This is a genomic window from Pseudomonas vanderleydeniana, from assembly GCF_014268755.2.
GTDB lineage: Bacteria > Pseudomonadota > Gammaproteobacteria > Pseudomonadales > Pseudomonadaceae > Aquipseudomonas > Aquipseudomonas vanderleydeniana.
The window spans coordinates 1,093,562-1,151,232 of sequence record NZ_CP077093.1 but is presented as its reverse complement, the minus strand read 5'-3'; the positions used below and the strand labels follow the sequence as shown (position 1 = coordinate 1,151,232).

The 57,671-nt window shown below is 63.5% G+C and carries 50 protein-coding genes (2 of these 50 running past the window's edge); 19 read left to right on the top strand and 31 right to left on the bottom strand.

Going from position 1 to position 57,671, the window contains the following annotated elements:
* On the bottom strand, window positions 1–284 hold the 5' portion of the coding sequence (locus HU752_RS05115; RefSeq protein ID WP_186682677.1) for a Lon protease family protein. 2,155 nt of this gene lie to the left of the window's left edge; 284 of the gene's 2,439 nt are visible here — the first part of the coding sequence; it begins with the start codon at window positions 282–284; the stop codon falls past the left edge of the window.
* A gap of 272 nt (window positions 285–556) precedes the next feature.
* On the opposite strand from HU752_RS05115, the gene HU752_RS05110 reads away from it, so the two are divergent.
* Both HU752_RS05110 and HU752_RS05105 read left to right on the top strand, forming a co-directional pair.
* Window positions 557–1,045 (top strand): DUF3015 domain-containing protein, encoded by a 489-nt coding sequence (locus tag HU752_RS05110; protein WP_054059049.1) that lies wholly within the window; start codon window positions 557–559, stop codon window positions 1,043–1,045.
* A gap of 63 nt (window positions 1,046–1,108) precedes the next feature.
* Complete coding sequence (locus HU752_RS05105) at window positions 1,109–2,962, top strand: Lnb N-terminal periplasmic domain-containing protein (protein WP_186682676.1); 1,854 nt, start codon at window positions 1,109–1,111, stop codon at window positions 2,960–2,962.
* Window positions 2,963–3,004: 42 nt separating this feature from the next.
* On the opposite strand, the gene HU752_RS05100 is transcribed toward HU752_RS05105, so the two are convergent.
* Window positions 3,005–3,364 carry a hypothetical protein gene (locus HU752_RS05100; protein ID WP_186682674.1) on the bottom strand — a complete coding sequence of 120 codons (360 nt, stop codon included), beginning with the start codon at window positions 3,362–3,364 and terminating at the stop codon, window positions 3,005–3,007.
* Between the two features lie 244 nt (window positions 3,365–3,608).
* Here HU752_RS05100 and HU752_RS05095 point away from each other — a divergent pair, with 244 nt between their 5' ends.
* Window positions 3,609–3,962, top strand: coding sequence for a hypothetical protein (locus tag HU752_RS05095; protein ID WP_186682672.1), 354 nt, complete (start codon window positions 3,609–3,611; stop codon window positions 3,960–3,962).
* 71 nt (window positions 3,963–4,033) lie between these two features.
* Window positions 4,034–4,528, top strand: a complete 495-nt coding sequence (locus HU752_RS05090) for a GreA/GreB family elongation factor (protein WP_186682670.1) — start codon at window positions 4,034–4,036, stop codon at window positions 4,526–4,528.
* Between the two features lie 7 nt (window positions 4,529–4,535).
* Here HU752_RS05090 and gdhA read toward each other — a convergent pair whose 3' ends face one another.
* Entirely contained in the window at window positions 4,536–5,873 is a 1,338-nt protein-coding gene (gdhA, locus tag HU752_RS05085; RefSeq protein ID WP_186682668.1) for an NADP-specific glutamate dehydrogenase, read from the bottom strand.
* A 259-nt stretch (window positions 5,874–6,132) separates the two neighbouring features.
* On the bottom strand, window positions 6,133–7,797 hold the full coding sequence (ettA, locus tag HU752_RS05080) for an energy-dependent translational throttle protein EttA (RefSeq protein WP_186682666.1): 1,665 nt from the start codon (window positions 7,795–7,797) through the stop codon (window positions 6,133–6,135).
* 288 nt (window positions 7,798–8,085) lie between these two features.
* Here ettA and HU752_RS05075 point away from each other — a divergent pair, with 288 nt between their 5' ends.
* The 5 genes from HU752_RS05075 (at window position 8,086) to HU752_RS05055 (ending at window position 16,580) form a co-directional block, all read left to right on the top strand.
* Complete coding sequence (locus HU752_RS05075; RefSeq protein WP_186682664.1) at window positions 8,086–11,937, top strand: bifunctional diguanylate cyclase/phosphodiesterase; 3,852 nt, start codon at window positions 8,086–8,088, stop codon at window positions 11,935–11,937.
* Between the two features lie 214 nt (window positions 11,938–12,151).
* Window positions 12,152–13,405, top strand: coding sequence for a serine hydroxymethyltransferase (gene glyA, locus HU752_RS05070; RefSeq protein ID WP_186682662.1), 1,254 nt, complete (start codon window positions 12,152–12,154; stop codon window positions 13,403–13,405).
* Window positions 13,406–13,753: 348 nt separating this feature from the next.
* Window positions 13,754–15,067, top strand: coding sequence for a C4-dicarboxylate transporter DctA (locus tag HU752_RS05065; RefSeq protein WP_186682660.1), 1,314 nt, complete (start codon window positions 13,754–13,756; stop codon window positions 15,065–15,067).
* 99 nt (window positions 15,068–15,166) lie between these two features.
* A complete protein-coding gene (locus tag HU752_RS05060; protein ID WP_186682658.1) occupies window positions 15,167–15,877 on the top strand; it encodes a FadR/GntR family transcriptional regulator in 711 nt (236 codons plus the stop codon).
* Between the two features lie 25 nt (window positions 15,878–15,902).
* The gene (locus HU752_RS05055; protein ID WP_186682656.1) at window positions 15,903–16,580 is read left to right on the top strand and encodes a GntR family transcriptional regulator; all 678 of its coding nucleotides are present in this window, start codon (window positions 15,903–15,905) and stop codon (window positions 16,578–16,580) included.
* A 30-nt stretch (window positions 16,581–16,610) separates the two neighbouring features.
* Here HU752_RS05055 and yjiA read toward each other — a convergent pair whose 3' ends face one another.
* The 3 genes from yjiA to HU752_RS05040 form a co-directional block, all read right to left on the bottom strand.
* Complete coding sequence (gene yjiA, locus HU752_RS05050) at window positions 16,611–17,582, bottom strand: GTPase (protein WP_496198577.1); 972 nt, start codon at window positions 17,580–17,582, stop codon at window positions 16,611–16,613.
* A 76-nt stretch (window positions 17,583–17,658) separates the two neighbouring features.
* On the bottom strand, window positions 17,659–17,856 hold the full coding sequence (locus HU752_RS05045) for a YbdD/YjiX family protein (protein WP_007937254.1): 198 nt from the start codon (window positions 17,854–17,856) through the stop codon (window positions 17,659–17,661).
* A 15-nt stretch (window positions 17,857–17,871) separates the two neighbouring features.
* The gene (locus HU752_RS05040) at window positions 17,872–19,938 is read right to left on the bottom strand and encodes a carbon starvation CstA family protein (RefSeq protein WP_186682654.1); all 2,067 of its coding nucleotides are present in this window, start codon (window positions 19,936–19,938) and stop codon (window positions 17,872–17,874) included.
* 221 nt (window positions 19,939–20,159) lie between these two features.
* Between HU752_RS05040 and HU752_RS05035 the strand changes: the two genes are divergently transcribed.
* Entirely contained in the window at window positions 20,160–20,528 is a 369-nt protein-coding gene (locus HU752_RS05035; protein WP_186682653.1) for a PilZ domain-containing protein, read from the top strand.
* Between the two features lie 40 nt (window positions 20,529–20,568).
* Here the strand turns inward: HU752_RS05035 and HU752_RS05030 are convergent, their stop codons facing one another.
* The 4 genes from HU752_RS05030 to katB all read right to left on the bottom strand — a co-directional run bounded on the left by HU752_RS05030 (window position 20,569) and on the right by katB (window position 24,909).
* On the bottom strand, window positions 20,569–21,291 hold the full coding sequence (locus HU752_RS05030; RefSeq protein WP_186682652.1) for a hypothetical protein: 723 nt from the start codon (window positions 21,289–21,291) through the stop codon (window positions 20,569–20,571).
* Window positions 21,292–21,311: 20 nt separating this feature from the next.
* Entirely contained in the window at window positions 21,312–22,679 is a 1,368-nt protein-coding gene (gene radA, locus HU752_RS05025) for a DNA repair protein RadA (protein WP_186682651.1), read from the bottom strand.
* A 47-nt stretch (window positions 22,680–22,726) separates the two neighbouring features.
* A complete protein-coding gene (locus HU752_RS05020) occupies window positions 22,727–23,278 on the bottom strand; it encodes an ankyrin repeat domain-containing protein (RefSeq protein WP_186682650.1) in 552 nt (183 codons plus the stop codon).
* 89 nt (window positions 23,279–23,367) lie between these two features.
* On the bottom strand, window positions 23,368–24,909 hold the full coding sequence (gene katB / locus HU752_RS05015; protein WP_186682649.1) for a catalase KatB: 1,542 nt from the start codon (window positions 24,907–24,909) through the stop codon (window positions 23,368–23,370).
* A 282-nt stretch (window positions 24,910–25,191) separates the two neighbouring features.
* Here katB and mscL point away from each other — a divergent pair, with 282 nt between their 5' ends.
* On the top strand, window positions 25,192–25,605 hold the full coding sequence (gene mscL / locus HU752_RS05010; protein ID WP_186682648.1) for a large-conductance mechanosensitive channel protein MscL: 414 nt from the start codon (window positions 25,192–25,194) through the stop codon (window positions 25,603–25,605).
* 41 nt (window positions 25,606–25,646) lie between these two features.
* Here the strand turns inward: mscL and HU752_RS05005 are convergent, their stop codons facing one another.
* Window positions 25,647–26,423 (bottom strand): ferredoxin--NADP reductase, encoded by a 777-nt coding sequence (locus HU752_RS05005; protein ID WP_186682647.1) that lies wholly within the window; start codon window positions 26,421–26,423, stop codon window positions 25,647–25,649.
* A gap of 387 nt (window positions 26,424–26,810) precedes the next feature.
* Here HU752_RS05005 and HU752_RS05000 point away from each other — a divergent pair, with 387 nt between their 5' ends.
* Both HU752_RS05000 and HU752_RS04995 read left to right on the top strand, forming a co-directional pair.
* Window positions 26,811–27,524: an autoinducer binding domain-containing protein gene (locus HU752_RS05000; protein ID WP_225920100.1), complete on the top strand. Its 714-nt coding sequence runs from the start codon at window positions 26,811–26,813 to the stop codon at window positions 27,522–27,524.
* A gap of 158 nt (window positions 27,525–27,682) precedes the next feature.
* Entirely contained in the window at window positions 27,683–28,807 is a 1,125-nt protein-coding gene (locus tag HU752_RS04995) for a methyltransferase (RefSeq protein ID WP_186682646.1), read from the top strand.
* Between the two features lie 124 nt (window positions 28,808–28,931).
* Here HU752_RS04995 and HU752_RS04990 read toward each other — a convergent pair whose 3' ends face one another.
* From HU752_RS04990 to HU752_RS04980, 3 genes are read right to left on the bottom strand one after another with little or no spacing between them, the layout of a single operon-like run.
* Window positions 28,932–29,099 carry a DUF2474 domain-containing protein gene (locus tag HU752_RS04990; RefSeq protein WP_186682645.1) on the bottom strand — a complete coding sequence of 56 codons (168 nt, stop codon included), beginning with the start codon at window positions 29,097–29,099 and terminating at the stop codon, window positions 28,932–28,934.
* A gap of 55 nt (window positions 29,100–29,154) precedes the next feature.
* Window positions 29,155–30,162, bottom strand: a complete 1,008-nt coding sequence (gene cydB / locus HU752_RS04985) for a cytochrome d ubiquinol oxidase subunit II (RefSeq protein ID WP_186682644.1) — start codon at window positions 30,160–30,162, stop codon at window positions 29,155–29,157.
* A 3-nt stretch (window positions 30,163–30,165) separates the two neighbouring features.
* Complete coding sequence (locus HU752_RS04980) at window positions 30,166–31,605, bottom strand: cytochrome ubiquinol oxidase subunit I (RefSeq protein WP_186682643.1); 1,440 nt, start codon at window positions 31,603–31,605, stop codon at window positions 30,166–30,168.
* 368 nt (window positions 31,606–31,973) lie between these two features.
* On the opposite strand from HU752_RS04980, the gene HU752_RS04975 reads away from it, so the two are divergent.
* Window positions 31,974–33,209, top strand: a complete 1,236-nt coding sequence (locus HU752_RS04975) for an MFS transporter (RefSeq protein ID WP_186682642.1) — start codon at window positions 31,974–31,976, stop codon at window positions 33,207–33,209.
* A gap of 24 nt (window positions 33,210–33,233) precedes the next feature.
* Here the strand turns inward: HU752_RS04975 and HU752_RS04970 are convergent, their stop codons facing one another.
* Entirely contained in the window at window positions 33,234–33,689 is a 456-nt protein-coding gene (locus HU752_RS04970) for a DUF4879 domain-containing protein (protein WP_186682641.1), read from the bottom strand.
* 224 nt (window positions 33,690–33,913) lie between these two features.
* Between HU752_RS04970 and HU752_RS04965 the strand changes: the two genes are divergently transcribed.
* On the top strand, window positions 33,914–35,209 hold the full coding sequence (locus HU752_RS04965; RefSeq protein WP_186682640.1) for an NCS2 family permease: 1,296 nt from the start codon (window positions 33,914–33,916) through the stop codon (window positions 35,207–35,209).
* Complete coding sequence (gene trmA, locus HU752_RS04960; protein ID WP_186682639.1) at window positions 35,206–36,285, top strand: tRNA (uridine(54)-C5)-methyltransferase TrmA; 1,080 nt, start codon at window positions 35,206–35,208, stop codon at window positions 36,283–36,285. The genes HU752_RS04965 and trmA overlap by 4 nt, the downstream gene beginning before the upstream one ends.
* A gap of 27 nt (window positions 36,286–36,312) precedes the next feature.
* Here trmA and HU752_RS04955 read toward each other — a convergent pair whose 3' ends face one another.
* From HU752_RS04955 to HU752_RS04910, 10 genes are all read right to left on the bottom strand, one after another.
* A complete protein-coding gene (locus HU752_RS04955; protein WP_225920099.1) occupies window positions 36,313–37,155 on the bottom strand; it encodes an amidohydrolase family protein in 843 nt (280 codons plus the stop codon).
* 157 nt (window positions 37,156–37,312) lie between these two features.
* Entirely contained in the window at window positions 37,313–38,593 is a 1,281-nt protein-coding gene (locus HU752_RS04950; protein WP_186682637.1) for an MFS transporter, read from the bottom strand.
* Window positions 38,594–38,635: 42 nt separating this feature from the next.
* Window positions 38,636–39,367 carry a GntR family transcriptional regulator gene (locus HU752_RS04945; protein WP_186682635.1) on the bottom strand — a complete coding sequence of 244 codons (732 nt, stop codon included), beginning with the start codon at window positions 39,365–39,367 and terminating at the stop codon, window positions 38,636–38,638.
* Between the two features lie 293 nt (window positions 39,368–39,660).
* Window positions 39,661–40,995 (bottom strand): TolC family outer membrane protein, encoded by a 1,335-nt coding sequence (locus HU752_RS04940; RefSeq protein WP_186682633.1) that lies wholly within the window; start codon window positions 40,993–40,995, stop codon window positions 39,661–39,663.
* Window positions 40,992–42,335 carry an HlyD family type I secretion periplasmic adaptor subunit gene (locus HU752_RS04935; protein ID WP_186682631.1) on the bottom strand — a complete coding sequence of 448 codons (1,344 nt, stop codon included), beginning with the start codon at window positions 42,333–42,335 and terminating at the stop codon, window positions 40,992–40,994. Before HU752_RS04935 ends, HU752_RS04940 begins: the two co-directional genes overlap by 4 nt.
* Window positions 42,332–44,089 (bottom strand): type I secretion system permease/ATPase, encoded by a 1,758-nt coding sequence (locus HU752_RS04930; protein WP_186682629.1) that lies wholly within the window; start codon window positions 44,087–44,089, stop codon window positions 42,332–42,334. Before HU752_RS04930 ends, HU752_RS04935 begins: the two co-directional genes overlap by 4 nt.
* A gap of 207 nt (window positions 44,090–44,296) precedes the next feature.
* Window positions 44,297–44,917, bottom strand: a complete 621-nt coding sequence (locus HU752_RS04925) for a heme acquisition protein HasA (protein ID WP_186682627.1) — start codon at window positions 44,915–44,917, stop codon at window positions 44,297–44,299.
* Window positions 44,918–44,997: 80 nt separating this feature from the next.
* Window positions 44,998–47,688: a TonB-dependent receptor gene (locus HU752_RS04920; RefSeq protein WP_186682625.1), complete on the bottom strand. Its 2,691-nt coding sequence runs from the start codon at window positions 47,686–47,688 to the stop codon at window positions 44,998–45,000.
* 174 nt (window positions 47,689–47,862) lie between these two features.
* Window positions 47,863–48,873 (bottom strand): FecR family protein, encoded by a 1,011-nt coding sequence (locus tag HU752_RS04915; protein ID WP_186682623.1) that lies wholly within the window; start codon window positions 48,871–48,873, stop codon window positions 47,863–47,865.
* A 64-nt stretch (window positions 48,874–48,937) separates the two neighbouring features.
* A complete protein-coding gene (locus tag HU752_RS04910; RefSeq protein WP_186682621.1) occupies window positions 48,938–49,459 on the bottom strand; it encodes an RNA polymerase sigma factor in 522 nt (173 codons plus the stop codon).
* Window positions 49,460–49,720: 261 nt separating this feature from the next.
* On the opposite strand from HU752_RS04910, the gene aroQ reads away from it, so the two are divergent.
* Complete coding sequence (gene aroQ, locus HU752_RS04905) at window positions 49,721–50,170, top strand: type II 3-dehydroquinate dehydratase (RefSeq protein WP_017905348.1); 450 nt, start codon at window positions 49,721–49,723, stop codon at window positions 50,168–50,170.
* Window positions 50,167–51,021: a shikimate dehydrogenase gene (locus HU752_RS04900; RefSeq protein WP_186682619.1), complete on the top strand. Its 855-nt coding sequence runs from the start codon at window positions 50,167–50,169 to the stop codon at window positions 51,019–51,021. The genes aroQ and HU752_RS04900 overlap by 4 nt, the downstream gene beginning before the upstream one ends.
* Window positions 51,022–51,032: 11 nt before the next feature.
* On the opposite strand, the gene HU752_RS04895 is transcribed toward HU752_RS04900, so the two are convergent.
* The 5 genes from HU752_RS04895 to quiC all read right to left on the bottom strand — a co-directional run bounded on the left by HU752_RS04895 (window position 51,033) and on the right by quiC (window position 56,133).
* Window positions 51,033–51,332 (bottom strand): hypothetical protein, encoded by a 300-nt coding sequence (locus tag HU752_RS04895; protein WP_186682739.1) that lies wholly within the window; start codon window positions 51,330–51,332, stop codon window positions 51,033–51,035.
* 214 nt (window positions 51,333–51,546) lie between these two features.
* Window positions 51,547–52,818 (bottom strand): type II toxin-antitoxin system HipA family toxin, encoded by a 1,272-nt coding sequence (locus tag HU752_RS04890; RefSeq protein ID WP_186682617.1) that lies wholly within the window; start codon window positions 52,816–52,818, stop codon window positions 51,547–51,549.
* The gene (locus HU752_RS04885) at window positions 52,815–53,336 is read right to left on the bottom strand and encodes a helix-turn-helix domain-containing protein (RefSeq protein ID WP_186682615.1); all 522 of its coding nucleotides are present in this window, start codon (window positions 53,334–53,336) and stop codon (window positions 52,815–52,817) included. Before HU752_RS04885 ends, HU752_RS04890 begins: the two co-directional genes overlap by 4 nt.
* Before the next feature lie 108 nt (window positions 53,337–53,444).
* A complete protein-coding gene (locus tag HU752_RS04880; protein WP_186682613.1) occupies window positions 53,445–54,116 on the bottom strand; it encodes a TetR/AcrR family transcriptional regulator in 672 nt (223 codons plus the stop codon).
* 106 nt (window positions 54,117–54,222) lie between these two features.
* Window positions 54,223–56,133 (bottom strand): 3-dehydroshikimate dehydratase QuiC, encoded by a 1,911-nt coding sequence (gene quiC, locus HU752_RS04875; protein WP_186682611.1) that lies wholly within the window; start codon window positions 56,131–56,133, stop codon window positions 54,223–54,225.
* 426 nt (window positions 56,134–56,559) lie between these two features.
* Between quiC and HU752_RS04870 the strand changes: the two genes are divergently transcribed.
* On the top strand, window positions 56,560–57,671 hold the 5' portion of the coding sequence (locus HU752_RS04870) for an MFS transporter (protein ID WP_225920166.1). 145 nt of this gene lie beyond the right edge of the window; the window shows 1,112 of its 1,257 coding nt (coding positions 1–1,112); the start codon lies at window positions 56,560–56,562; its stop codon lies off the right edge, out of view.

Here is a 57,671-nt window from a genome sequence, read left to right as displayed (position 1 = left end):
TAGACCCAGTCCGAGGGCGTCTGCAGGCGCTTGCCTTCGGCCTTCAGGTAACGTTTGACGAACGAGAAGCGACCGGTTCCCGGCTCGCCCATGACAAACACGTTGTAACCGGGGCGTGGCATCGCCACACCGAACTGCAACGCTTCGACCGCGCGTTCCTGGCCGAGCACACCGCGAAAAGGCTCCAGATCGTTGGTGGTGGAGAAGCTGAACTGTTCAGCGGAGAAAGGGCGAGTCAGCGCTTCGGGCGCAAGACGCAGGCTGGCAGCAACAGAATCAGACATCGGGCTTCCTTACATCAGGCGGGGCAGATGAAAGCATTCTGGCGCTGGCCGCCCCCGGCTGGCAAGGCGGCAGGCAGGCGAATCGTCTCACGCAGACGAAAGCCTTCGGAACGCGACTACCTGCCATATACATCATTATTCGGGCAAAAAATCACGGAACCCTTGGATCGTGCCTAAACTCCAACGTGCGCGGCCGGAGACATAACCGGCCCACCGGCGCTCGAACAGGCCGGCTCCTTGTTTTGGCATGCACACAAATAGAGAACAAAGCTATGAAACGGATTCTTCTCGGTACTCTCTTCACCGTTGTCTCCCTCCAGGCCATGGCCCAGGCACCCGGTGGCCCGGACTGCGGTTGGGGCAACATGCTGTTCAAGGGCCAACGCGGTACCCCGGCCCACTTCCTGGCCTCCACCACCAACGGCACCTCCGGTAACGCCACCTTCGGCATGACGTCCGGAACCAACGGCTGCTCGACCAAGGACGCCCTGACCTATGGCGGCAAATCCTGGATTGCCATGAATGGCATGATGAACGAGCTGTCGGAAGACATGGCCAAGGGCCAGGGTGAAGCCCTGACCACCTACGCCGTCGTCCTCGGTGTCGCACCGGAAGATCGTGCGCATTTTGCCGCCGTGACCCACGAGCACTTCCAGCAGATCTTCAACAAGGCCGACGTCACCGCCGACGACGTGCACACCAACACCCTGGCCGTCCTCAAGAGCGACCCACGCCTGGCCAAGTACGCCACCCAGGCCTGAGCTTGACCCGCCCGCCTCACGGGGCGGGCATTCCCTGCCCGATCCGGACAACAGTTGCCCAACATGCTCAAACGCCTTGCCTACCTGGCGCTCTGTGCCTGCACCCCACTCCAGGCCGCTTCACACCTTGATGACCAACGTTTGCAGCAACTGGCCAACGATCCCTTCTGGATCTCCCTGGGCCATTACGAACACGCCAAGCTCGGCGGCTGGCGCAGCTACGTCAGCGACAGCAAATTCTTTCTCGCCGCCGATGGAGCCCATCATCCCGATGCGGAACTGAAGGCCACCGTCGCCGCGCTCTACGCCCCGGCCAGCGCCGGCAACCAGCATGCACAATGCGTCTATCCGGCACGCACCCGCTGGCTCAGGGCGCAACTGCAACTCAAGGACCTGCCGACACCGGACTGCTCGGAATTCAACCAGTGGTTCAAGGATGTCTCGCCCCACAGCACGGTGATGATCTTTCCCGCGGCCTACCTGAACAGCCCCTCGTCGATGTTCGGCCACACCCTGCTGCGCATCGACCAGGCCGACGTGCAGCGTGACCAGACCTCGCTGCTCAGCTACGCGATCAACTTCGGCGCCTACATCGAAGGCTCGGACAACAGCATTCTTTATGCCTGGAAGGGCCTGATGGGCGGCTATCCGGGGCTGTTCGCCCTGGTGCCCTACCAGGAAAAGCTTTCCGAATACCGCAGCCTGGAAAACCGCGACCTGTGGGAGTACCGGCTGAACCTGACCCCGGAAGAAACCGCGCGCATGGTCGAGCACGTCTGGGAGCTGAAGCAGGTCCGGTTCGACTACTTCTTCTTCGATGAAAACTGCTCCTACCGCCTGCTGGAACTGTTGCAGGTCGCCCGCCCCAGCCTGCGCCTCACCGGGCAGTTCCCGCTGACGGCGATCCCCACCGACACCGTGAAGGCGGTCAAGGCGGCGGGGCTGGTGGAGAAGGTCGACTACCGCCCATCCCGCGAACGCGAGTTGCTGGAGCGGGCCAAGCCGCTGGACCCGGAGGAACAGCAGTGGGTGCTCAAGGTCAGCGCCGACCAGAACGCCCTGCAGGACCCGGCCTTCAAGGCCCAGCCACGTGAGCGCCAGGCACTGATCATCGACGCCGCCTACCGGCTCGAGCGCTACCGGGCCAACGGCCAGGAACGCGACCCGGTGCGTGCGCAACGCAGCTTCGAGCTGCTGCGGGCGATCAACCGCAACCCGGCCCCGGAGTTGCGGATCACCCCGCCCGGGTTGCCGGAAAACGGCCACGAATCGCGCACTTGGCAGGCCGGGCTCGGCACCCGTGGCAGCCAGGCATTCGGCGAATACGGCCTGCGCATGGCCTACCACGACCTGAACGACAACGTCGAGGGTTTCCCCCTGGGCGCGCAGATCGAAATCCTGCAGATGAAGTTGCGCCAATACGAAGGCAACCACTGGCAGCTCCAACAACTGGACCTGGCGACCATCCGTTCGCTGACACCACGCAACGCACTGCTGCAGCCGTGGTCCTGGCAAGTCACCGGCGGCCTGGAACGGGTGCCCGGCAAACATGATGACCAGACCCTGGTCAGCCACGTCAACGGGGGGGCTGGTGGCACCTGGCAATTGAGCGACGACCTGCTCGGCTTCGCCCTCGGTACCGTACGCCTGGAACACAACGCCGACTTCGCCGCCGTGGTGTCACCGGCCACCGGCTTCAACACTGGCCTGCTGTGGAAAAACCCACTGGGCAACCTGAGCCTGGAAGCCAGGGGCGACTATTTCACCAACGGTGAAGTGCGCCGCAGCCTGAGCCTCAACCAGCAATGGGAACTGTCGCGCAACCTCGGCCTGCGGCTGAGCGCGCAGCGCGAGTTCAGCAAACTGGCTTCAGCGGAAAACGAAGTCATGCTGGAACTGAAGTGGTATCACTATTGAGCCGGACCCGCGATCACGCGAGCCACGGCTCGCCCATCCGGGTCAGTCACATTTCAGTTTCGTGCGCCCGGGATCACGCTCCAGCGACTGCCCCAGCAGACGCAGGCAATGCTCCTGATCGCGCCTGAGCATGTTGTCGATGGTGATGTTACCCACGCTCTCCGGCTCTTTCTGCTCGCCGAGACGGATATCCACCAGGGGTGGTTCAGCCTGAAGCTGAAAAAGGCTGGCGGGCTCCTCGACCGCAACCTTGGGGGCCTGCGTCACGGCGGCGGCGGGCAAATCGTCCACCGTCATGCCATAACGATCCAGCAACGAGCTCTCGGGAAGGGGCTCACCCAGGGCAACGCACGCGGACAAGGTCAGGCCGACACCCATGCCATGGGTTTTAAAACAACTCATACACAACTCTCTTTCTTTGACGACACACGCCCCCACGCTTTCGCGCAAGGCTGAAACAGCCGGCGCAGAGCGCTCGGCGCGCTATTACCCTACATCGAAAGATGACGACTTGTGTCGGAAAAATTTACCCACCGATGTCACAAACCGCTCAATCACAACCGCTTCGCGACAGCGTCTTCACACCCCGCTGACAAAGAACCGCCTACACTCAACGACAGGCAGATCAAGGAATCAGGGTGTCAGGATGTGGCGTTGGCTGTTGTTGGGCGTAGTGGTCGCACTCGCCGGTTGCGAGTCGACCCACGACCATTTGCTCATGCAAGGTTATCCACCGGCCTTCGCCGACGGTTTCGATGACGGCTGCTCCAGCGGCCGGCAAGCCGCCGGGGCCATCACCGGCCAGTTTCGCAAGAACGTGCCGCGCTACCTGCAGCAGCATGAATACGCCACCGGCTGGGACGATGGTTTCCGCCAGTGCCAGGCCATGCGTGAAAACGAAGATCGCGAAGCCTACAAGGACCGCCACTGGGACGAACGCGAGCGCGCCTGGCAGCAGGAAAAGGACCGTGATGCGGCCAAGGCCTACCGTTCGCAGTAGGTCGTTTTCGGACAACACCCCTTCGCCGAACCCTGCGAGCATGGTCCCCAGGCCATATACAGGAGAACGCCATGAGTCGCGCCTTCGTCAATGAAGACAATGCCGCCGCCCAGGCCAGCCAGCCGGTGGAGCGCCAGGTCAGCACGCAACCCAACTATGTCACCCCGGCGGGCCTGGCCCAGTTGCAGGCCCGTGTGGTCGCACTACAGGCCGAGCATGCCCAACAGAATGCCCTGGGTGAGCAGGCGGACAAACAGCGCCTGGCTGACATCGAACGCGACCTGCGCTACTTCAATCAACGTCTGAGCAGCGCCCAACTTGCCGCACCGGCGACCTCGACCGAAATCGTCCAGATTGGCAGCCAGGTGACCTTCGTCGACGAACAGGACCGGCAACAGCAGGTGCAACTGGTGGGGGAAGACCAGGCCGACTATGCCCGCGGCCTGATCAACTGGGGCTCGCCGCTGGGGCGGGCACTGTTGGGCGCCCGCCTGGGCGATGAGGTGTTGTGGAAACGGCCGGCCGGCGACCAGATGATCGAGATCACCCGGATCGACCCGGCCTAGTGGCCGATCAGACGACGCCCTGGGCCAGCATGGCTTCGGCAACCTTGACGAAACCGGCGATGTTCGCGCCCTTGACGTAGTTGACCCGGCCATTTTCCTCGCCGTAGTGCACGCAGGCGTGGTGGATCGCCTGCATGATGCCGTGCAGCTTGCTGTCGACCTCACCGGCCGTCCACAGCAGGCGCATGGCGTTCTGCGACATTTCCAGGCCGCTGACCGCCACGCCGCCGGCATTCGAAGCCTTGCCCGGAGCGAACAGGGTGCCGGCCTCAATGAAGATATCCACAGCCTCCAGGGTCGTTGGCATGTTCGCCCCCTCGGCCACGCAGATGCAGCCGTTGCGCAACAGGGTCCGGGCGGCCTCGGCATCCAGCTCGTTCTGGGTCGCACAGGGCAGCGCGATGTCGCAGCTCAGGTTCCATGGGCGCTCACCGGCCAGGAACTCCAGGCCGAAGCGCTGCGCCAGCTCGCTGATCCGCCCGCGCTGGACGTTCTTCAGCTCCATCAGCGCCTGCCATTGCTCTTCGCTCAGGCCGGCCTCGCAGTACAGCGTGCCTTCGGAGTCGGACAGCGAGATCACCTTGCCGCCCAGGTCCATGACCTTGCGCGCCGCATATTGCGCGACGTTGCCGGAACCGGAGATCGCCACCCGCTTGCCTTCGACGCACTCGTCGTTGCGCTTGAGCATTTCCTCGGCGAAGTACACGCAACCGAAACCGGTGGCTTCCGGGCGAATCAGGCTGCCACCGTAGCTCATGCCCTTGCCGGTCAGCACCGAGGTGAACTGGTTGGCCAGGCGCTTGTACTGGCCGAACAGGAAACCGATCTCGCGGGCACCGACGCCGATGTCACCGGCCGGGACGTCGACGTCGGCACCGATATGGCGGTACAGCTCACTCATGAAGGCCTGGCAGAAGCGCATGACTTCCGCATCGCTCTTGCCCTTGGGATCGAAGTCCGAACCACCCTTGCCACCCCCCATCGGCAGTGAGGTCAGGGCATTCTTGAAGCTCTGCTCGAAGGCGAGGAACTTCAGCACCCCGAGGTTCACCGACGGGTGGAAGCGCAAGCCGCCCTTGTACGGGCCGATGGCGCTGTTCATCTGGATCCGGAAACCCCGGTTGACCTGGACCTTGCCCTGATCGTCGACCCACGACACGCGGAACGTGATCGCCCGTTCCGGCTCACACAGACGCTCGAGAATGCCCGAGGTCAGGTAGTGCGGATTGGCCTCCAGGAAAGGCCACAGGCTGCGCAGGACTTCCTCCACCGCCTGGTGGAATTCCGGTTGGTCCGGATCACGTTTTTTCAGGCGGGCAAGGAAGTGGTCGACAGATTCGATCATGGGAAGGGTCTCGTCAATGAGTTGTCGTTTTCAATAATTCGACCCGGACTTTAGCAACTGATCGAGCACTAGGACAGTGCAAAATGTCGCACTTATGAATTTAAATGGTGCTTTTTATATAAATAACCAGGAAAAACAGGTCTTGTAAGCACCACAAGAATGCATGTTATGCAGCGTGACGCACCAAAGTGGAAATTCCGGAAAACAGGCATAAAAAAAGCGGAGCCCGAGGGCTCCGCCTTTTCCACCACCCGCCCGATCAGGCCAGTTTCTTGTGCCGTACGCGGTGCGGCTGGGCCGCTGCGTCGCCGAGGCGCTTCTTGCGATCGGCTTCGTACTCGGTGTAGTTGCCTTCGAAGAACACCGCCTGCGAGTCGTCCTCATAGGCCAGGATGTGCGTCGCCACACGGTCCAGGAACCAACGGTCGTGGGAGATCACGATGGCTGCGCCCGGGAAGTCCAGCAGGGCTTCCTCCAGGGAACGCAGGGTCTCGACGTCGAGGTCGTTGGACGGTTCGTCGAGCAGCAGGACGTTGCCGCCCTCCTTCAGGGTCAGGGCCAGGTGCAGGCGACCACGCTCACCACCGGACAGGTCCTTGACGAACTTCTGCTGGTCGCCGCCCTTGAAGTTGAAGCGACCGACGTAGGTACGCGAAGGGATCTCGTAGTTGCCGATGCGGATCTGGTCGGAACCGTCGGAGATCTGCTGGAACACGGTCTTGCTGCCGTCCAGGTCCTCGCGGCTCTGGTCGACGCAGGCCAGTTGCACGGTTTCACCGATCTCGATGCTGCCGGAGTCCGGAGTCTCCTGGCCCATCAGCATGCGGAACAGCGTCGACTTACCGGCACCGTTACCACCGATCACACCGACGATCGCGCCTTTGGGCATGCTGAACGACAGGTTGTCGATCAGCACGCGATCGCCGTAGCCCTTGGTAACGTTCTTGAACTCGATGACCTTGTCGCCCAGGCGTGGACCGGCCGGGATGTAGATCTCGTTGGTCTCGCTGCGCTTCTGGAATTCCTGCGACTGCATTTCCTCGAAGCGCTGCAGGCGAGCCTTGGATTTGGACTGGCGGGCCTTGGCGCCCTTGCGCACCCACTCCAGCTCTTCCTTCATGGCCTTTTCGTGAGCCGACTGCTGCTTGGATTCCTGGGCCAGACGCTCGGACTTGGCTTCCAGCCAGCCCGAGTAGTTGCCTTCGTACGGGATACCGGCGCCGCGATCGAGCTCGAGAATCCAGCCAGCGACGTTGTCCAGGAAGTAACGGTCGTGGGTGATCGCCACCACGGTGCCGGGGAAGTCGTGCAGGAAGTGCTCCAGCCAGGCCACGGAGTCGGCATCCAGGTGGTTGGTCGGTTCGTCGAGCAGCAGCATGTCGGGAGCCGACAGCAGCAGGCGGCACAGGGCCACGCGGCGCTTCTCGCCGCCGGACAGGTGTTCGACACGGGCGTCCCAGGCCGGCAGGCGCAGCGCATCGGCGGCGACTTCCAGCTGGCGTTCCAGGTTGTGGCCATCGCTGGCCTGCAGGATCGCTTCCAGCTTGGCCTGCTCGGCGGCCAGCTTGTCGAAGTCGGCATCCGGCTCGGCGTAGGCGGCGTAGACCTCGTCCAGGCGGGCCTGGGCGTCCTTGATCACGCTGACCGCTTCCTCGACCACTTCGCGCACGCTCTTGGTCGGGTCCAGTTGCGGCTCCTGCGGCAGATAGCCGATGTTCAGCTCCGGCATTGGCCGTGCTTCACCCTCGAACTCGGTGTCGACGCCAGCCATGATCTTCAGCAGGGTGGACTTGCCCGAGCCGTTCAGGCCAAGGACGCCGATCTTGGCGCCGGGGAAAAACGACAGGGAGATGTTTTTCAGGATTTCCCGCTTCGGCGGCACAACTTTGCCCAGCCGATGCATGGTGAAGACGTATTGAGCCATGGAGAACCTAGCGTCAGTGACTGATGAATATGAAGGTGTAGCCCGGACCAGGCGGCATTGCGCGGCATGCGTTATGCATCATCGAATGCAGCGCCAATCCTGCGTCAACTTTGGGGGCGCGAAAACGCCCGCGTAACAGGTAAAATTACCTGAATGTGTGCACCAGGGCAAACCGCTCGGCAGAACGGGGCTGGCACTTTGCCACAACTCAAGGCATGCTAGCCGCCCTTCGGGCGTCCGGCTTATAGTGCACGTCGCGCCAATCCAGCCCAACCGCAGGATCACAGTTTGAGCAACGCCAATCCGCCATCGCCCGCGCGCGCATCCCGTCATGTGACTGGTACGCCCCTGCGCGGAACAATCAAGGGCGTGTTGGCGATCATGGTACTGCTCATGCTCGTCGTGCTGTTCTGGCAACTGATCGACCAGTTCCAGCAGACCCGCAAGGTCCAGCGCCAGTACAGCATCGACTACAGCGCCGAGCTGGCCGACCACATCAGCCTGAACATGAAGCTCGACGCACAGATCGCCGCCAACCTGCTGCCGATCTTCGAGAAGCCCGACTCCCCCGAGCAGCAACAGCAGCTGCTCACCAAGCTGCGCCTGTCCCTGCCATCGATCAGGAGCTTCGCCCTGTTCGACATGAAGGGCAACCTCATCACCGACAGCGCCAGCGACAGCCACGACATCGACTACCTGAGCGACCTGGTCCAGCGCAGCAACCGGACCCAGGCCTACTATTTCACCAACGACGAGGACGGCTCGGTGGTCCACCTGCTGCTGCGCCAGTCCAGCGGCGAGACCAACGGCTACTGGGCCCTGCGCCTGGGCCCCAGCCTGTTCCAGAGCCTGACCCGCCAGACCGAGCAGAAATTCCACACCACCTGGGTGATCGAGAACCGCCTGAACCACCGGGTCATCAGCCGTGACAACGACATCAGCCCACGGCCTTCGGTGCTGCAGCCGGACGACGAAGCCAACAGCGTGCTGATCGCCCCACTGTCCAACAGCGACTGGCAACTGCGCGGCCTGTTCGACCAGCGCCAGATGCTCGAGGAGCTGCTGCCGGCGCTGATCGGCAAGTGCCTGCTGGGGCTGGGCCTGTCGATGCTGCCGGTACTGGCGCTGATCAACATGCGCCGCCGCCAGCGCCAGGTGCATGAAGGACGTCGCCGCTACCAGGAAATCTTCGAGGGGACCGGCGTGGCGCTGTGCGTCCTCGACCTCTCCGGCCTGCCAGGCTTCCTGGAAAACCACCAGCTCAACGACAGCGACAGCCTCAAGAAGTGGGTCGCCCACGATCCGCAACACCGTCGCCTGCTGCTCGAACAACTGCGCATCACCGAAATCAACCTGGTCGCGCTGCGCCTGCTCAATGTCGACTCCCGCGAAAGCGCCTGGAGCTGCCTGGTCGAAGGCTGCCCGAGCCAGGTCACGGGCATCGGCTATCCACTGGTCGACGCGCTGATCAACCAGCAAAGCCAGCTCGAACTGGAAATCAAGCAGGCCGACGCCCACGGTCAGGACCAGCACCTGTGGCTGGTTTTGCGCCTGCCGGAAGATCCCAGCGACTACAACGCGGTGATCCTGAGCATCAGCGACATCACCAGCCGCAAGCTGATCGAGCTGTCACTGCTCGAACGTGAAGGCTTCTGGTCGGACGTGGTGCGCACGGTGCCCGACCATCTCTACGTGCAGGACGTGATCAGCCAGCGGATGATCTTCAGCAACCACCACCTGGGCCAGACGCTCGGCTACAGCAAGAGCGAGCTGCACCAGATGGGCGAGTACTTCTGGGAAATCCTGCTGCACCCCGAGGATGCCGAGCACTACCACCGCCTGCGCCACCAGCAGCGCCATGCCGGCTACAGCCAGCTGCTGCAGTGCCAGTTGCGCTTTCGCCATCGCGACAGCCGCTGGCGGCGCTTCGAAATCCGCGAGCAGGCGCTGGCCCGTGACAAGTACGACCAGGTCACGCGGATCATCGGCGTAGCCAAGGACATCACCGACCAGATCGAGGCCAGCGAATCGCTGCGCGACAGCGAGCAGCGCTACCGGATGCTGGCCGAAAGCATCAGCGACGTGATCTTCTCCACCGACAGCAAGCTGCAACTGAACTATGTCAGCCCGTCGGTGCAGACCGTGCTGGGCTACGAGGCCGACTGGGTGTTCAAGCACGGCTGGCACTCGACCATCGCCAACCCGGCGCAACTGACCGGCATCTATCAGTTGATGGAGCGGGTCAGCAAGGCTCTGGACAAGCCCGAGCAGTTGGCCGAACTGCGCAGCCAGATCAAGACCCAGGTGTTCGTGTTCGACTGCCTGCGCGCCGACGGGCGCAAGATCCCGATCGAACTGCGCCTGGTGCTGGTCTGGGACGAACATGGTGCGTTCGAGGGCATTCTCGGCGTCGGTCGCGACATCAGCCAGCAGCGCCGCGCCGAGAAAGACCTGCGCATGGCGGCGACGGTCTTCGAGCACTCGACCTCGGCGATCCTGATCACCGACCCGGCCGGCTATATCGTCCAGGCCAACGAGGCCTTCAGCCGCGTCAGCGGCTATGCCGTGTCCGATGTGCTGGACCAGTTGCCCAACATGCTGACCGTCGACGACCAGCAGGAAGCCCACCTGCGCTATGTGCTCAAGCAGTTGCAACAGCACAACACCTGGGAAGGCGAAGTCTGGCTCAAACGCCGTAGCGGCGAGCACTACCCGGCCTGGGTCGGCATCACTGCCGTGCTCGACGACGAAGGCGACCTGGCCAGCTACGTGTGCTTCTTCAGCGATATCAGCGAGCGCAAGGCCAGCGAACAGCGGATTCACCGCCTGGCCTACTACGACGCCCTGACCCACCTGCCCAACCGCACGCTGTTCCAGGATCGCCTGCACACCGCGCTGCAACAGGCCGAGCGGCAGAAGTCCTGGGTGGTGCTGATGTTCCTCGACCTCGACCGTTTCAAGCCGATCAACGACTCCCTCGGCCACGCCGCCGGCGACCGCATGCTCAAGGAAATGGGCACTCGCCTGCTGGCCTGCGTCGCCGAGGACGACACCGTGGCGCGCATGGGCGGCGACGAGTTCACCCTGCTGCTGCAACCACGGGCGACCCGCGAGATGGCGTTGAACCGGGCCATTCACGTGGCCGAGCAGATTCTCGCGAGCCTGGTCACGCCATTCGTGCTCGAAGGCCGCGAGTTCTTCGTCACCGCCAGTATCGGTATCGCCCTGAGCCCGCAGGACGGCAGCGAACTCAGCCAGCTGATGAAGAACGCCGACACCGCGATGTACCACGCCAAGGAGCGCGGCAAGAACAACTTCCAGTTCTACCAGGCCGACATGAACGCCAGCGCCCTGGAGCGCCTGGAGCTGGAAAGCGACCTGCGCCATGCCCTGGAACAGAACGAGTTCGTGCTCTACTACCAACCGCAGTTCAGCGGCGACGGCAAGCGCCTGACCGGCGCCGAAGCCCTGCTGCGCTGGCGCCACCCGCGTCGCGGGCTGGTACCGCCGGGCGACTTCATCCCGGTACTCGAAGAACTCGGCCTGGTGGTCGATGTCGGCGACTGGGTGCTGGCCGAAGCCTGTCGCCAGCTCAAGACCTGGCACCAGAACAAGGTCCGGGTGCCCAAGGTTTCGGTGAACATTTCCGCCCGGCAGTTCTCCGACGGCCAACTGGGTACGCGCATCGCCACCATCCTGCGCGACACCGGCCTGCCGCCGGCGTGCCTGGAACTGGAGCTGACCGAGAGTATCCTGATGCGCGAGGTCAGCGAGGCGATGCTGATCCTCGACGGCCTGAAGAACCTCGGCCTGAGCATTGCGGTGGACGACTTCGGCACCGGCTACTCGTCGCTCAACTACCTCAAGCAGTTCCCCATCGACGTGCTGAAGATCGACCGCACCTTCGTCGACGGCCTGCCGTCAGGCGAACAGGATGCACAGATTGCCCGGGCGATCATCGCCATGGCCCACAGCCTGAACCTGGCAGTGATCGCCGAGGGCGTGGAAACCCACGAACAGCTGGACTTCCTGCGCGAGCACGGTTGCGACGAGGTACAGGGCTACCTGTTCGGCCGGCCGATGGCGGCCAATCGCTTCGAGGCGCAGTTCAGCAATGATGCGCTGTTCATGTTCGACTGACGGCCTGCACCGCAGCGACTGACGCTATCGCCAGCAAGCCGGCTCCCACAAGGGGCGGCGCTCGGCCTGTGGAAGCAGGGCTTGCCCGCGAAAAAACCACCGCGCCCCCAAGCTGAACACCACTTATCTGCGACATGATGCCCTTTCATATGCCAGATAAAAGCCATTGGGTTAGAATGCCCTCCTTTCCAGCCCCCGATCCTTGAGGACCGCCATGTTCAGCCGTGATTTGACTATTGCCAAGTACGACGCCGATCTCTTTGCCGCCATGGAGCAAGAAGCTCAGCGCCAGGAAGAGCACATCGAGCTGATCGCCTCGGAAAACTACACCAGCCCAGCGGTGATGGAAGCCCAGGGCTCGGTACTGACCAACAAGTACGCCGAAGGCTATCCAGGCAAGCGCTACTACGGCGGCTGCGAATACGTCGACGTGGTTGAGCAACTGGCTATCGACCGCGCCAAGCAACTGTTCGGTGCCGACTACGCCAACGTCCAGCCACACGCGGGCTCCCAAGCCAACGCCGCTGTCTACCTGGCCCTGCTGCAGGGCGGCGACACCATCCTGGGCATGAGCCTGGCCCACGGCGGTCACCTGACCCACGGCGCCAGCGTTTCCTCCTCCGGCAAGCTGTACAACGCCGTGCAGTACGGCATCGACGCCAACGGCCTGATCGACTACGACGAAGTCGAGCGCCTGGCAGTCGAGCACAAGCCGAAAATGATCGTGGCCGGTTTCTCCGCCTACTCGCAGGTACTGGACTTCGCCCGTTTCCGCGCTATCGCCGACAAGGTCGGTGCCTACCTGTTCGTCGACATGGCCCACGTGGCCGGCCTGGTTGCCGCTGGTGTCTACCCGAACCCGGTGCCATTCGCCGACGTGGTCACCACCACCACCCACAAGACCCTGCGCGGTCCACGTGGCGGCCTGATCCTGGCTCGCGCCAATGCCGACATCGAGAAGAAGCTGAACTCCGCCGTATTCCCTGGCGCCCAGGGCGGCCCGCTGGAGCACGTGATCGCAGCCAAGGCGATCTGCTTCAAGGAAGCACTGCAGCCTGAATTCAAGGCCTACCAGCAACAAGTGGTGAAAAACGCCCAGGCCATGGCCGAAGTGTTCATTGCCCGTGGTTTCGACGTGGTTTCCGGCGGTACCCAGAACCACCTGTTCCTGCTCTCGCTGATCAAGCAGGACATCTCCGGCAAGGACGCTGACGCGGCCCTGGGCAAGGCCTTCATCACCGTGAACAAGAACTCGGTGCCGAACGACCCACGCTCCCCGTTCATCACCTCCGGCCTGCGTTTCGGTACCCCGGCTGTCACCACCCGTGGCTTCAAGGAAACCGAATGCCGCGAGCTGGCCGGCTGGATCTGCGACATCCTGGCTGACCTGAACAACGAAGCGGTGATCGACGCCGTTCGCGAGAAGGTCAAGGCCATCTGCAAGAAGCTGCCGGTATACGGCGCCTAATCGGCCCGCATCACGCAGCAAAAGAGAGCCCGGTCAGCGATGACCGGGCTTTTTTTCGCCTCAAGGAAAATCACCCATCCCTGTAGACGCGCGGGGCGCCGAACCGCCGCGGAGCTTTGGCGGTCTCGCGGGACTCTCCGCAGGCAAGCCGCGCGCCTGCCGGGTTACGCATGAATTCGACATAACTGGTCAGACCGGTCTAACCAATTTTTTCGAAAACCTCTTGCGGTCCGAAAAAATCAGGGCGTAGACTGACCCCGCACTGGACATACCGGTAAGACCACAACAATTAAGTTCCAATGCCGCGGCCACAGGTCCGGACAAGGAACGCCGACCAGGATCCTCCCCATGCTCAAATGGTGCTCGCGTTCGATTTTCCTTCAGGTCGTCCTTGGATTGGTGCTGGGCATCGTCTGCGGACTCACCCTTCCCGAATACTCAACCCAGCTCAAACCCTTGGGCGACGGCTTCATCAAGCTGATCAAGATGCTGATCGGTCTGATCGTCTTCTGTGTGGTGGTCAGCGGCATTTCCGGCGCCGGCGACCTGAAGAAGGTCGGGCGCATCGGCCTCAAGTCAGTGATCTACTTCGAAGTCCTGACCACCGTCGCCCTGCTGATCGGACTGGTCCTGGCCTTCACCACCGGCATCGGCAACGGCGCCAACATCCATCTGGAGCAGCTGTCCAAGGCCGCCCTGGGCGACCTGGCCGACCGCGGCCAGCACCTGCGTGGGGCCACGCAGTTCATGATGGACCTGATCCCCAACTCGGTACTCAGCGCCTTTGCCGACAACAACATCCTGCAGGTGCTGCTGTTCTCGGTGCTGTTCGGTAGCGCGCTGAACCTGGTGGGCGAGTCGGCATCAGGCATCTCGCGACTGATCAACGAACTGAGCCACGTGATCTTCCGCATCATGGGCATGATCGTGCGCCTGGCGCCGATCGGCGTATTCGGCGCCATCGCCTTCACCACCAGCACCTACGGCCTGGAGTCGCTACGGCAGCTGGGCAACCTGGTGGCCCTGTTCTACATCACCTGCCTGGCCTTCGTGCTGCTGATCCTCGGCACGGTGATGCGCGTTTCGGGCCTGCGGCTCCTGCCGTTTCTCAAGTACTTGCGCGAAGACCTGCTGATCGTCATGGGCACGGCCTCCTCGGATGCCGTACTGCCGCAAGTGATGCGCAAGCTCGAACACCTGGGTATCGGCAGCTCGACGGTCGGCCTGGTGATCCCCACCGGCTACTCGTTCAACCTCGACGGTTTCTCGATCTACCTGACCCTGGCCATCGTCTTCATCGCCAACGCCACCGGCACCCCACTGGCGATGACCGACCTGTTGACCATCCTGCTGGTGTCGCTGATCACCTCCAAAGGCGCCCATGGCATTCCCGGCTCGGCCCTGGTGATCCTCGCCGCCACCCTGTCGGCAATCCCGGCGATTCCGGTGGTCGGCCTGGTGCTGGTGCTGGCGGTCGACTGGTTCATGGGCATCGGCCGGGCCATGACCAACCTGATCGGCAACTGCGTGGCGACCGTGGCGATCGCCCGCTGGGAAAAGGACATCGACCTGCAACGAGCCCACAAGGTGCTTGAAGGCCAGCAGGGTTATGCCTTCACGCCGAGAAAGCCGAACACCTCGAGTCATCAGCAGGAGTTCTGATGCGATCCGCCCATGGACGGGCACCTGTACCGACCCACCAGCGGCAGCCCCAAGACTGCCCACGGGTCATAGCCTGACCGTTTCACCTGGGAGAGCACCGTGATCAGCTCATCGACCGTCGTCAATTCCGTGGTAGAAAAACTCCGCGCAGCACTGGCCCGTGGCCAGTGGCGCTCGGGAGAAATGCTGCCGGGCCAGCGCGAGCTGGCCGAACAACTGGGCATCAGCCGCCCGAGCCTGCGTGAAGCCGTCACCGTACTGGAGACCCTTGGCCTGGTACGCTCCATGCCCGGCAAGGGCGTACTGGTGCTGGACAGCGCCCCCGAAACCGCCACGCCCCATGGCGGCGTGGCCGAGGCCAGCCTCGCCGACATCCTGCAACTGCGCTACACCCTGGAACCGTTCATCGTCGGCCTCGTGGCGCAGTCCATCAGCAGCAAGGAAGTCGGCCAGTTGCGCCTGACCCTCATGGACATGCGCGAAGCCCTGGAAGCCAACGACAGCGCAGCCGGGATGAACGCCTACCTCGCCTTCCACGAGGAACTGTTCACCCTGACCTCCAACCCGATCTTCCAGAACGTGGTGCAACAGACCAGCAACGCCCTCAAGCAGAGCGCCGAGGTGCTGCGCAACTCGCCAGAGCACCTGGCCGAACGCCTGCAGGAAAACGAAGCCGTGGTCCGCGCCATTCGCCACAAGAACAGCGCCCTGGCCAGTGCGGAAATGCGCCGGCACATCCTGCAGGAAGGTTTGCGCATGGGCGTCGAACTCACCATCCCGGACGACCATCTGGGCAGTCTCGAGCAGTAATCCACCGACCGAGGGGAATCCGGCCATGAACAGCCTAGCGACCATCCTGCCCTTCAGCGCCCCACGAGTGCGCCAGCCGCGCCGCGCCCTGCGCCCACTGCCATGGACCGACGGCCTCTATGCCCGGGTCTTCGAGGACATTCTCGACGGGCGCTTTGTCGAGGGACTGAGCGAAGACCTGCTGATACGCACCTACGATGCCGGCCGCAGCGAGGTACGTCGCGTGGTCACGCGCCTGACCCGCCAACAGATCATCCATGCCCGCCCGAACCAGCGCGCCCACGTTGCCGAGCCGGATGCCGAACAGATTCGGCAGGTCCTGCAGGCACGGCGGATGGCTGAAGGCACGGTCATCCAGTTGCTCTGCGCGAGCACCGACGCATCGGCTATCAATTCATTGCAGGCACTGATCGCCCGGGAACGCGAGAGCGTCGAGGTGAGCCGACAAAATACAGCGATCAGGCTGGGCGGGGAGTTTCACCTGCAATTGGCACGGATAGCCGGTAATGCGCCCATGGTGCATTTCCTGGAAGGGCTGATTCCCCTGACCGGGCTCGCCCTGGCCGCCCGCTCGGTGATGCATGATCAGGGCTGGCAGATACGACAGGCCATACTGGACGCCATACAGGGAGGGAATGCCCTGCAAGGCATCGAAGAGATGACACGGTACCTGCAACAGCTCGAGACTCTGACGGCGGGGTGAACGGGTAAAAAAGCCTGCCCCCGCCCCGGATCAGGGTTGCGCCATCCTGGCGAAGCCCTCACGTATTTTCGCCTCGGGCAGGTCGTCGGCAATGAACACGATCACGCTCTCTCGGGTCGCACCCTCCTCCCACTCGGTGTCCCAGTCGAAGCCGTAGAGTTTGAGCACGCCCTGAAACACCAGGCGCCGTGGCTCGCCAGCGATGCTCAGCACACCCTTGTAGCGCAGCAATTGCTTGCCGTGCGCTTCCAGCAGTTCGTTCATGAACTCACTGAGCCGATCGATATCCAGCGGCTGGTCGGTGCGCAGCACCAGGCTGGAGATGCGGTCGATCGAGTGCCCCTTGCGCACCGGCCGCAGGCTCACGCCACCGCCCAGGTCAGCGTTGAGATTGAAGCCGCGAACGTCCAGCAGCTCCGCCAGGTCGATGTTGCCATGCTCGACGATACGGATCGGCGCACGCCGGTTGATGCGGGTCAGGCGCTCACTCAGGGCGTCGAAGCTCGCCTCGTCCACCAGGTCGCGCTTGCTCACCAGCAGGCGGTCGGCGAAGCCGATCTGCGCCTGGGCGATGGTCTGGGTCAGGTGGTGCTCGGCATGGGCGGCATCCACCAGGGTGATGATACCGTCGAGCAGGTAGCGCTCGCGCAGCTCCTCATCGATGAAGAAGGTCTGCGCCACCGGCGCCGGATCGGCCAGCCCGGTGCATTCGATCACCAGCCGGTCGAAGTGGATTTCGCCACTGTCCAGGCGCTCGAGCAGCAGGTACAGCGCCTTGGTCAGGTCGGTGTGGATGGTGCAGCAGACACAGCCATTGGACAGCGTCATGACCTGAACCGGCTCGGCCCCCAGCAACTGGGTATCGATGCCGGCGTCGCTGAATTCGTTCTCGATCACGGCGATTTTCAGGCCGTGCTCGGCCTTGAGCAGGTGCCGCAGCAAGGTGGTCTTGCCGGCGCCGAGAAAGCCGCTGAGGACGGTGACGGGGATAGGAACGGACAAACGCGAATCTCCCATACGCTACAAATGAATGTGGGAGCCAGCCGGCTCCCACAATGGTATGCGTCGAGTCAGTGACTCAACAACACTTCGGCCCACCCTTGCCACCGTAACGGGCTTCCTGGCGTTCCCGGAAGAACGCCTCGTAGCTCATCACCGGCTTGTCGGGGTGCTTGGTCTGCATATGCTCGACGTAGTTGTCGTAGTCGGGCATGCCGACCATCAGGCGCGCAGCCTGACCGAGGTACTTACCGAGGCGACTCAGGTCATTGAACATTGCAGTGCCCTCCCATCAGGCCCCAGGCACGGCCTGGAACGGTGTTTCCTTGTCGGTACGCTCCTTGTTGCCCCAGGCCGCGACACCAACCCTCAGGGCATAGAACAGGATACTGAACACCACGAAGAGGAACAGCGCGGTCAGCGTCGCGTTGGTGTACGCGTTGAAGATCACGTGCTGCATCTGGGTGATGTCCTTGGCCGGTGCCAGTACCTGGCCGGCTTCCAGCGCGGTGCTGTACTTCTTCGCCAGGGCGAGGAAGCCGATGGCCGGGTTGGCGTCGAACAGCTTGATGAAACCCGCGGTGGTGGTGCAGATCAGCAGCCACAGCGCCGGCAGCAGGGTCACCCAGATGTAGCGCTGGCGCTTCATCTTGATCAGCACGACAGTACCGAGCATCAGGGCGATACCCGCCAGCATCTGGTTGGAGATACCGAACAGCGGCCACAGGGTGTTGATGCCGCCCAGCGGATCGATCACGCCCTGGTACAGCAGGTAGCCCCACAGTGCCACGCAACCGGCGGTGGCGATCAGGTTGGCGGTCCAGGATTCGGTACGCTTGAGCGAAGGCACGAAGGAACCGAGCAGGTCCTGCAGCATGAAACGCCCGGCACGGGTACCGGCGTCGACCGCCGTCAGGATGAACAGTGCCTCGAACAGGATCGCGAAGTGATACCAGAACGCCATGGTGTTCTCACCCGGCAGGACGTGGTGCAGGATCTGCGCAATACCGACCGCCAGGGTCGGGGCACCACCGGCACGGGCCAGGATAGTGGTCTCGCCGATGTCCTTGGCCACCGCCTGCAGCGCATCCGGGGTAATCGCGAAGCCCCAGCCGCTGACGGTCTGCGCCACGGCCACCGCATCCGCACCGACCACGGCAGCTGGGCTGTTCATGGCGAAGTACACGCCCGGATCGATCACCGAGGCAGCGACCATCGCCATGATGGCCACGAAGGACTCCATCAGCATGCCACCGTAGCCGATGTAACGGGCGTTGGTTTCGTTATCCAGCAGCTTCGGCGTGGTCCCGGAGGAAATCAGCGCGTGGAAGCCGGATACCGCGCCACAGGCGATGGTGATGAACAGGAACGGGAACAGCCCACCTTTCCAGACCGGCCCGGTGCCGTCGACGAACTGGGTCAGCGCCGGCATCTTCAGCATCGGCATGGTGATCAGGATACCGATCGCCAGGGCGATGATGGTGCCGATCTTGAGGAAGGTCGACAGGTAGTCCCGTGGAGCCAGAATCAGCCATACCGGCAGTACCGCGGCGACGAAGCCGTAGCCGATCAGCATCCAGGTGATCTGCACGCCGGTGAAGGTGAAGGCCTTGGCCCACACCGGATCGGCGGCGATCTGCCCGCCCAGCCAGATCGAGCCGAGCAGCAGCAGGACGCCGATGATCGAGATTTCACCGATGCGGCCCGGGCGGATATAGCGCATGTACACGCCCATGAACATCGCGATCGGGATGGTCGCCATCACCGTGAAGATGCCCCATGGACTCTCGGCCAGGGCCTTGACCACGATCAGTGCCAGCACCGCGAGGATGATGATCATGATCAGGAAGCAGCCGAACAGGGCGATGGTCCCCGGAATCCGGCCCATTTCCTCGCGCACCATGTCGCCCAGCGAGCGACCGTTGCGGCGGGTGGACAGGAACAGCACCATGAAGTCCTGGACCGCGCCGGCCAGCACCACGCCGGCGATCAGCCAGAGCGTGCCGGGCAGGTAGCCCATCTGCGCGGCCAGGACCGGGCCGACCAGCGGACCGGCACCGGCGATCGCCGCGAAATGGTGACCGAAAAGAATGTGTTTGTTGGTCGGCACATAGTCCAGACCGTCGTTGTTCAGCACAGCCGGTGTCGCCCGATTGCCATCGAGCTGCATGACACTGTTGGCGATGAACAGACTGTAGTAACGGTAGGCAACCAGATAGATCGCCACGGCGGCGACCACGATCCACAAGGCGTTGATCGCCTCGCCGCGGCGCAAGGCCACTACGCCAAGGGCGCACGCTCCCAAGATCGCCAGCAGCAGCCAGGGTAGATGGCGTAGCGGGCTATTATTATTTTTCATTTTGATATTCCAGCCAGATGGACAGAAAGACAGCCACCTTGAGTTTAGCGCCAAAGCGCTCCGTAGCCATACCCGACCTTGGTATAGAGCGGTCTTTTGTTGTGTTCGGGGACAGATAGCGGGGCAACGCGTCGACGGATGAACCGGCCATCTCATGCATTGCCGCTTGCCTGGGCCAGCATGAGGTCTATAGTCAGCAGAGTCCGTACAGGAACCTGAACATGAGTGACCATCCGATCAATCGTCGCCGTTTCAAGCGTATCGCGTTCGATGCCATCACCACCCTGGGCCAGGGCGGCACGGTCTGGTCGGCGCAACTGATAGACCTTTCCCTGCGCGGGCTGCTGGTCCACCAGCCGGACAAGTGGCCCGACGACGCCGCAGGCATCTTCCTGGTGGATATCCGCCTGGCGAAAAACGCCCACGTGAAGATGGATGCCGAGCTGGTCCACGTGGATCACCACCACCTGGGCTTCAAATGCCTGCACATCGGCCTGGAATCGATCCAGCACCTGCGCCGCCTGGTCGAACTGAACCTGGGTGACGAAGAGGAGCTGGAACGGGAGCTGGACGCCCTGTTCGAGGATTGACCGTCCAGGCGCCCCATCGGCGGCGCCCGGGGTCAGGCGATCAAGGAAAGGCCGAACGCTTGGGGAAGTCGCCCTCGGACTCCCAATAGCCCTTCTCTTCCCGCGACGACACTTGCCAGACATCGCCCTTGAGACGGTAGGTCTGGTAGACCGTGACGAAATCGTCACTTTCGGCATCCGCCATCGAAGACGACACCTGCAGGATCTCCGGCTGTGCATCACCCGCCTGCCAGGCTGCCTTGCCGGTCTGGGCGAGGAACAGCGGCTTGAGCGTGCCATCGGCGGCCTGGTACTGCATCGGCTCCAGCTTGCGCTGGGCCGGCATCAACACCTGGGTCGCCGGGCCGCTGTAGCTGCCCATCGGCGCGGTCTGGTCGACCGTGAGGAAAAACGCCGGGCTCGGCATGCCATCCATCGTGACCTTTTCCAGGGTCGCCAGCGGATACGCCAGGCCAACGCTCTCGACCTCATCCCCGGCAGCCGACAGCAGTCGCAGGCGGGCCTCGACGATCGGTCGGCTGGCGACATCCTTGGCCAGTGCCTCATCGTCAAAGGCATCCTCGTCGAACGTGCTGCCATTGCCCCAGAGCGACTGGTGCAGATCCGAAGTGATCCGCGCATCCTCGAGCAGCTCCAGCTCTCCGCCATCGCCCGTCGGCATCTGCTGGGCCAGCCGATACCCCTGCGGCACCGTGGCCGCGCCGGCGATACCGGCCCACAGCATGCAACCTGCCAAACACATTGCCGTACCGACAACACGCATCCCGCTGACTCCTTTTCCCGTTATTCGAACAACGCGTCCAACGCCTGCTCCAGGCGCGTGACCGCAATGATTTTCAAGCCGGCCGGCGACTCCTTCGGCGCATTGCCCTTGGGCACGATGGCGCGCTTGAAGCCGTGCTTGGCCGCCTCCTTGAGGCGCTCCTGGCCGCTGGGCACAGGCCGCACCTCGCCCGACAGGCCGACTTCGCCGAACACCAGCAGGTCATGGGGCAATGGCCGGTTGCGCAGGCTGGACATGACGGCCGCCATCAACGCCAGGTCGGACGCGGTCTCCAGCACCTTCACGCCACCGACCACGTTGAGGAACACATCCTGGTCATGGGTCGGAATGCCGCCATGCCGGTGCAACACCGCCAGCAGCATCGCCAGGCGGTTCTGGTCCAGGCCCAGGGTCACCCGACGCGGGTTGGCCATGTGGCTGTCGTCGACCAGGGCCTGCACCTCCACCAGCATCGGCCGGGTGCCCTCCCAGGTGGCCATGACCACGCTGCCCGGGACCTCTTCCTGGGCACGGGTGAGGAAAATCGCCGAGGGATTGGAGACCTCCTTCAGGCCCCGGTCGGTCATGCCGAACACCCCCAGCTCGTTGACCGCGCCAAAGCGATTCTTCACCGCCCGCAGCAGGCGCAGCCGGCCATCGGACTCGCCCTCGAAATACAGCACCGTGTCGACCATGTGCTCCAGTACCCGCGGCCCGGCCAGGGCGCCTTCCTTGGTCACGTGGCCAACCAGGAAGATCGCCGTGCCGCTCTGCTTGGCGTAACGCACCAGCAGCGCCGCGCTTTCACGCACCTGGGCCACGCCCCCGGGGGCCGATTGCAGCTGCTCGGTGAAAATCGTCTGGATCGAGTCGATGACCATGACCTTGGGTTTTTCCACACGGGCGGTGGCGATGATGCTCTCGATGCAGGTCTCGGTCATGACCCGCAGTTGATCCTGGGGCAAGCCCAACCGCCGCGCGCGCATCGCCACCTGCTGCTGCGACTCCTCGCCAGTGACGTACAACGCCGGCATGCGCGTGGCGATATTGCACAGGGTCTGCAGCAGGATGGTCGACTTGCCGATGCCCGGGTCGCCGCCGATCAGCACCACCGAGCCGTCCACCAGGCCACCACCGAGCACCCGATCGAGTTCGGCGGACGCCGTGGAGAAACGTGGAATTTCCTCGACACTGACTTCGGCCAGGGTCTTGATCTGGGCCTGCTGCCCGGCCCAGCCGGTTCGTCCGCTGGGTGCCGCGGCGCCGCCGCTTTCCACCATCGTTTCGGTGAGGGTGTTCCAGGCACCGCACTCGCCGCATTGCCCGGCCCACTTGGGAAAGGTCGCGCCGCACTCGGTGCAGCCGTACATGCGCTTGGCCTTGGCCATCTCGGTCCCCCATGGAAAAACCGCGATGATAGCTCAGCCGGCGTCGATCAGCGCGCCGACGGCGTACGTATTTCGCCCTCGGCCAGGCGTGCCGCACTGTTGCCCAAAGGGTCCTCGGCCTGAAGATCGGCGCCCTTGGCCGCCAGGGCCTCGAGCAGCGCGGTGCGCTTGAACAACCCGGCGTACATGGCTGCCGTCTGTCCGGCGGCATTGCGCTGGTCGGGGTTGCAGTCGCTGTTCAACAGGCGCCGGGCGATCCGCACCTCGCCCTTGAAGATCGCCCCCATCAGCGCGGTGTTGCCGCGCTTGTCCGCCACGCAGGCATTGGCTCCAGCCCCCAGCAGGCGCTCCACCGCCGGCCCCTGGCCGTGGTAGGCCGCCAGGATCAGTGCGGTGTAGCCCTGGGCGTCCTGGGTATCGAGCGGGTACCCGGCGTCGATGAAGGTCTGCAGCATCTCGACATCGCCACCGCGGGCGGCATCGAAGTAGTAGTCCTGGATCTGCGCCTTGAGGGCTTGCGGATCGGCAGGCGTCGTCTGCTCATCGGCCGAGGCGTTGAACGCCCAGGCGAACAGGAACAGCAGGACAGAAATACGCATGGGAGCACTCCGTCGCGATAAGGCCTCGGGTTGTCGCAGGCCCCTTCGTGACACGCACCGCGAAGGGGCCTGGCATTCATATCAACAGGTCAGTCCACCAGCTTCGCCGCCAGCGCCTTGACCCGCGCCAGGTCGCCCTTGGCCACCCGGGTCACGCCGGTGCCGTATTCGGGGTCGGCCTTGTAGAGGAACGACAGCATGATGTGCTTGCTCTCGTCGTCGGTATCGGCCAGCGAGCCACCGAAGTTCTCGATCAGGTCCTGCTTCTCCTTCTGGCTGTAGGAGCGATAAAGGTCCCCGGCCTGCTTGAAGTTCTGCTCACGCTGGATCTTCGCCTGCTGGGTGCTGCCTGACAGGGCCAACTGGCTGTAGCGCGCCGACTGCGGCTCGTCACGCGGCAGCAGGCGACTCGGCTGGTAGTTCACCCCGGTGCTGCTGTGCCCGCTGTTCATCGCGCCATCCTGGTTGCCGTTGTTCACCGCCACCCGTGGCGCGTTGATCGGCAGTTGCAAGGCATTCGGCCCCAGACGGTACATCTGCGTGTCGGCGTAGGCGAATACCCGGCCCTGCAGCAGACGATCCTCGGACGGTTCGATACCCGACACCAGGTTCGCCGGCGCCATGGCCACCTGTTCGGTCTCCTGGAACACGTTGGCCGGGTTGCGATCGAGCACCATCTGGCCGACCTTGCGCTCCGGCACGCCCGGCCAGATCTTGGTCGCATCGAGCGGGTCGAAGTCGAACTTGCCCAGATCCTGCGGTGTCAGCACCTGGACATACAGATCCCACTTGGGAAAGTCGCCCTTGTTGATATGACTGACCAGGTCATGGGTCATATGGCTGTAGTCGCGCCCCTGCACCTCGACGACCTGTTTCGGATCGAGGTTGCGGATGCCCTGCAGGCTTTTCCAGTGGAACTTGACGTAATGCACGTCGCCCCTGGCGTTGATCAGCTTGTAGGCATGCACGCCATTGCCGTCCATCTCCCGGTAGCTGGCGGGCGTACCGGAGTCGGAATACAGCTCGGTCAGGGTACGCGTGGCCTCGGGCACATGGGAGAAGAAGTCGAAACGGCGTGAATCGTCGTCGAGATTGGTGCGCGGATCAGGCTTGAACGCGTGGACCATGTCCGGGAACTTGATGGCATCGCGAATGAAAAAGGTCGGGAAGTTGTTCCCCACCAAGTCCCAGTTGCCGTCGGCGGTATAGAACTTGGTGGCGAAGCCCCGCGGATCACGCAGGGTTTCCGGCGAGTGGTTGCCGTGCACCACGGCCGAGAAACGCACGAACACCGGAGTCTTCTCGCCGGCGGCGAAAACCCTCGCCTTGGTCAGATCGCTCAGATCATCAGTGACGGTGAAGGTGCCATGGGCGCCAGTGCCACGGGCGTGCACCACCCGCTCGGGGATACGCTCGCGATCGAAGCGCTGCAGCTTCTGGATCAGTTGCACATCCTGCAGCAGCACCGGGCCGTTGGCGCCGGCGGTCTGCGAGTTCTGGTTGTCGCCTACCGCCGCGCCGTTGTCACGGGTCAGGGTAGCGGCATGGACGGAAAGGGATAACAGGCTGGCGGTCAAGATGCCCAGCACGCGCCGGGCAGGAATGACTCCAGCAACAGAAGGGGTCTGCATGTCGGATTCCTCTGGATTTTATGGTGCGCATCCTGGTGCGCCCTGTAGAGGCTAGAGATCGACCCGACGATTTCTAAATAGAAAAGCTCGAAGAACCCGATTGAAAAATTCCACGGGGCAAGGCGCTTGCGAAGGCGTATTTCGCGCGATTGGTGGCACTTTGCAAACTTATTGCCCGGCAGCAGGTCGATTAAGACGCGGGTGTAGGCACGGCATGACGCAAGATGCCCATGGCTGCATTACACTGCGCTCACTCCACTCATCTGTAACAAGGAATAAGCTATGGGCGTGCTCAGTGAGTTCAAGGCCTTCGCGGTCAAGGGCAATGTGGTCGACATGGCCGTGGGTATCATCATCGGTGCGGCCTTCGGCAAGATCGTGTCGTCCTTCGTCGGCGACGTGGTGATGCCACCGATTGGCCTGCTGATCGGCGGGGTGGATTTCAGCAACCTGGCCATCACCCTCAAGGCGGCCGAGGGCAATACACCCGCGGTGGTGCTGGCCTACGGCAAGTTCATCCAGACCTGTATCGATTTCCTCATCGTCGCCTTCGCCATTTTCATGGGGGTCAAGGCGATCAACCGGCTCAAGCGCGAGGAAGCCGTGGCTCCCAGTGCGCCACCGGTGCCGACCCAGCAGGAGCAACTGCTGGGCGAGATCCGCGACCTGCTCAAGGCACAGAACAACAAGCCCTGAGCCAAATGCAAAAAACAACGGCGCCTGTGGGCGCCGTTTTTCTACCAGTAATTCTCCACTGCCACCTGCCCTGGCCGACGACTCAGGCTCAGTTGCATGTCGCGTAGCTTGAGCACCCGGCGGGTGTCATCAATCATCTGTGGGTTGCCGCAGATCATCACCCGCGAGTGCACGGGCTCCAGCGCCAGCCCGGCCGCACGTTCCAGCTCGCCATTCTCGATCAACTGCGGGATACGTCCCGACAGGGCTCCCGGTATCGCCTCGCGGGTGACGACGGGCAGGAACTGCAGCTTGTGCGCGTGCTCGGCCAGGTAGTCACGTTCGGCCAGCCCGGCAATCAGCTCGCGATACGCCAGTTCGGCACCATGGCGTGCGCTGTAGACCAGCACGATCCGTTCGAAACGCTCCCAGACCTCGAAGTCCTGCAGGATCGACAGGAACGGTGCCACCCCGGTGCCGGTAGCCAAGAGCCAGAGATCGCGTCCGTCGACGAAACGATCGAGGGTCAGGTACCCCACGGCCTGGCGCTCGATCAGCAACGAATCGCCCACGGCCAGGCGACTCAGCTCGCTGGTGAACTCGCCCCCCGGAACGACGATGGAAAAGAACTCGAGAAAATCGTCATGGGGCGAAGAGACCATCGAATAGGCCCGCCACACCACGCTGCCATCAGCCTTGGTCACCCCCAAACGGGCAAACTGGCCAGCCCGGAAGCGAAACCCGGCATCCCGTGTGGTGCGCAAGGTGAACAGGCTGGGAGTCAGGGGGCAGACCTCGAGCAGGGTCTGGCGGGTGAATTTTTCAGCACTGACGGTCATGGCGCACTCCATCGAGAATGTGCCCCCAGTGTCGCGCAAAGCCGGCGCCAGAAACACCGGTGATTTGTAGTGGTATAAGTTTTTTCGAAAAACATATACAAAACAACAAAAAAGTATAGCAACCAATAAAAACATAAACTTATAAAACATACAGCGCAAAACCCAAAGAAAACTACATTTTTTTTCACACGCCTTTCACTTCCAGTAAAGCATATGGAAAACACAAGCGGCCAAGTGATACTATGCCCGACGTGATAAACGCGCCCCTTTAAATACTATAAAAATATCAATGCCCTATAAAAAAAACACACTCTAACCAAGAATTTTCCTACACTATCCCCGTCACATTGGATTCAACGAAACATCGCGTCAAGGAAGGGTATCTCAATGGAGAACTGGCAGGATAATCAACTGCACCAGCTCATGAGTGAAAAAGAAGAACAGGCAGTCTTCAATGCGGTTTTCAATCTGGCAGGTCAAATACGTTTCACCTTCGTATCATTCAGAGTCAGCAGCTTATTAGGAGGCGCTCAACCCAACACATCATCTTTCAACAACTACACGGCGGAGTGGAATGCGTGTTACCAACGCAACAACTACATTGCCGTCGACCCTCTGCTCGCCCACTGTCATCACTCGGTGTTCCCCATACTGTGGGGGCCAGAAGCCTTCAGGAATACTCCGGCACTCTGGCGTGACATGCAGGCCCACGGCCTGAATCACGGTTGGTCGCAGTCTGTCCATGATATCCGCGGCATCGTCAGCACCCTGAGCCTGTCACGCACCTGCGAGCCCATCACGTCCAACGAGTTCTACTCCAAGACCGGCCACGTACTGTGGCTCTGCAACTGGTTGCACTCGTTCATGGCGCAACGGCTGGCCAGCACCCACCAGCCCCCGGGCAGTCACCCGCTGTCGCCGCGCGAGACCGAGATACTCAAATGGACCGCGGAGGGCAAGACCGCCGCCGAGATCGCCAACATCCTCAACCTCACCACCCGTACCGTAGGCTTCCACATGAGCACCATCATGAGAAAGCTGGGCGTCAGCAACAAGGCGTCGGCCGTGCTGCGTGCAGCCAAATCCGGATTGTTGTACTGATTTCACGCTCTTCTCCAGGCAGAAGGATCTGCCACCTGCACACGCAACAGGCAATCTGCTCGAAACCCACGTAAAATCCCTCCCCTGCCATACCGTTGCCAGCCTCGCCCAGCGCGGGCACCCGGCAGTCGCAAACCGTCCCCCAGAGCCCGTGTCCCATGCCCCTGCTAGAAAGCCCGTTCGCCCATCTCGACCTGATCCGCCAGCCTGAACAGCAGGGCGAACCCTTGCAGGCGTTCGACGCGGCCGACCAATACCTGCTCGGCCATCTGGCCGAACAGGGCGTTTCGCGCGACACCCGGGTGCTGGTGCTCAACGACAGTTTCGGCGCCCTGGCCGCCAGCCTGGAAGGCCATGTGCAGCTCACCAGCAGTGGCGACTCGTTCCTGGCCGCCCAGGGCCTGGAGAAGAACCTGGCGCGCAACGGCAAGGCCTTCGACGCCGTGCGCCATGTGCCGGCCAGCGAAACGCCGGTCGGTCCTTTCGACCGGGTACTGATCCGCGTACCGAAGACCCTCGCCCTGCTGGAGGAACAACTGATTCGCCTGCAGGGCCAACTGGCCCCCGGCGCCCAGGTGATTGCCGGGGCCATGGTCAAGCACCTGCCACGGGCCGCCGGTGACCTGCTGGAGCGCTACGTCGGTACCGTGCAGGCCTCGCTGGCGGTGAAGAAGGCTCGCCTGCTGATCGCCACGCCCGAGTCCCGCCCTGTCGCACCATCGCCCTACCCGACCCGCTACCGGCTCGAACACCCGGCGATCGAACTGCTCAACCACGCCAACGTGTTCTGCCGCGAGGGCCTGGACATCGGCACCCGCGCCTTCCTCCCGCACCTGCCCGACAACCTGGGCAATGCCCGCGTCGCCGACCTGGGTTGCGGCAACGGGGTCCTGGCCATCGCCAGTGCCCTGCAGAATCCGCAGGCCCACTACACGCTGGTGGATGAATCGTTCATGGCCGTGCAATCGGCGCGGGAAAACTGGCAGGCGATCCTGGGCGAGCGCGAAGTGAGCGTGCGCGCCGGCGACGGCCTGGCCGGGCAAGCGCCGCAATCGCTGGACGTGGTGCTGTGCAACCCGCCTTTCCACCAACAGCAGGTAGTCGGCGACTTCCTAGCCTGGCGGATGTTCCAGCAGGCCCGCGAAGCCCTGGTAGTCGGCGGTGCGCTGTATATCGTCGGCAACCGCCACCTGGGCTATCACAGCAAGCTGGCGCGGTTGTTCCGGGGTGTCGAGCAAGTGGCGGCGACGCCCAAGTTCGTGGTGCTCAAGGCCCGCAAGTAACGGGCCGGGAGCTGGCTTGCGGATCAGAGGATAGCTGATCGTTCCCGCGCTCGGCGTCAGCCCAGGTGACCCAGAGTGTCACGGGATGCGTACCCACGCGGAGCGTGGGCACGATCAAAACGTGTCAGTGGGTGGTCAATCCAGCCGCGTTCATGAACAGGCGCATCAGGCTGGCGACCACGAACAACGCCAGCACACTGCCCGTCCAGATCATCGCCAACCAGCCCAGGCGCTGCCAGAGCGGTTTCTTCTCGGCCTGTTCGATTTCCTGCAATGAAGGCTTGCCGCTCATATCCGCTTCCTCGTCATCGAAGGGGTGGCACCCGACCGGGCACCAGCCGCAGGGTCTAGTGATAGCCATCCTCGTGAGTCACCTTGCCGCGGAACACGTAGTAGCTCCAGAAGGTGTAGCCCAGGATGAACGGGATGATGAACAGCGTCCCCACCAGCATGAAGCCCTGGCTTTGCGGTGGCGCGGCGGCGTCCCAGATCGAGATCGACGGCGGGATGATGTGCGGCCACAGGCTGATGCCCAGGCCGCTGTAGCCGAGGAAGATCAGCACCAGGGTCAGCAGGAACGGCGTGTAGTGCGCGTTGCGCGCCACCGCGCGGATCAACCCGAACAGGGTCACCAGCACCAGGATCGGCACCGGCAGGAACCAGAACAGGTTCGGCAGGGTGAACCAGCGCGCCGCGATCTCGCCATGGGCCAGCGGCGTCCAGATGCTGACGATACCGATCACCGCCAGCAGCACGAACGCCAGCGGTCGAGCCAGGTCGTGCATCTGCTCCTGCAGCTTGCCTTCGGTCTTCATGATCAGCCAGGTACAGCCGAGCAAGGCATAGGCCACCACCAGCGCCACGCCACAGAACAGCGTGAAGGGCGTCAGCCAGTCCAGCGAGCCGCCGGCAAACTGCCGGTCGACCACCTTGATCCCATCGATGAAGGCCCCTAGCGCCACGCCCTGGAAAAACGTCGCGGCGATCGAGCCACCGATGAACGCCTTGTCCCAGATATGCCGCTTGTCATCCTTGGCCTTGAAGCGGAACTCGAACGCCACGCCGCGAAAGATCAGCCCGATCAGCATGAAGATCAGCGGCAGGTACAGCGCCGACAACACCACCGAGTAGGCCAGCGGAAAGGCGCCGAACAGCGCCGCGCCACCGAGCACCAGCCAGGTTTCGTTGCCGTCCCAGACCGGCGCCACGGTGTTCATCATGACATCGCGGTCACGGTCGCCCTTGATGAAGGGAAAGAGAATGCCGATGCCCAGGTCGAAACCATCCATGACCACGTACATCATGATGCCGAAGATGATGATCACGGCCCAGATCAGCGCAAGATCGATACCCATGATTCAGTTCCCCTTGTTCAGGCTGTCGCCATGGCCGTTTTCGCTGTCTTCATCGGCAGCGGAAAGCGGACGGGCGGGCGTGCGTTTCTGGCCAGGACCACCCGGGCTGGTTTCCGCGCCTTCGTTGGTCTTCGGTCCCTTGCGCACCAGGCGCATCATGTAGCCCAGGCCGACGCCGAACAGCGAGAAATACACCACGACGAACAACGCCAGGGTAATGCTCATCTGCATGACGCTGTGCCCGGACGACGCGTCCGCCGTGCGCAGCAGGCCATAGACCACCCAGGGCTGGCGGCCGATTTCCGTGGTGAACCAGCCGGCCAGGATCGCGATCAGGCCGGACGGCCCCATCCACAACGCCAGGTAGAGGAACGCGCGGTTCTCGTACAGGCGGTCACGCTTGCGCAGCCACAACGCCCACAGGCCGGTGAAGATCATCAGCAAGCCCAGGCCGACCATGACCCGGAACGACCAGAACACGATGGTCGAGTTCGGCCGATCCTCGGGCGGGAATTCCTTGAGCGCCGGCACCTGCTTGTCCAGGGTGTGGGTCAGGATCATGCTGCCCAGGTAAGGGATCTCCAGGGCGAAGCGGGTCTTCTCGGCCTGCATGTCCGGCCAGCCGAACAGGATCAGCGGGGTCGGCTCGTTGCCGACGTTTTCCCAGTGACCCTCGATCGCAGCGATTTTCGCCGGCTGGTGCTTGAGGGTGTTGAGGCCGTGGAAGTCGCCGATCACCGCCTGGATCGGCGCGACGATCAGCGCCATCCACATGGCCATCGACAGCATGGTGCGGATCGCCGGGTTGTCCCGGCCGCGCAACAGGTGCCAGGCCGCCGAGGAGCCGACGAAGAAGGCCGTCGCGACGAACGCGGCGGTTGCCATGTGCATCAGTCGATACGGGAACGACGGATTGAACACCACCGCCAGCCAATCCACCGGAATTACCCGGCCATCGACGATTTCGTAACCCTGCGGCGTCTGCATCCAGCTATTGGACGACAGGATCCAGAACGTCGAGATCAGCGTACCGATCGCCACCATGACGGTGGAGAAGAAGTGCAGCCCACGGCCGACCCTGTTCCAGCCGAACAGCATCACGCCGAGGAAGCCGGCCTCGAGGAAGAAGGCAGTGAGCACTTCGTAGGTCAGCAGCGGCCCGGTCACGGCGCCGGCGAAGTCCGAGAAACGGCTCCAGTTGGTGCCGAACTGATAGGCCATGACCAGCCCGGAAACCACCCCCATGCCGAAGTTGACGGCAAAGATCTTCGACCAGAAATGGTAGAGGTCGCGATAGGTGTCGTTGTGCGTCTTCAGCCACAGGCCTTCGAGTACCGCCAGGTAACTCGCCAGGCCGATGGTGATGGCCGGGAACAGGATGTGGAAGGAAACGGTGAATGCGAACTGGATTCGGGCGAGATCTAGTGCCTCTAAACCGAACATAAGTTTTCCTCTGTCAGGTAATACCGGCTGTCGCCCTTCAGGCCCAGCCACTGCCCCCACGAATATGGAGTGCGGCGAATTTGGCTTCGTTCTCTTTTTTCAACCCATCGCAACGCAGGGAGTCGGATCCAGATCACCGCCAGGAAGGCAATTGACCTGGATCAACCAACGTTAAAAGAGTAGTCCCATTCCGATGAGCGGGTGGCGTGGTCGGTTGCCGCGCGACAGGTTGCCTCAGGAGCAGAAGGCAACTGATCCGCAAAAAACGCACAGAAAAGGCCGGAGCGGCATATGGATGAATAGCTCAGTAACCTTTTGTTACATCGGAATGATAATCTTCCCCTTTCATCCGCTCAGGCGAGCCCGCGATGCCCACCGAGACACCCTTGCTGCTGCGTCATCACCGCCCTTTTCTCGCGTTCTGGCTGGCGCGGATCTTCACCGCCAGCGGCTTCCAGATGCTCACCGTGGCTATCGGCTGGAACCTCTATCAACTGACCGGCAATGTGCTCGACCTGGGACTGGTCGGGCTGGTGGAGTTCGCGCCACGGGTGCTGTTCATGCTGCACACCGGGCATGTCGCCGACCGCTACGACCGACGCAGGGTCGCCGCGCTGTGCCAGACCCTGCAGGCGCTGATCGCCCTGAGCCTGGCGGTCGGCAGCCTGACCAACCAGGTCAGCCGCGAGATGATCTTCATCCTCGCGTTCCTGCTCGGTGGCGCGCGCTCCTTCGAGATGCCGACCACCCAGGCGTTGCTGCCGTCCATCGTGCCGGCCGCGCTGTTCCCCCGCGCCGTGGCGGCTGCCCAGTCGGCGCAGCAACTGGCGACCATCGTCGCGCCGGCCATCGGTGGCCTGCTGTATGCGTTCGGCAGTGTCTGGGTCTATGGGCCGACCGTGGCGCTGTACGTGGTGTCGTGCCTGCTGATGCTCAACCTGCCGGCGCGGCAGACATCGCTGAACAAGGGCAAGGCCACCCTCGACTCACTGTTGGCGGGGATCCGTTTCATCCGCAGCCGGCCGGACATTCTCGGCGCCATCTCCCTGGACCTGTTCGCCGTGCTGCTGGGCGGGGCAACCGCGCTGCTGCCGGTGTTCGCCAAGGACATCCTGCTCACCGGCGCCTGGGGCCTGGGCCTGCTGCGCTCGGCACCGGCGGTCGGCGCACTGCTGATGTCGCTGTGGCTGGCGCGCTTCCCGGTGGAACGCAAGGTCGGCCGGGTGATGTTCACGGCCGTCGGCCTGTTCGGCGTCGCCACCATCGCCTTCGGCCTGTCGACCTCGTTCTGGTTTTCCCTGGCCGTGCTGGTGGTGCTCGGCGCCGCGGACATGATCAGCATGGTGATCCGCGCCTCGTTCGTGCAGTTGGAAACCCCCGACGAGATGCGCGGCCGGGTCAGCGCCGTCAACGGCCTGTTCATCGGCGCGTCCAATCAACTGGGAGAGTTCGAATCGGGGCTGACCGCCCACTGGTTCGGCACCGTGCCCGCCGTGGTGCTGGGCGGGATCGGCACGCTGGTGGTCACCGGAACCTGGATGAAACTGTTCCCGACCCTGGCCAACCGCGACCGCATGCACGAGCGCCAGCCCGAAACCGCCTGAAGCACAGGCGCACGAGCGCGGCCATCAGTTGATGTCGATGGTCGCCGTGAAGGTCTGGACCGGCATCGCCAGTGAGCGATCGCTGAAACTGAAGGTGCCCTGCTGCTGGTCGCCCAGGTCGTAGATATAGCTGTAACCGACCGTCGCGCCGCCGCTGCAGGGTACGAACGGCTTGCTGAACTCGCACAGGGCGTTGCGCCGGCTGTAGCTGATCGGATTGCCATTGAACGTGGCGCCCGGTGCCCGGCCGTAACCGAGCTCCACCACCGTCACCGTGATGTTCGGTCCGCGATGGGCATTCTGCGTCCGCCGACGCCCGTCGGAAACGTCCTCGATGACGCCCTGGGACGCCACGGTGTAGATCCCCACGCCTTTCAACCCGGCCGCCGGCGCCGCATGCAGCGGCCCGACCACAGCCAGCGACAGTGCACTGGCGCAGAGCAGCCGGCCCAGGGCCTGGCGATTAATCACTGATTTCATGGTTATCCCCCTTCTCTACCGGGAGTATGCCTCAGTCGGCGGATTTCGGAGTAGTTCGCGCACGCTCGCCACGCAATGGACCCACCCAGCGGCGTCCCTATTCCAGCGCCCGGCTGGTATGATGCGCGGTTTTCCCACAGCCAAATCTCATCAGGCCACCAGAGTCTGTGCTTTGCTGTTGGGACCGATTCATTCACGGCGCCAATGCGCCATGGGGAGCAGAGATGCTGGAAAGGCTGTTTCAACTCAAGGCACACAATACCAATGTGCGCACCGAGATTCTCGCGGGCGTCACGACCTTCCTGGCGATGGCCTACATCCTGTTCGTCAACCCGAGCATCCTCGGCGAAACCGGCATGGACAAGGGCGCGGTGTTCGTCGCGACCTGCCTGGCCGCCGCCATCGGCTCGACCGTGATGGGCCTGATCGCCAACTACCCGATCGCCCTCGCGCCGGGCATGGGCCTGAACGCCTTCTTCACCTACACCGTGGTCCTGCACATGGGCCATACCTGGCAGGTGGCACTGGGCGCGGTGTTCATCTCGGCGGTGTGCTTCTTCCTGCTGTCGATCTTCCGCATCCGCGAATGGATCATCAACAGCATCCCGCTGCCGCTGCGTTCGGCGATCGCCGCCGGTATCGGCCTGTTCCTGGCGCTGATCGCCCTGCACAATGCCGGCATCGTGGTGGGCAACCCGGCCACCATGGTCGGCCTCGGTGACCTCAAGCAACCCGCGCCGATCCTCGCCACCCTGGGCTTCGCCGTGATCGTCGCCCTGGATGCACTGAAGGTCCGTGGTGCGGTGCTGATCGGCATCCTCGGCGTCACCGCCGTGTCGATCCTGATGGGCTTCAGCCCGTTCGCCGGCATCACCTCGACGCCTCCGTCGCTGGCGCCGACCTTCCTGCAACTGGACATCAAGGGCGCCCTGGACATCGGCCTGGTCAGCGTGATCTTCGCCTTCCTGTTCGTCGACCTGTTCGACAACTCCGGCACCCTGATCGGCGTCGCCAAGCGCGCCGGCCTGATGGGCAAGGACGGCCACATGCCGAAAATGGGCCGCGCACTGATCGCCGACAGCACCGCGGCCATGGCCGGCTCGCTGCTGGGCACCTCGACCACCACCAGCTACATCGAGTCGGCAGCGGGCGTCAGCGCCGGCGGCCGCACCGGCCTGACCGCCATCGTGGTCGCCATCCTGTTCCTGCTGGCGCTGTTCTTCTCGCCGCTGGCCGGTAGCGTGCCGGCCTTCGCCACCGCGCCAGCGCTGCTGTTCGTGGCCGTGCTGATGACCTCGGGCCTGGCGGAAATCAACTGGGAAGACATCACTGAAGCCGCGCCCGTGGTGGTCACCGCCCTGGCCATGCCATTCACCTATTCGATCGCCAACGGCATCGCCTTCGGCTTCATTGCCTGGACCGCGATCAAGCTGCTGTCCGGCCGTGGCCGTGAGCTGAACCCGGCGCTGGTGATCCTGTCGATTCTATTCGTGATCAAGTTGGGTTGGTTCAACGCATGACTTTCGATTCCGCCACCTACACCGCCCAGCTCAACGACAAGGTCGCGCGCCTGCGCGACCTGCTGGCGCCGTTCGATGCTCCCGAGCCGCACGTCTTCGACTCGCCACTGCAACACTTCCGCCTGCGCGCCGAGTTCCGCCTGTGGCGCGAAGCCGGCGAGCGCCACTACGCGATGTTCGCCCAGGACGACAAGCGCACGCCGATCCTGATCGAACAGTTCCCGATCGCCAGCCTGCGCATCAACGAACTGATGCCCCGGCTCAAGGCGGCGTGGCAGGCCAGCGCACCGCTGAGCCACAAGCTGTTCCAGGTGGAGTTCCTGACCACCCTGGCCGGCGACGCGATGATCACCCTGTGCTATCACCGTCCGCTCGACGAGCACTGGCAGAGCGCTGCCGAACAACTGGCCGCCGATCTCGGCGTCAGCATCATCGGTCGCTCCAAGGGCAAGCGCGTGGTGATCGGCCACGACTACGTGGTGGAGAAATTCGAGATCGCCGGGCGCAGCTTCAGCTACCGGCAACCGGAGGGGGCGTTCACCCAGCCCAATGGCACGGTGAACCAGAAGATGCTCAACTGGGCCCATGACGCCCTGGGCGAGCGTGCGGATGACTTGCTGGAGCTGTATTGCGGCAACGGCAACTTCACCCTGCCTCTGGCGACCCGGGTGCGCAAGGTGCTGGCCACCGAGATCAGCAAGACCTCGGTGAATGCGGCCCTGAGCAACCTCGACGAGAATGCCGTGGACAACGTGACCCTGGTACGCCTGTCGGCCGAGGAGCTGACCGAAGCGCTGAACGAAGTGCGGCCATTCCGTCGCCTGCAAGGCATCGACCTGAAGAGCTACCAGTTCGGCAGCGTCTTCGTCGACCCGCCGCGCGCCGGCATGGACCCGGACACCTGCGAGCTGACCCGGCGTTTCGACAACATCCTGTACATTTCCTGCAACCCGGAAACCCTGGCGGCGAACATCGCCCAGTTGCACGACACCCATCGCATCGAGCGTTGTGCATTGTTCGACCAGTTCCCGTGGACCCACCACATGGAATCCGGGGTCCTGCTCGTCCGCCGCTGAACCCGGTGAGGGTCGGCTGACGGAGTGTCAGTCGGCCCGAACGAAGCCGAACAGCTCCGCCGCCGTATTGCACAGCAGATGCTGGCGCAGCGACGGTGCGCAGGCCAGGCGGCGCAGGCGATCGAATTCGCTGGCGAAATTCACCTCCTGCTCGTGCTGGGTATGCGGCCAGTCGCTGCCCCACAGCAGGCGGTCCGGCCCCAGGCCCTGCAACATCAGCGACAGCGCCTTCTCCGCAAAATGCAGGTTCTGCGCTGCGCTCCCACCCAGTCGGTAGATACCTGAAACCTTGATCCACAAGCGCCCACTGGCACCCAGTTCAAGCAGGCGGGCGAAGGCCGGCTGCTCGGTACCGAGTCCCGCGTCGGGGCGACCGAAATGATCGACCACCACCTTGCAGCCCATCGCCAGCAGCGGCTGGACCAGCCCCGGCAGATCCTCCAGGTGGCGGTGCAATTCGACATGCCAGTCCAACTGCCGCAGGTGCCGGAAAAACGCCTGCCAGCCGGCCTCGGTAAAGTCCGGCAGCGGTTGGCCCATCAGGTTCAATCGCACGCCGGCGACGCCAAGAGCCGCCATGCGCTGCAGCTCGTCGAACGCGATATCGCGCTCGACCACCACCACCCCGCGCAGCCGTTCAGGGGCCTGCTGCAAGGCGGCCAGCAGATAACGGTTGTCGCTGCCGAGAAAACTCGGCTGCACCAACACGCCATGGCTCAAGCCGTTTTCCTCCAACCGTGCCAGGTAGTCGGCCAGGGTGGCGTCATACTCCGGCGCATAGCGGCGCACGGTCGCCAGACCCAGGCCGCGTTCGAAGACATGGGCGTGGGCATCGATGCCGCTGATGGGCAATGGGCAAATCTCGGACATGGAACTCATCTATGAACTCAAGGACCCCGCCCCACCCTGTGGGAGCCGGCTTGCTGGCGATAGCGGTGTAGCAGATGACAAGGCTGTCGGCCGACAGCCCCCTATCGCCAGCAAGCCGGCTCCCATACAGGCCGAGCAAGGCAGGAAAAAAGTGGAATCAGTGGGACAACTGGCCTGCCCCCTTGCCGGCCTCCGCCTGCGGCGTAGCGTCCTGCAGGTTGCGCCCACGGGTTTCCGGCAAGGCCAGCGCGGCCAGCACCGCCACGCCGTAGGCGATCCCGGCATCGATACCGATCGCCGAGCCGAGCGACATCGACTCGCTCATATGCCCGACCATGAACGGGAACACCGCCGACAGCACCCGGCCGAAGTTGTAGCAGAAGCCTACGCCGGCACCACGCACGTCCGCCGGGTACAGCTCGTTGAAGAACGAGCCGAGGCTGGCCGGAATGCCCGCGGCGAAGAAGCCCAGGGGGAATCCGAGGAACAGCATCTGCGCATTGCTCAGCGGCAGGAACAGGTAGCACTGCACCGTGATCACGCAGCAGAAGGCGAAGAGAATGATGTTCTTGCGCCGGCCGATGCGGTCCAGCAGCATCCCGCTGACCACGCAGCCGAACCAGAAGGCGACGATGATCACCGCCAGGTAGCCACCGGAACTCAGCACCGAGAGGTTGCGCTCGGTCTTGAGGAAGGTTGGCAACCAGGTCATCACCGCGTGGTAGCCACCGTGGGCGCCCAGGCCGAGGATGCCGCCCAGCAGCGTGACCCGCAGCAGTTCGGGGCGGAAGATCGCCGCCATCGACGCCAGCAGGCCACGCCCCTGGATCCTGGCCTGGCGCTGGCCGGCATCGGGCTCGACCACGCTGCGACGCACGTAGATCACCAGCAGCGCCGGCAACAGGCCGACCAGGAACATCACTCGCCAGGCCATGGCCTCCGGCACGAAGGTGTAGACCAGGGTGAACACCCCGACCGCCGCGCCCCAGCCGACCGCCCAGGCACTCTGCACCGCGCCCATCACCTTGCCGCGATAGCGCGACTGGATGGTCTCGGCCATCAGCACCGCGCCCGCCGCCCACTCGCCACCGATACCGAAACCCTGCAGCGCCTTGACGATCAGCAGTTGGTTGAAGCCGGTCACGAAGGCCGAGAGGAAGGTGAACAGCGAGAACCAGAGGATCATCCACTGCAGGGTGCGCACCCGGCCATAACGGTCGGACAGTGTGCCACCCAGCCAGCCGCCGATCGCCGAGGTGACCAGCGTCACGCCGCTGATCATGCCGGCCTCGCCCTTGCTCAAGGCGAAGGCGGCGATCAGCGCGGGAATCGCCAGGCCGAACATTTGCACTTCCAGTGCATCCAGGGACCAACCGCCAAAGCAGGCCCAGAACGTCTTGCGCTCCCTCGAAGTGATATCGCGGTACCAACTGAACATGATTTCTTATCCTTGTAGACCAACGGGGAGCCCAGGCAGGACTCAGCGAATCTCGACGTTATAGCGGAAGTGGCTGGCATGACCGCGCGAGCGACGCCACTCCAGCGGCTGGCCGGCGTAGTCGCGGGCCAACCGCTCGATCACCACCACCGGGCTGTCTGGCTCGATCTGCAACAGCCGGGCATGCACCTCGCCCACCGCCTCGGCGGTCAGGGTTTCCTCGGCACAAGCCACGACCTGGCCGCAGAGCGTTTCGTAGATCGGATAGAGCAGTGGGCCCTGCTGGTCGAGGTCGACCGTCAGCAGGGCCTGGAAGGGCCCCTTGGGCAGCCAGATTTCCTCGGCCAGCACCGGCGTGCCTTCGAGCAGGCGCAGGCGAACCAGACGGATCACCTCGGCCTCGGGCGGCAGCCCCAGGACCTGGCTGACGGCCGACGGCGCGGGCAGCGAATCGATGGTGAGAATCCGGCTCTGCGGCAGTTGGCGCTCACCGGCCAGGTTCTGGAAGCGGAAGAAACGGAACAGCGAAGACTGGAACTGCGGCCGACGGATGAAGGTGCCGCGTCCCTGGTGGCGCTCGAGCACGCCCTCTTCCACCAGCTTGTCGACGGCCTTGCGCACGGTGCCGATGGACAGCTGGTACTCGCCGGCCAGCACGGCTTCGGTGGGAATCGCCTCGCCCGGGCGCCAGCGGTTGTTGGCGATCTGCCGGGCCAGTTCGTCGCGCAGGCGCTGATAGAGCGGGAGACGTTCGTCGCTGGAGAGGGTATTCATTTTTGTAGTTATCCAGTCATCTATATGAATTTGCGCCGAGTATTCTCCCTGGATGAAAAAGCGTCAAGTTCATTCTGACGAGTAAGGCTTGCGGGCCCTGTTCGCGGATAAATCCTGCTCCCACAGTTTGCGTCGATCACAAGATTTGTGTACTGCACGGTACTGTGGGAGCCGGATTTATCCGCGAACCGCCAACGGCGGCCAGTATCCGACCGCTCATCGCAGGGGGAGTTAAAGACAGTTGGCTCCCACAGTTGTGGACTGCCCCCCAAAAACTGGAGCCTGCAAATGCTTTAACCCGCCGGCCGAAAATACCCGGCCAGCGCCTGCAAATCACCCGCCTCCAGCACCCCGGCATAGAACCGCAACTGGATCCGCGCCAGCAGATAGGCATGCCGCGCCTGCGCCAGGTCGCGCCTGGCACTGAACAATTGCTGCTCGGCATCCAGCACATCGAGGTTGACCCGTTCGCCGCCCTGCACGCTCTTGCGGGTCGCCTCCACCAGCGCCGTCGCCGAACTCACCGCCACTTCATAGGCACGGACCTTCGCCGCACCACTGGTGTTGAGGTTGAACTGCTTGCGCAACTCCACCAGGGTGGTCACCGTCTGCGCATCCAGTTCGTACTGCGCCTGGGACAGCTGGCTGGCCGCCTGACGGGTCGAGGCCGAAACCGAACCACCGGCGAACAGCGGTACGCTGACCTGGATACCGATGGTATTGGTGTCGTACTTCTGGTTGTAGCTGCTCTCGGAATCGGAACTGGTCTGGCGGCTGGTGGCATACAGGCTGACCTTGGGCAGGTGCCCCGCCCGCTTGCGTTCCACCTCGTACTCGGCGGCGGTCAAGGCGTGGTGCTGCGACGCCAGCTCGGCGTTGTTGGCCAGGGCCATGTCGCGCCAGGTCTCGAAGCGCTGGGGCTGCAACGGCTCGATGGAGAAATGTGTCGCCAGGGGAGCCAGGTCATCGACCAGCAGCGGCTGCCCGACGATCGCCTCCAGGCTGCGCAGCGCAGTATCCTGGCTGTCCTGCGCCTCGATCTCCTCGGCCTGGGTCAGGCTCAGGCGGGCCTGGGTTTCCAGCAGGTCGGTACGGGTACCTTCGCCGCCCTTGAGCAGCCGCTGGTTCAACTCCAGCCGCTCGGCCAACGCGCGGCGCTGGGCACGGCTCAACTCGATGCGCTCCTGGGCCAGCAGGGCCTCGCTGTAGGCACTCAACAAACGCACCGCCAGTTCCTGGCTCTTGCCGCGAAAACGCTGGTCGGCGAACAACGCCTGGGCCGCGCCCTGGCGATAGCGGGCATAGGCCTCGTAGTCGAGCAACGGTTGCTGCAAGGTCAGGCTCGCCGCGTAGCTGCGGTAGTCGCGATCGCTGGTGACCTTGCCGAAGGCCGTAGCCTGGGTGACTTCGGATTCGTTGCGCGAGTTGTTGTAGGTCCAGTTCAGTGTCGGCAACAGACCGGCACGGGCGATCACACGATTCTCCTCGCCGGCATCGCGCTCCCTGATGGCGGCCTGGAAGGTCGGGTCGTTGCGCAGCGCCAGGTCATAGGCTTCAAGCAGTCCCAACGCCTGGCTCGGGTTGCTCAGCAAGACGGCCAGCAGGCCGATCCACACACGCACACTCATTCCTCCACCAACGCCATATGGGTCCGGTCCAGCAGCGGCTTGAACAGGTAGTTGAGCATCGAGCGCTCACCGGTCCGCACGAACGCCTGCACCGGCATGCCGGGACGGATCTGCAGGCCGGCCAACTGCTGCATGCCTTCGGCGCTGACCCGCGCGCGCAAGGTGTAGTAAGGCTCGTCGGTGCGCTCGTCGACCTGGCGGTCGGCGGAGACCAGCAACACCTCGCCCGCCACCCGTGGCGTGGTGCTCTGGTTGAACGCCGGGAACATCAGCTCCACCGGCAGTCCCGGGTGCACCTTGTCCACCAGGTCCACCGGCACCCGCGCCTCCATCAGCAACGGCTCGTCCTGCGGCACGATCTCCATCAGTGCCTGGCCCGGCTTGACCACCCCACCCTCGGTGAACACGTCGAGGCCGACCACGATCCCCGCCGCTGGTGCACGCAACTGGCTGTTGGCCAACTCGAATTCCGCCGAGGCCAGGCGACTGCGCAGGTCGTCGCTGCGCACGCGGGTCTCGGCCAACTGGCTGCGCACCTCCTTCTGGAACTCCTCGGCCAGTTGCCGGATACGCAGGCGCATTTCCAGCACCTGGCGCTGCAACTGGCCGATACGACCGAAGTCCTCGGCAATCGAACCCTCGACCTGGGCATACAGGCGCTCGCTGTCGAGCAGCCGGTTACGCGGGATATAGCCGTCGCGGGCCAGCTCGCGCAGCCCCTGCAGCTGTTCGCCCAGGGCCTGGCGCTGCTGCACCTTGTTGGCCTGGGAGTCGCGCACGCCACGCAACTGCGCTTCGGCGCCGGCGATGGTCTCGCCGATGCCCTGCTGCTCCGTCGCCAACGCCTGGGCCCGGCTGGAAAACAGCTGGCGCTGCAACGCCAGCGTTGCCTCGATCTCGGGTGCCGCGGATTGCTTGAGCATCTCGTCGTCAAAACGGATGCTCCGGGCACCATCACGCTCGGCATTCAGGCGCGCCTCGCTGGCCAGCGAACCGAGCAGTTGGCTGCGCAACGACTGGACCTGACTCAGCGCCGGTGTCTCCTTGAGACGAATCAGCACCTGCCCGGCCACCACCCGGTCACCGTCACGCACCTCGATGCGCTCGACGATGCCTCCCGCAGGGTGCTGCACCACCTTGCGATGACCCGAGACCATGACCTTGCCAGACACCGCAACGCCCTTGTCCAGCGGTGCCAGCGCGGCCCAGCCGAGGAAACCGGCAAAACCGCAGAACAGCAGGACCCAGCCCAGCCGCGAATAACGCTTGTCATCGAGGGACAACACCGTCGCCGAGGCATTGTCCGCCGCCAGATGCAGTGCAGGACGTGACGAACTCATGATGAACGGCCCTCTCCCAGGCGATAACTCATGTTCACCGCCGCCATCGGCTTGGCCGGGGCGGCGGGTTTCTGTGGCCGGGATGCCTCGAGCACCCGCGCGGTCGGCCCGAATGCCTGCAACTGGCCCTCGCGCAGGATCAGCAACTGGTCGGTCAGGCTCAGGACATTGGGTTTGTGGGTGATCAGGATCAACGTGCGCTGGTGGACCTTGAGTTGGCTGATCGCCTGCAACAGCGCCTGCTCACCGGCCTCGTCGAGGTTGGAATTCGGTTCGTCGAGCACGATCAGCGCCGGCAGGCGGTACAACGCCCGCGCCAGGGCAATGCGCTGCTTCTGCCCGCCGGACAGCCCAGCCCCACCCTCGCCCAGGCGCGTGTCGTAGCCCTGGGGCAGTTGCAGGATCAGTTCATGCACACCAGCCATCTGCGCAGCCGCCAGCACCGCCTCGGCGTCAACCGACTCGAAACGGGCGATGTTCTCGGCGATGCTGCCGGCGAACAGCTGGATGTCCTGGGGCAGGTAACCGATGTGCGGTCCCAGTTGCTGGCGGTCCCATTGCGTCAGGTCCGCCCCGTCCAGACGGACCTTGCCGGCCAATGGTGCCCAGATGCCCAGCAGCAGTCGGGCCAGGGTCGACTTGCCGCAACCGGAAGGCCCGATCACGCCCAGTACGCTACCGGCCGCCAGGCTGAAGCCGAGATTGGCCAGGGCCGGCCGCCGGCTCCCCGGCGCACAGGCGCTCAGCTGTTCCACCAGCAAAGCGCCCTTGGGCACCGGCAGGCTCATGCGCGCGGGCCGGGCCGGATGCGACACCAGCAGTTCCGACAGCCGCTGATAGGCCAGGCGCGCCGAACTCCACTGCTTCCACACCGCGATCAACTGGTCGATCGGGCTCAGCACCCGGCCCATCAGGATCGAACCGGCGATCATCATGCCAGGGGTGATCTGCCCGTCGACCGCCAGCCAGGCGCCCAGGCCAAGCACCAACGATTGCAAGGCCAGGCGCACCCCCTTGGACCAGGCACCGACCGCAGATGCCCGCTCGCTCGCGAGGTTTTGCTGGGCGAGAAAAGCCTGGTGCTCGCCGAACCAGCGCTGGCGCAAAGTGCCGAGCATGCCCATCGCCTCGATGGCCTCGGCATTGCGCAGGTGTGCGCTGGCCTGCTGGCTGGCACTGATCGACAGTTGACTGGCCAACCCCAGCGGCGCATGGCAGGCCCGGTGGTTGAGCCAGGCCAGCGCCACCAGTATGGCCGCACCGGCCAGGGCGAACAGCCCGAGCCAGGGGTGGAAAAGGAAGATCACCAGCAGGTACACCGGGAACCACGGCGCATCGAAGAACGCGAACAAGGCGTTGCCGGTGGCGAACTGGCGCAGCGCGGTCAGGTCGTTCAGTGCCTGCCCGGCAACCGGCTTGCCGTCGCTCAACTGGGTCTCGAACGCCGCGTCGTAGACGCGCTGGTTCAGCCCCATGTCCATCCGCGTGCCGAGGCGGATCACCACCTGGCTGCGCACCCACTCCAACGCGCCCATCAGGCCGAACAGGCCGAGGATCATCAGCGTCAGCATCAGCAGGGTCATCTGGTTGCCGGACGCCAGCACCCGGTCGTAGACCTGCAGCATGTAAAGCGCCGGGGCCAGCATCAGCAGGTTGATCACCGCCGAAAACAGACCGATATTGAGAAACGCGCCCTTGTAGGCCGTCAGCGCGGCCAGCATCTCATCCGCACCCGTGGCTCCTGGCCTGGTCATCGAGGTCATCCCGTCGCAAGGTGGTGACCGCCGGTACGCAACGGGCCGGCGGCAGGGGCCCGCCCGGGGTGCGTTGACGGCCCCCGTGGCGTTCCCCAGAATGTGCATCCGCCGTCGCCCTGGCCTTCGAAAACTCGGGCGACGACGGTGTGTCATCGAAGCGAATGAAAGAGCGATCTTTCATTCGCTTTTTTCATGGCAACCGGATCAGGCCGCCAGGGCGAGGTCGTGCGAGGTATCCTGCACGCCCACCAGGGACACGTCGGTCGCGGCCACGGAGGCGCCATCGAGGTGAGCCACGCCAGCCGACGCCAGTTGGTCGAAGGTGGAGTTGACCGACAGCGATGGGTCGACGGCCTTGAGCAGGGCATCGATGGCCGAAACCAGTGCCGAGCTGTCGCCGCTCATCAGGCCGTAGACGATCTTGTGCACCTGGCCATCGCGACCTTCGGCCTGCGCGCTGCTCAGGCCCAGGCCGGTGAAGCTGACTTCCTGGTTGGTGACGGTGTAGCCGCCGCTGGAGGCGCCGCCGTTCAGGACGGTACCCAGGTTGATGGAATCAACCGAGCCCCACAGGGTGTGGGTTGGCGGGGTGAACAGGGTGTAGTGCAGGTTGCCACCGATGACCGCAGAAGCATCGCTGACGGTGCTCGACACGCCGTACTGGGTGCCGTCGAACGGACCCGGGTTGAAACCACCGGTGTTCACGCCTTCCTTGACCGAACCTGCGCGGTGATCGAGATCACCGAAGTAGGCCGACCAGTCGCTCAGGTAGCTCGCAACCGAGGAACCGGCATACTCAGCGCTGTACGAAATCGAAATGCTCATGCAAAAACTCCAATTGAGGGTGGTTATTCCACAGCAGACCTGCGCCTGCTGAGGTTTTGCCCGTCACTGGGCAAAATCGGTCAGAACTGATATTCGACGGTGCCCTGCAGGGTGCGGCCGCGTCCCAGGGTGAAGGCCAGCACATCGCCCAGCGGCACCAGGTAGGCGCGGTTGGTGACGTTTTCCATGGCCAGGCGCAGGGTCAACTGGTCGGTCGCGCGATAGCTGCTGTACAGGTCGTAGACGGTGTAGGGTTTCCAGTCCGCGGGGTAGATGCCGGTCTGCGAGGTGGTGACCTGCGCACCACCCTTCACGTAATAGCCGGCGCTGTAGCGGGCACGAGCGCCGATATCCAGCTTGCGATCAAAGAACCGCGTCCCCAGCGTCAGGGTGCCGCGATCCATCGGCATGTGTTCGGAAGAGCCGAGGATCGCCCGGCAATGGGTGGCGGCATTAGCCTGGGCGTCCGGGATCATGGCGGTAACCGGGGAGCGGCTGCCCGCCCCCTTCACCGGTGTGGTCACGCCACCGAGCCAGGCCGTCTTCGCGCAGAAATCGTTGGTGCCGATCATGTGCGTGTAGTTGAACTGGCCATAGGCGACACCGGCGTCATAGTCCAGCTGGTACTCCAGGCCCTTGAAGCGGGTCTGCTCCAGATTATTGACATAGGCACTGTTGCTGATGCTGGCCGTACCGTAGCCCGGCAGTTGCACCCCCATGTTCATGAAGATGAAATCGTCGACACGGGTGTCGAAGTAGGCAACCTTGATGCCCAGGCGGTCGTCACTGAACAGCAGGTTTTCCTTCAATACGTTGGCACCGACTTCCCAGGTCGTGGAGCGTTCAGGCTTGAGGAACGGGTTGGGCAGCGTACTTTCCGCACCGCCACCATGAGGCCGCCCGCTGATCAGCGTCTCGGTCACAGCCGGTGGGCGCCAGCCCTTGCCGTAGCTGGCGAACAGTTGCAGCCAGTCAACGCCCGGCTTGATCGACAGGCCGAAGGTCGGCGAAAAGCGACCCTCTTCGGTATCGACGTCATAGGTCACCGGGACACCGATCTGCCGGGTCGTGCCAATGACGAAGGTCCGGGTGTTGATACCGGTCTCGCCACGCAGCCGATAACGGTCGTAACGCAGCCCGGCATTGACGTTCAGCCAGCCGTCGTAGTCGTAGTCCAGGCGCCCGAACAGGCTGCCCAGGGCACGATCGCCTTCCGGCGTCAGGCTCTCGGAGGCCGGCACGGTCACCGCGGAAGTGGGATCCCCCGGCTGGGTGGAATCCGGCCGAACCTTGTCGTAGAAGAACTCCAGGCCGTAGTTGGCCTTGATCACCGACAGCTCGCTCAAGGTGAAGGTCGAGGTGTTCTGCGCCTGCAGGCCATAGGTGTCGGTCTGGTAGGTGATCTCGTAGCCAGGCGTCGACCCCCGGGTCAGGGTGCTCTGGTCGTTGCGGTTGTCGACGTGGTAGATCTTGGCCTTGAAGTCGATCAGCGGATTGTCCGGGGCATAGCTGTAGTCCAGCGCCAGGTTGCGCGCGGTGATCCTGCTGCTGCCCAGCTTCTCCCACAGCTGCGCCTGGTTCTCGACGCTCATCATGTTGGCGTCGCTGTAGTTGACGTCGGTTTCCAGGTAGCTCAATTGCAGGCGCTGGTCGGCCGGCAGGTTGAGTCCGAGCTTGACCAGGCGCGAACGCATCATCGACGCCGAATAGGCCACGTTCGAGTTCTTGATCCGCTCGGGGTAGCTCGGATTCAGCGCGGCACCGCTGCGCAGTTCGCCGATACTGCCCTTGTTCCCCGGTTTGTAGTCGCCCAGGTTGCGTTCGCTGACAGCCACCAGCATGTCCCAGACCTCGGTACCGATGGCAAAGGCCGAACTGCCGATGAAGTGGGTGCCGTTACCGAGGTGACCAATGCCGCTGGTCACGCGGACACGACCACCGATTTCCTTGCCGCCAGCGAGCAGGTCAGCCGCCTCCACGGTACGAAAGTTGGCGACCCCGCCAATCACGCCCGCACCGCCCATGGTGGAGGTAGCGCCCTTTTCGATGACCACTTCGGACAGCAGCTCCGGGTCGACATAGAGCGTTCCGTTGCGCTGCTGGTGGCCACTCTGCTGATAGTTCTGGCGCATGCCGTCGATCGACATGTTGACCCGACCATAGTCCTGGATACCACGGATGTTCACCGACAGGCCCGGATCCTGCTGGCTGACCGCCGAATACACGCCCGGAGCCTCCTCCAGCATGTCGGCAGCGTGCCGTGGCGGATTGCGATCGAGTTGCTCACGGCCAACGACGCTCACCGAACGCGGCGAGGAATAGACCCAATCGTTTTTCTGCTGGCCGGACACCGTGATGGTCGCCAGCGCCAGCGCGCCGCGAGCGGACTCGGCGACACGGGTCAGGGTCACCTGCCGTTCGCCGGTAAAGCGGTACTCCACCGGCGCATTACCCAATAGCCGTGCCAGGCCTTCCTGAACACCGTACTGGCCCTTCACCGCGGTACTTTGCAGCCCCTGCAGCCGCTCGCTGTCAAACAGCACCTGCAAGCCGGCCTGCTCGGCGAATGCCAGCACGGCGGAACCCAGAGCCTGCGCCGGGATATCCAGGTTCAGCAGTGCAGGCTGCTCGGCGGCTGGCCGGGCAGGCTTCGGCGCATCGGCCGCCAGGACGAGATCCTGACCGGCCAGCATGGCCAAAAGCCCCAGGTGAATGGCAAGGGCCAACCGACTACCGGCCTGTATCCCCTTGCAACGGCGAGCAACTTTCATCGTAGTCCTTACGTCGGATCTTGTTTATGCGAATGAATCTCACTATCAAGACGCGCCAGCAAAGGAAACTCAGTAAGTTTTTTTGAAAATGTTTTTCGGGAGGATGTATCAGGATGTTTTGCCGAGCGAAAACGGCTGGCCCGCACGGTGGTTTCGCACAGGCCAGCCGGCCGCTCAATAGATCAGGCTGAGGCCCGGCAGGTCGAGGCGCCGCAGGTGCAGCCCGGAGGTGAGGGTCTGCAGGCCGGCATCGAGCATGTCCAGACGGAACACGCCACTGACCTCCCGCGTGGCCAGGGTCGAGTCGGTCAACAGCACGCGACCGGGACGATAACGGTTGAGCTGCTCGATCACCTGCGACAGCGGCTGGCGATCGAACACCAGCACGCCACGCCGCCAACTGGTGGCACGCTGCAGGTCCTGGCGCCCCAGGCTGACCACGCCATCCTGTCCGTCATAGCGGGCACTCTGTCCCTCTTGCAGGACCGTCTCGGCATGCCCCTTCAACGGCGGCGACTGCAGCGTGACCGCGACACTGTGCTCCATCACGCCGACCCAGGCCTGGCCGGACGTTTCGCGCTCGACGACGAATTTCGTTCCCAGGGCTCGCGTGCGTCCACCCGCGCTTTCCACCACGAAGGGGCGGGACTCGCTGCCAGCCATCGGTGCCACATCGAACCAGGCCGACCCCGCCAACAGGCGGATACGCCGTTCCCCTTCGTCGTAGTCGACACTGATCGCACTGGCTGAATCCAGCTCGACGTGACTGCCATCCGGCAACTGCACACGACGCACTTCGCCCCTGGCCGTCAGATAGTCAGCCTGCATCTGCAACAAAAGGGTCGGAGCGCTGATCCAGCCGGTGCCGACCAGCAGCGCCAGCGCCGCGGCACGGGCGGCAACACGCAAGCGGCTGCGTCGCCGAACGGGATGGCTCGACGCCCGCGCAGGCTCCGCGCGGCGCACTCCAGGTTTGGCGGGCGGCACGTCGTCCGCCTGCAACTGCCCGAGGGCCGCCCAGGTCTGCTCGGCAAAACGCAAGGCCGGCGGATGACGCTCGTCCTCTGCCAGCCAGCGATCCAGCTCGGCCCGTTCCTGCGCGCCCAACTCACCCGCGTGCAGGCGCACCGCCCAATCGGCGGCGGCCTCGGTGATCATCTGCTCCTGAGGACCCTGGCTATTCACGTATGACTCTCGATTTTTCGTTATCTATTAAGCAGTGACGTCTGAAGCGTCGATTTACCGTAACTCATTCGTCGGCGGGGCGAGCGGGCGGAGTCTGCAGGCGCTGCATGACATAGGCCAGGGCCTTGGAAAGATGTTTTTGCACCGAGCTGTCGGAAATCTGCAGGTGCCTGGCCACCTCGGCATGGGTCATGCCCTCGATCCGATTCAACCGGAAGATTTCCCGGGTGCGCTCCGGCAACTCGGCCAAGGCCTCGCGCAACGCCGCCCGCTGTTGTTCTGCCATCGCCTGAGCCTCCAGCCCGGCCAGTTCGTCCTCTATGTCCGCCAACGCTTCATGCGGCACCGAATCGGTCTTGCGCCGGTGCTCCTGGCGGACATGGTCCACCAGCAGGTTGCGCGCCGTGCGGTAGAGGTAACCCGGAGAGTTGTCGATGCGCTCCTTGCGCGTCTGTTCCGCCAGGCGCAGGAAACTCTCCTGCACCAGGTCGGCTGCCAATTGAGGGTCCCGCACCCGCCGCGACAGGTAGCTGCGAAGCGTACTGGCGTGCTTGAGAAAAAGACCCTTGAGATCCGCGTCCGACAAACCGACTCCATGGCTTACGAAGAAATGGGCAGCCATATTACGGCTTGTCGAGAATGATTTTCAATTGATATCCAACATCAAGTAGCGCTCAGCGCGGCCCTCTCCATCGCAAGTCGATGTCCGCTGATCGAACACTAAAAGAATACCCGCCGGCTGCCGCCCTGCTGTTCATTTGACTTGGATTAACCAGTTAGTACATTTTATTCATGCAGACCCGATTCCCTTGCGGTCCAAGCCAAAAACAACAATGGAGACTTGCCCATGCCCCCTATCGTGCTGGTGCTCAACGGCCCCAACCTGAACCTGTTGGGAACCCGCGAACCGGCGACCTACGGCCATGAAACCCTGGCGGACCTTTCCGCGCTGTGCGGACGCACGGCAGCCGAACTGGGCCTGACCGTGGAGTTCCGCCAGACCAATCACGAGGGCGAGTTGCTCGACTGGATCCACGCGGCCCGTGGCCGCTGCGCCGGCATCATCATCAACCCGGCCGCCTGGACCCACACCTCGGTGGCAATCCGCGACGCGCTGGTGGCCAGCGAACTGCCAGTGATCGAAGTCCACCTGTCCAACGTCCATGCCCGCGAGCCGTTTCGCCATCACTCCTTCGTCTCGGGCATCGCCAAGGCGGTGATGTGCGGTTTCGGCAGCCACGGCTACCGCCTGGCGCTCGATTATTTCAGCCAGACGCTCAAGGGAGCGCAGCCATGAGCCAGGCCACCTCCATCACGGTATTGGCCGGCCTGATCGGCGCCGGCATCCAGGCCTCGCGTACCCCCGCCATGCACGAGCGCGAGGGCGATGCCCAGGGGCTGCGCTACCTGTACCGGCTGATCGACCTGGACGTGCTGCAACTGGACGTCAACGCCCTGCCCGAACTGCTGCAGTCCGCCGAGCGCATGGCGTTCACCGGCCTGAACATCACCTTCCCGTGCAAGCAGGCGATCATCCCGCTGCTCGATGAGCTGTCCCCCGAGGCCCGGGGCATCGGTGCGGTGAACACGGTGGTGCTCAAGGATGGCAAGCGGGTCGGCCACAACACCGACTGCCTGGGCTTCGCCGAAGGTTTCCGGCGTGGCCTGCAAGGGGTAGCCGTGGAGCGTGTGGTGCAGATGGGCGCCGGCGGCGCCGGTGCCGCAGTGGCCCACGCCCTGCTCGCCGAAGGCGTGAAACGACTGACGATCTTCGACGTGGACGCCGAGCGGGCCCGCAGCCTGGCGGACAACCTCAACCAGCACTTCGGCGCCGACCGGGCACGGGCTGGCAGCGACCTGCCGACGGCCATGGCGACGGCCGACGGCCTGGTCAACACCACGCCAATGGGCATGGCCAAGCTGCCCGGCATGCCAGTCCCTCTGGAACTGCTGCGGGCCGAACTGTGGGTGGCGGAAATCGTCTACTTCCCGCTGGAAACCGAACTGCTGCGCAACGCCCGCGCCCTGGGCTGCCGCACCCTCGATGGCGGGACCATGGCGGTGTTCCAGGCGGTCAAGGCATTCGAGCTGTTCAGCGGCGTGACGCCGGACTCGCAGCGGATGCTGGAACACTTCCAGAGTCTGTAGGGCCCGCTCTGTCAGGGCCGACGGCAATCGCGCTGCACCGACAGGTGCGGCGCCGGTTCGAGGCGTACCTGCTGCAGGCCCTTGTCGCCCTGGAAGATGAAGTACTTGCTGCGACAATCCTTGAACATCGGCGAATAACCCTCGGCACGCAAGGCCTGGCCTTCGATCGTCCTGGTCACCGTGTTGTTGCGACTGACCACGGCCAGCACCCGGGCGTAGCTGTCGCCCATTTCCACACCGGGCTCGACAGTGGCCGAGAGCGATGGCGGCGAAGTGCAGCCAGTCAGTCCCGCTGCCGACAGGGCAACCATTGCCAACCAGCCGAACAATACCCGCACATGGGATCGCCGAAAATCCGAGGACAGAACCCTGAACTGAGGGCAGAAAAACATTTCTCATCCTTGTGAGTGAAGTATCCACTAGCCAGCAGTGTAACCAGAACCCAGGAGTAGGCTGCAGTGACGAATCTCAGAGTGTGAGACAGTGCTCGGAATGCGCGATAAAAGTCTCCCCGATGGCAAGCGTCTAGCCGGCCGCCAGTCGGAACGCAGGCGCCATACGGTCCTGTTCTCTTTTCGGCAGGCCCAGTGCATCGGCCACCACAGGCCATTGCCGGACCACTTCTCGAAAGTCACTGATAATGTCTTCGGCATCATCACGTCGTACACGAAAATATCCGGCTACTTCCCGTGCAAGCTCAAGATCCAGAGCATTGTCTGCGTCAGTGATATTGAGCTTCAGGCCATCAGCATGGGGGGCAGGGTTCAAGTCATAGGCCGGAGACAATCTCCAGCCTCGGCCCGGCTCAAGGATGAAGCCATGGTTGCGAAGGTGATCATCGGTGTTGGAAACCAGGATGTTAAAGACGATTCGCGACCATAACTCACGCAGATCCGCACTCGTGTGTGCTCCCTGCCTGATCAGCACCTGCGCCAACTCCAGATAGCTTGCGCCCACCGACGCATCATCACCGTCGACCCGATCGGTCAGAGTCATGGCCGAGGCAAAGTGCAGGCGCCCTCCCGTATCGGTCCGATCAAAACGCTTGACCATGAAACAATGATGGTCGCTGCCAAACCGATGGGCCCTACCGCTCGCCACACGCAACCCACAACTGTCCCCCAGGGCGTTGACCAGCATCTCCCAACCGCCTACATCATGGTCATCGCGTATGCTGGGAAACTTCGCAATCCATAGATGGCCATCATCGTCGACGACACTGGCTTTGGGTCTGGCTCCGCCCAGTGAACCGCCGGGAGCAATCAACATTCTCAACCAGTCGCCTCCTTCGACGGCCGTATTGTCCAAATCCGCTTCCAGGGCGCGACTGGCACGCTCCAGTGCTCGAAGCTGCACAAAAGGAGGAGCGGCAACACCTTCGCGATCATCCAGAAAGCGGCCTTCATCATCAAGCCTGTAGCGAATGGCCCCCACCCGATAGCGGTCATGGACACCCAGCAGGAAATCGGACTCCTGAAGTTTGCTCCCCTTGGGAACCAAGCCTTCGCGAATATCACGTTCCAAGCGCCGCTTCATCAATAACTGACCCCAGCGGTCCGGACTGGAATCGGCAAACACGCCAAACCGACTCTGGTGCGGAGCCGGGTACTGGGGCCCCTCGAATAAACGAATACGAGGATCCAGGGGAATGGCATTCAGGTCTGGATCGCTCAATGCCTTGCGGTCATTCTCGAACTCGAACACATCGCTGCCCCTGATTCTCCTGACATGCAAGACACCCAGGCGCCTAGGGCCCAGTAACCCTTCCCAATCGGCATACACAGCAATCTCGGTCATTCGTCACCTGCCACAGGTTTGCGTCCTGGCTTTTTCGCCAGAGTGCTGGATAGCTTCTTCGAGACCAATTGGGATAGCGCTTGTGTGTTGCTGGAGAATTCAAACGGCTGGTCCTGCCGGTCAGTCGGGGCAGCGTCCTGCTCTGCCACCTGCCCAACAGAGACGAGCGACGGTTCCGAGCGCCCGGCGCGAGAAGCAGGGCGCGGCCTGCCAGTGCCCGACCGGGCAGGCCGGACCAGTTGGGCATCCTGCAGATGACGACCGACCTCATCATCTGCCGCCACCTTGTCCAGATCCCTTTCCAATCCAAGCACCTGCATCACCGAAAGATAAGCCCCGATGGTCACACCGGCCCCGCCAGACTCCAGGGAACGCAACGTCATCAAGGACATGCCGGCACGCTCGGCAACCTGCCTGGCAGTCAGTTTGCGCCGCAAACGGGCAAGTTTGAGCCGCTCCCCGAGATCGGAGAGCAGTTGAGTCGTGACCGGTAGCAGCGGCGCAGTCTTCTTTGCCATAGTGCTAATATTCCTTCACTTTTCAGCGATAACAGCCAGAATAATAGCACTCAATGACAATAACCGCGGCCGGACCTGACGACAGGCGCGCAGGGGAAGACAAGGCTCTCAGGCCTGCAGATACCTCAGCACCGCCTCGCAGATCATCTCCCGGTGCCGCGCCTTGACCTCCTCGTTCGGCAGGTCGATCGGGAACAGGGCCCCGAGGGTATGGCGGTTCGAAACCCGGTAGAAACAGAACGAACTGACCAGGATGTGCACATCCAGCGGGTCGAGGCCGCTGCGGAACACGCCCAGCTGTGCGCCACGCTCGAGGATTTCGCCGAGCGCCGTGAGAATGGTCACGTTCAACGAGCGGATAGCCCCGGACTGCTTGACGTACTCGCCCTTGTGGATGTTCTCGATGCTGACGATGCGCACGAAATCGACGTTCTGATCGTGGTGGTCGAAGGTGAACTCGACCATTCGGCGGATCGCCTCGCGTGGCTCCAGCTCCGTCAGGTTCAGCCGACTCTCGGTGCTGCGGATGTCGCCGTAGAGTTTTTCCAGCACCTCGACGTAGAGCTGCTCCTTGCTCCCGAAGTAGTAGTAGATCATCCGTTTCGAGGTGTGGGTGCGCTCGGCGATCGCGTCGACACGCGCACCGGCCAGGCCCTGCTGGACGAACTCGACGATGGCTTCCTGGAGGATGTTCTCGCGGGTCTTCTCGGGGTTGTTCTTGCGACTCTTGCGCGGCACGACGACGGAGGCGTCGGCCGTGGCGGATAGTTCTGAAGTCATGGTTACTCAGGCTCACGGCCATCTTGGCGGATGTGGGCGATTATGGGCCGCGTGCCACCGCGAAGGAAGCAGGGAGACAGGTCAATTCATCTCCCTGCTCCGGCCACTAGAGCCGTGCGTGACGGGCCGCACCACTGCGGGACTTGGCCATGGCGGCCAGGCGCACCGCGACGTTGGCCGCGCCATAGCCTGCATAACCGTTGCGGCGCTGCAGGATCTCGAAGAAGAATCGCCCCTCGAAGGGCTCGGTGTACACGTGGAACAGCTCGCCGCCCTGGGCATCGCGGTCATACAGCACGTTGTAGTAGGCCAGTTCGCTGAGGAACTCGTCGTCGAAATCGAAACGCGCCGCCAGGTCGTCGTAGTAGTTGAGCGGAATATCCAGCAGCGGCACCCCGGCTTCCTTGGCTCGCCGGACTTCGGCGAAGATGTCCTCGCAATCGAAGGCGATATGGTGCACACCGGAGCCGCGATAACTCGACAGCGCGTGGGAAATCGCCGTATTGCGGTTCTCGGAAATATTCAGCGGCAGGCGGATCGAACTGCAGCGGCTGCGCAGCGCCCGGCTCTTGACCAGGCCATAGGGGTCGGGCAGCACCACTTCGTCATCCGCCTCGAAGTCCAGCAGGCTCTTGTAGAACAGCACCCAGCTGTCGAGGCTGTCGGCCGGCAGCGCCATGGCCATGTGGTCGATGCGCTTGAGGCCGGCCTGCGACGGTGCGACAGGCAACAGGTGAAAGTCGGTTTCGTAGAGCTTCTGCCCGGTCGTTTCCGGGTCGGCCAGGTAGATCAGGCTGCCGTCCGGGGCACGCACCGCGGCCAGCTCCAGCTCATTCGGGCCGACCAGGCCACGATACGGCTGGCCCTTGTAGGCCACTGCCCGGGCCAGGGCGCTGGCACTGTCCTTGACCCGGATCGCGGTGGCGCACAACGACGGCCCATGGGCCTCGAAAAAGCTGTGGGCGAAGGAATAGGGCTCGGAGTTGAGGATCAGGTTGATATCGCCCTGGCGCAGCAGGCTGACGCTTTTCGAGCGATGTTGGCCGGCCTTGCTGAAGCCCAGGCGCTCCAGCCAGTGGGTCAGCTTGGCGCCCAGGCTTTCGTCCACGGCGAATTCGAGGAACTCGATCCCGTCGTTCTCGCTGACCGGCGGCGGTGCGAACAACGTGTCGAGATTGGCCACCGGCGTGCTTTCCCGGGCCAATCGCTCACGGGTTTTCTCTTCCAGGTAGAGCAGCGAACGCAAGCCATCGGCGGCATTGGCCCGCGGTGGTGCGGCACGGAAGCCGTCGTTGAAGATTTCCAGGGACAACGGCCCGGTGTAGCCACTCTTGATGATCGGTGCGAGGAACCCCGGCAAGTCGAACTCGCCCTGCCCGGGGAAGCAGCGGAAATGCCGGCTCCACTCCAGCACATCCATCGCCAGGATTGGCGCATCGGCCATCTGCACGAAGAAGATCTTGTCGCCGGGAATCTGCGTGATGGCGCTCGGATCGCCCTTGAGCGACAGGGTGTGGAAGCTGTCGAGCAACACGCCCAGGCTCGGATGATCGGCCTGGCGGACGATGTCCCAGACCTGCTGGTAGGTGTTGACGTGCCGGCCCCAGGCCAGGGCCTCGTAGCCGATACGCAGGCCACGGGCACCCGCGCGCTCGGCGAGCAGGCGCAGGTCGTCGACCAGGATCTGCCGCTCGCCCAGGCTGTCGGCCGAGGCGTTGCTGCAGACCAGCACCAGGTCGGTGCCCAGTTCCTGCATCAGGTCGAACTTGCGCTCGGCCCGCTCCAGGTTGCGCGCCAGGCGATCGCGGCGGCAGCCCTCGAAATCGCGGAAAGGCTGGAACAGCGTGATGGCGATGCCCAGGTCGGCGCACATCTGGCGGATTTCCCGGGGGCTGCCGTCGTAGTACAGCAGATCGTTTTCGAAAATCTCCACGCCATCGAAGCCGGCGGCGGCGATGGCATCGAGTTTTTCCGGCAGGGTGCCGCTCAGGGACACGGTGGCTATGGAACGCTGCATGAATCGTCTCCCGGCAATGGGCTTCTTATTGTGGACACGGACCGAAACCGAGGGTGCGGAGGCATTCGTCGATGGTCATGTTGACTGACAGACCGCTATCGCCAGCCATCCGGCTCCCACAGAATGAGCTTCAGTGGGCCTCGGGAAGTGACCGGATTATTGATGCAGCCGGGCGACGACTTCAATCAAAGTGTACGAACCAGTTAGTTTTGTGTGCGATTATCGACCACAATGCTCCGCTGCGAATTGACGGTCTTTTGCCCGCTGCGCACCATCATCCGGGCCAAGGCAGTGTTTAAAACGTTCCGCAAACCCAGCCAGACAATTCCAAAAAACGGGTAATCGCTCATGCTTTCAACCTCGCAAAGCTCCCCTGTGACCCAGGGCAGCACCCGCGGCGGCATTGCCGCCAAACTTCGCGGCGCCATGGCCGTCGGCTCCACCCGCTGGGGCATGCTGGCCCTGGTGTTCTTCGCCACCACCCTGAACTACATCGACCGTGCCGCCCTCGGCGTCATGCAGCCTATCCTCGCCAAGGCCATGAACTGGACGGCGATGGACTACGCCAACATCAACTTCTGGTTCCAGGTCGGCTATGCCGTCGGCTTCGTCCTGCAAGGCCGGCTGATCGACCGCCTGGGCGTGAAAAAGGTGTTCTTCTGCGCCGTGCTGCTGTGGAGCCTGGCGACCGGCGCCCATGGCCTGGCGACCTCGGCCATGGGCTTCATGCTCTGCCGCTTCATCCTCGGCCTGACCGAGGCTGCCAACTACCCGGCCTGCGTGAAGACCACCCGCCTGTGGTTCCCTGCCGGCGAGCGGGCCGTGGCCACCGGCATCTTCAACGCCGGGACCAACGTCGGGGCGATGTTCACCCCGATGCTGCTGCCGATCGTCCTGCAGGTCTGGGGCTGGCAGGCGGCTTTCCTGTGCATGGCCGCGCTGGGCGGAATCTGGCTGCTGTTCTGGGGCCTGAAGTACTTCAACCCGGAAGATCACCCGTCGGTGAACGCCGCGGAACTGGCCTACATCCAGAAGGAAGTCGAGCCGGAGCAACCCGGCGTGCCGTTCTCGCGGATCCTGCGCATGCGCGGCACCTGGGCCTTCGCCCTGGCCTACTCGCTGACCGCGCCGGTGTTCTGGTTCTACCTGTACTGGCTGCCGCCGTTCCTGAACCAGCAATACAACCTGGGCATCAGCGTGACGCAGATGGGGATTCCGCTGATCATCATCTACCTGACCGCCGACTTCGGCAGCGTGGGTGGCGGCATTCTCTCCTCGTTCCTGATCGGTCGCGGGATGAACCCGATCCGTGCCCGCCTGCTGTCGATGCTGCTGTTCGCCTGCTGCATCATCGGCGTGGTGCTGGCCGCCGGGTCCAGCCACCTGTGGGTCGCAGTGGGCGCAATCTCCCTGGCCATCGGCGCGCACCAGGCCTGGACCGCGAACATCTGGAGCCTGGTGATGGACTACACGCCCAAGCACATGATGAGCACGGTGTTCGGCTTCGGCGGCATGTGCGCGGCGATCGGCGGAATGTT

Coding starts and splice junctions, on each gene's coding strand:
- HU752_RS05110 (WP_054059049.1), top strand. CDS start 557: ATGAAACGGATTCTTCTCGGTACTCTCTTCACCGTTGTCTCCCTCCAG.
- HU752_RS05105 (WP_186682676.1), top strand. CDS start 1,109: ATGCTCAAACGCCTTGCCTACCTGGCGCTCTGTGCCTGCACCCCACTC.
- HU752_RS05100 (WP_186682674.1), bottom strand. CDS start 3,364: ATGAGTTGTTTTAAAACCCATGGCATGGGTGTCGGCCTGACCTTGTCC.
- HU752_RS05095 (WP_186682672.1), top strand. CDS start 3,609: ATGTGGCGTTGGCTGTTGTTGGGCGTAGTGGTCGCACTCGCCGGTTGC.
- HU752_RS05090 (WP_186682670.1), top strand. CDS start 4,034: ATGAGTCGCGCCTTCGTCAATGAAGACAATGCCGCCGCCCAGGCCAGC.
- gdhA (WP_186682668.1), bottom strand. CDS start 5,873: ATGATCGAATCTGTCGACCACTTCCTTGCCCGCCTGAAAAAACGTGAT.
- ettA (WP_186682666.1), bottom strand. CDS start 7,797: ATGGCTCAATACGTCTTCACCATGCATCGGCTGGGCAAAGTTGTGCCG.
- glyA (WP_186682662.1), top strand. CDS start 12,152: ATGTTCAGCCGTGATTTGACTATTGCCAAGTACGACGCCGATCTCTTT.
- HU752_RS05065 (WP_186682660.1), top strand. CDS start 13,754: ATGCTCAAATGGTGCTCGCGTTCGATTTTCCTTCAGGTCGTCCTTGGA.
- HU752_RS05055 (WP_186682656.1), top strand. CDS start 15,903: ATGAACAGCCTAGCGACCATCCTGCCCTTCAGCGCCCCACGAGTGCGC.
- HU752_RS05045 (WP_007937254.1), bottom strand. CDS start 17,856: ATGTTCAATGACCTGAGTCGCCTCGGTAAGTACCTCGGTCAGGCTGCG.
- HU752_RS05040 (WP_186682654.1), bottom strand. CDS start 19,938: ATGAAAAATAATAATAGCCCGCTACGCCATCTACCCTGGCTGCTGCTG.
- HU752_RS05035 (WP_186682653.1), top strand. CDS start 20,160: ATGAGTGACCATCCGATCAATCGTCGCCGTTTCAAGCGTATCGCGTTC.
- HU752_RS05030 (WP_186682652.1), bottom strand. CDS start 21,291: ATGCGTGTTGTCGGTACGGCAATGTGTTTGGCAGGTTGCATGCTGTGG.
- radA (WP_186682651.1), bottom strand. CDS start 22,679: ATGGCCAAGGCCAAGCGCATGTACGGCTGCACCGAGTGCGGCGCGACC.
- HU752_RS05020 (WP_186682650.1), bottom strand. CDS start 23,278: ATGCGTATTTCTGTCCTGCTGTTCCTGTTCGCCTGGGCGTTCAACGCC.
- katB (WP_186682649.1), bottom strand. CDS start 24,909: ATGCAGACCCCTTCTGTTGCTGGAGTCATTCCTGCCCGGCGCGTGCTG.
- mscL (WP_186682648.1), top strand. CDS start 25,192: ATGGGCGTGCTCAGTGAGTTCAAGGCCTTCGCGGTCAAGGGCAATGTG.
- HU752_RS05005 (WP_186682647.1), bottom strand. CDS start 26,423: ATGACCGTCAGTGCTGAAAAATTCACCCGCCAGACCCTGCTCGAGGTC.
- HU752_RS05000 (WP_225920100.1), top strand. CDS start 26,811: ATGGAGAACTGGCAGGATAATCAACTGCACCAGCTCATGAGTGAAAAA.
- HU752_RS04995 (WP_186682646.1), top strand. CDS start 27,683: ATGCCCCTGCTAGAAAGCCCGTTCGCCCATCTCGACCTGATCCGCCAG.
- HU752_RS04990 (WP_186682645.1), bottom strand. CDS start 29,099: ATGAGCGGCAAGCCTTCATTGCAGGAAATCGAACAGGCCGAGAAGAAA.
- cydB (WP_186682644.1), bottom strand. CDS start 30,162: ATGGGTATCGATCTTGCGCTGATCTGGGCCGTGATCATCATCTTCGGC.
- HU752_RS04980 (WP_186682643.1), bottom strand. CDS start 31,605: ATGTTCGGTTTAGAGGCACTAGATCTCGCCCGAATCCAGTTCGCATTC.
- HU752_RS04975 (WP_186682642.1), top strand. CDS start 31,974: ATGCCCACCGAGACACCCTTGCTGCTGCGTCATCACCGCCCTTTTCTC.
- HU752_RS04970 (WP_186682641.1), bottom strand. CDS start 33,689: ATGAAATCAGTGATTAATCGCCAGGCCCTGGGCCGGCTGCTCTGCGCC.
- HU752_RS04965 (WP_186682640.1), top strand. CDS start 33,914: ATGCTGGAAAGGCTGTTTCAACTCAAGGCACACAATACCAATGTGCGC.
- trmA (WP_186682639.1), top strand. CDS start 35,206: ATGACTTTCGATTCCGCCACCTACACCGCCCAGCTCAACGACAAGGTC.
- HU752_RS04955 (WP_225920099.1), bottom strand. CDS start 37,155: ATGTCCGAGATTTGCCCATTGCCCATCAGCGGCATCGATGCCCACGCC.
- HU752_RS04950 (WP_186682637.1), bottom strand. CDS start 38,593: ATGTTCAGTTGGTACCGCGATATCACTTCGAGGGAGCGCAAGACGTTC.
- HU752_RS04945 (WP_186682635.1), bottom strand. CDS start 39,367: ATGAATACCCTCTCCAGCGACGAACGTCTCCCGCTCTATCAGCGCCTG.
- HU752_RS04940 (WP_186682633.1), bottom strand. CDS start 40,995: ATGAGTGTGCGTGTGTGGATCGGCCTGCTGGCCGTCTTGCTGAGCAAC.
- HU752_RS04935 (WP_186682631.1), bottom strand. CDS start 42,335: ATGAGTTCGTCACGTCCTGCACTGCATCTGGCGGCGGACAATGCCTCG.
- HU752_RS04930 (WP_186682629.1), bottom strand. CDS start 44,089: ATGACCAGGCCAGGAGCCACGGGTGCGGATGAGATGCTGGCCGCGCTG.
- HU752_RS04925 (WP_186682627.1), bottom strand. CDS start 44,917: ATGAGCATTTCGATTTCGTACAGCGCTGAGTATGCCGGTTCCTCGGTT.
- HU752_RS04920 (WP_186682625.1), bottom strand. CDS start 47,688: ATGAAAGTTGCTCGCCGTTGCAAGGGGATACAGGCCGGTAGTCGGTTG.
- aroQ (WP_017905348.1), top strand. CDS start 49,721: ATGCCCCCTATCGTGCTGGTGCTCAACGGCCCCAACCTGAACCTGTTG.
- HU752_RS04900 (WP_186682619.1), top strand. CDS start 50,167: ATGAGCCAGGCCACCTCCATCACGGTATTGGCCGGCCTGATCGGCGCC.
- HU752_RS04895 (WP_186682739.1), bottom strand. CDS start 51,332: ATGGTTGCCCTGTCGGCAGCGGGACTGACTGGCTGCACTTCGCCGCCA.
- HU752_RS04890 (WP_186682617.1), bottom strand. CDS start 52,818: ATGACCGAGATTGCTGTGTATGCCGATTGGGAAGGGTTACTGGGCCCT.
- HU752_RS04885 (WP_186682615.1), bottom strand. CDS start 53,336: ATGGCAAAGAAGACTGCGCCGCTGCTACCGGTCACGACTCAACTGCTC.
- HU752_RS04880 (WP_186682613.1), bottom strand. CDS start 54,116: ATGACTTCAGAACTATCCGCCACGGCCGACGCCTCCGTCGTCGTGCCG.
- quiC (WP_186682611.1), bottom strand. CDS start 56,133: ATGCAGCGTTCCATAGCCACCGTGTCCCTGAGCGGCACCCTGCCGGAA.